The sequence below is a fragment of the Aquamicrobium segne genome (assembly GCF_042656785.1).
GTDB classification, from domain to species: domain Bacteria; phylum Pseudomonadota; class Alphaproteobacteria; order Rhizobiales; family Rhizobiaceae; genus Mesorhizobium; species Mesorhizobium segne.
Map to the genome: position 1 here is coordinate 1 of NZ_JBHSLL010000016.1, position 54844 is coordinate 54844.

The following is a 54844-nucleotide window of genomic DNA, read 5'->3' on the forward strand; positions in this document are numbered from 1 at the left end:
TCAACTTCGCAGCAACATGCTACTTGGCCGCTATCTGCATATGGTGGTCATGATTGAGTCTCGACCCTAGGTTGTGGTGACGATTTAAGGTTTTGGGATTCCCATCCGGTCGCAAATCAGATTCAACGCTGATTTTGGGAGATCGGCGATGGACTGTGACGCACTTCGGGACGACCAGTGGGAACGGATCAAGAGCTTGGTGCCGGGCGGCACCAAAGGCAAACGCGGCCCGCGCACCGACAATCGCAAGTTCCTCGACGGAAATGGCCCGATGGGCGAAGCGTCGGGCTGGACGTCAGGAGAAGAAGGTGCGTTCCGTTACTTCGTCGGCGGCCAGTATCAACGCCGACGCATCAATGAGAGCAGCGGCGAGCTTGAATTTGATGGGGATGGCGCACCTGACGGCGGCTCCTGGCAAGATCAAGAGCGTACCTTTGATGAGTTTTTTGGAACCGGGCGGTTTGAATATGATCTGACGGATGCCGATACCCTGATCTTTTCGCCAACATTCTCGTCGTCCAAAGAAAACCGGGTACAGAGCAGCTTCGACTGGGATGACGATCACACAATATTTGAAACCCGCAATGATGAAACGCGCAATCGAAAGCGCCAGAGTTTTGCCGGCTATACGGAATGGCAGCATGAGTTTGACAATGGTATCCGCTCACGGATTTTCTTTGACTATCAGACGGGGTTCGAGACGACGCGCAGGGTCGGCCACAAGTATGATATCGATCCGGCGGGCAATCCTGTCAGCACGCCAAAGCTGACATTGAGAGATGCCGAGATTGATCTGGAGCGATTTGCTCCGGGCATGGTTTTCAACGGTACTACCGGGATACACTCATGGGAGGCCGGGCTTGGAACCTCACGCAACACCAGGAGTGAAAACGAAGACAAGGACGGAGTCTTTGTAGGTGACAGGACCTTCGACGTTGAGGAGAAGATTCACTACGGTTATCTTTCGGACAGCTTCTCGCTGCTTGGCCCCGACCTGATGACAGTTGGCGTTCGTCTTGAGAACAGCCAGACAGAAACCACCGATATTACGGGTGGCAAGCACCGTATCAATGAGATGGCCGTCAATCCGTCACTTCAGTACAGGTATAGCGTCAACAATGACCTGGATCTTCGGCTGGGCATTGCCCGCACATTGCGGCGTCCTGACTTGCGCGATCTCACTCCAACCCTGAAAGATGGCAAGGGAACAATTGTCAGTCCGCATAAACGGGGCAATCCTGAAACTGCTCCGGAAAAGATCTGGGACATCGATGCTGGTGGCGAGTGGCACATTCTTGATGGCACCGGCATTGTTTCCGCCAATTTTTCGGTCGCCGTTTCACCGATAAGATCGAGGATTTTCTTTATGAGGAATCCGGGGAATGGATTTCCACGCCGCGCAATGTCGGCGATGGTGTCCTCTATGGTCTTGAGGCAGAAATTCGCTCATCCCTCGATTTAGCAAACCTGCCGAATCTGACCTTTTTCGCCAATGCGACGGCCATGAAAAGCCGGCTCGACGACGAGCTTACAGGGCAAACACGCCGTTTCAGCGATACACCGAATTTCGTGTCCAATATTGGTCTCGACTATTACCTCGAGGACTGGAAAACGACGTTCGGCGTGAACCTCAATACGGTCTATGGTTATTCACAAAGCATTGATCAACTGACCGCAACGCCCGGTGAATTTGAGACGGTTCACACGTCATTTTCTTCGCTCAATCGGCTGGATCTGAGCATCAAGACCGAGATATCGGAGAATTTCAGTCTTGCTTTCAGCGCAACCAATATCCTTCGTCCGACGGATAGGCGCACCATAAAGACCTTTGATGCAAATGGTGACCTGAACGGCATCATCAAGACCAAAGAGCCTTCATACAGTGCGTATTTCATACGCGGGACCTACACCTGGTAGAAGATTTGGCGCATGCTCAACAGGGTGGCAGGACGTGCAGGATACGCGAAGGGCATAGTGATATATGCTCTTGTCGCCTTGCTGACGGCTGCGCCTTTGCATGCGGGGCAGGAACTGCCCCGCATCACTCCGGCAACTAGAGCATTTTGCAGTCAGATGGAATCATCTGACGTCGCAGAAATGCGGCTAAAACAAGAGATTAGAGCATTTTCCCGTTTCTGTGAAAACAGGAAATGCTCTAATGGAAAGCTTTCAGTTGAACATGAGGCAGGCACCACCCTGGTGCCTGCATCCCCTGTCCGTGTCGTGGCGCTGCACACGATATTTGCCGAGGCGATGCTCGTCTGCGGTATTGTGCCGGTTGGAACGGTTGTACATGGTCAGGCCATACCCCGGCACCTTAAAGCAGAGCTACGTGATGCCGTTTCTGTCGGGCAATCGTCGGCGCCGGACTTTGAAGCGATACTGGGGCTTGCCCCCGATCTCATTCTTGCAACGCCAACGGCACAGCGTGACAGCTATCCTCTCCTCCAGGCGATTGCCCCGACTGTTCTGCTTGAAGAGCCGGGTGCGAACTGGCGTGAGTGGTTGCGCGCTGTAGGGGTAATGACCGGCTGCCAGGAACAAAGTGACAAGGCCATTGCTGCTTATGATAAGCGCGCCCTTGAAATCCGCGAAAGGCTGCAAGCCTCTCACGCGGGTGAGACGGTGCTGCTGCTGCGGGTCCGTGACAAGCATATACGGATTTATGGTGGCGCTCGACGTTCCGGCCCGGTGCTGTTTCATGATCTGGGACTGACGCCGCATTCTCTCGTGCCCATGGCGGAGAACAACCTTGTCATCTCGAATGAAATCATTCCGCAACTCACGGCAGATCATATCTTTTTGATGGTCGAGGACCAGGCACGCATGCAGGGTTTGCGTGATACAGTGCTTTGGAACGCTTTGCCTGCCATACGCAATGGACATGTATATGAAGTCGACATCGAGCCATGGAACCAGTCGAATGGCCCGATAAGCTTTCGCCGCATCATTGAAGATGTCGCTCGCAATATGCTGGGTGACGATTGACAGCCATACGCAGCGCCACGCTTCTGATTGCAGCCATATTGCTTGGGGTGAGTTTTCCGGCTTCGCTGGTCTTTGGCGCTGCCGAGATTCCGCTGGATGTCATCATCGATGCAATGCTGAGGTTCGACAGCAGCAATGCCGATCACCTCGTGCTTTATGATTTCCGTTTCCCGCGTGCCGTTGCTGCTTTGATGGTTGGCGCAAGTCTTGCGGTGGCTGGTGCAATCATGCAGGGCATGACGCGCAATCCCCTGGCAAGCCCGTCACTTATGGGGCTGAATGCAGGATCAGGGCTGGCGCTGGTCATTGGCCTTGTTTTCTTTCCCTCGATTGGCTTTACCGGCCTTGTCATGCTTTCATTTTTGGGAGCCTTTCTGGGGGTGACGCTGGTTTACGCCATTGGCGCGTCTCACACTGGTGGCCTCGGGCCTGTGCGGCTTGCCCTTGCCGGAGCTGCTGTTTCGGCCCTGCTTGGCGCGGTGACCAGCATTATAGTCATCTATATGGCAGCGGCACAGGATGTCCTGTTTTACACCGCTGGCGGCCTGCAAGGTGTGCGATGGCCACAACTCGCCCTCGTGCTTCCCTGGCTTGCAGCCGGTCTTGTCGGCGCCATGGTTCTTTCCCGCGCTGTTACACTGCTGTCTCTGGGCAACGACGTGGCGGCAGGGCTTGGCGCCAATATCTGGCTTGCTCGTATTGGCGGGGTTATCGTTACTCTGTTGCTAGCCGGTTCTTCAGTCGCTCTTGCCGGGGGAATAGGATTTGTCGGGCTGGTCGTTCCGCATATCGTGCGGATGCTGCTTGGTCCGGATTATCGCTGGGTAATCCCGGGTGCGGCCCTGTTCGGGGCAATATTGCTGGTCAATGCCGATCTGGCGGCGCGTATGCTCAATCCACCCTACGAAACTCCGGTTGGCCTGATAACAGCCTTGATCGGGGTCCCGTTTTTCCTGTGGCTGGCGAGACGCTACTGATATGCGGGATGCAAAACTGCGCCTCAGTCTGATTGCCATCCTGCTGCCATGTGCGGCTCTTGCCAGCCTGCAATTTGGTTCATACTCCATTTCCCTGCTCGACAGTGTGCGAACTTTTGCCGGATACGGCACGGCCCAGCAGGAGCTTGTGCTGTTTTCTATCCGGTTGCCGCGTATTTGCGTCGTAATACTGGCTGGTGCTGCGCTGGCGCTGAGCGGGGCAACACTACAGGCGACCTCGCGCAATATACTCGCAGACCCTGGCATCATCGGCCTGACATCGGGTGCAGGGCTGACTGTCATCCTTCTGCTCTATGCCCAGCAGGAGGGCATCGGTCTGCCGTTTCTGTCAAAACCACTGGCTGCGGCATGTGGAGCGTTCGTTGCATCGCTGCTCGTTTATGGACTTGCCGTGAGGCGGGGAAGCCTCGACCCTGACAAGCTTTTATTATGCGGCATTGCGGTCAGCGCCGGCCTGTCGGCCGCCACGCTGGTGATATCCCTTCGGCTGGACCGCAAACTCTATGAACTGGCCGTGGTCTGGATGTCCGGGTCAACCGCAGGAAAGGGCTGGCATGATGTGTGGATGATGCTGATATGGCTTGTCCCGCTGATGCCTCTGCTCCTGATGCAGGCAAAGGCGCTCGACGTCTTGATGCTGGGCGACACAACAGCAAAGGGCCTCGGCCTTGATCTGGAAACCCGCCGTCTTTTCCTGCTTGTTCTTGCTGTCGGCCTTGCAGGAACGGCTGTTGCTGCTGTTGGCGGCATTGGTTTCATTGGCCTTCTGGGAGCGCATATCGCGCGCCGGATTGCCGGTCCTACCCATGCTTTGCTTCTGCCTGCCGCTGCTGCTGTCGGGGCCATATTGCTGGTTTTGTCTGATACAGTCGGGCGGACCATGCTTGCGCCGGTCGAGGTGCCCGCGGGTGGGGTCGTGGCGCTGATTGGCGCACCCTATTTCCTCCACCTGATGACGCGATCCCGGAAAAGGTTTGCCGCCAAATGACGATTGATATCCGGGACATCACATTTTCATATGCAGACGAAACCGTTCTCGATGATTTGAACCTTGCAGTTCCCAATGGCCGGATTACTGCTTTGGTTGGCCCCAATGGTTCTGGAAAAAGCACACTCCTGCATGTCATCTCCAGAATACTTGCTCCTCGTACTGGCATTGTATTGGTTGACGGGCGCAATATTCATCAAATGCGAACGCGCGAGGCGGCAAGGCAATTGTCGATCCTGCCACAAATGCCGGAAGCACCTGACGGATTGACCGTTGAAGATCTGGTCGCCTATGGACGCTTTGCGTGGCAACGCCCTTTGATGCCGCTTGGACAAGGAGACAAGGATCAGATCGCGCTGGCCATCGAGCTAAGCGGAATGACCCATCTGGCGAAAAGACGGCTTTCAGAATTGTCCGGTGGCCAGCGTCAGCGTGCATGGATTGCGATGGCGTTGGCGCAAGATAGCGCTGTCATGTTGCTCGACGAGCCAACCACCTTCCTCGATATTGCTCATCAATTCGAGGTTCTTTCCCTGTTAAGGAAACTCAATTCAGAAAATGCAAAGACGATCATAGTTGTGCTGCACGACCTGAACCAGGCGGCGGCCTTTTCCGATGATCTTGTCATCCTTAAAGCCGGGACGATACTCGGATATGGTCCCTGCGAAGATGTGCTGACTGCGGAAATAATTTCTGAAGCCTTCGGGATTAATGTCGATTTTGCAATCGATCCGAAGACAGGCCGAAAAATCATTATCCCGCGATCGGTAATCGCCTGACAAAAAGGTCTGACTTGGCCGCATTCATTTCATGCCTGTGTGGCAGCGCCTTCATCTTGTTTGCGTGCACAAAACTGAAATCATTGCGCGCCCCGGTTTGAATTATGCAGATTGATTGGCGCTGGAAATCTCTTGTCCGCTGGCTTATAAATTTAAAAATATTTCCTCCTTGCGCAGTAGTCAAAGAATTGCAGATACCAATAGTCTTGATCAATCTGGATCGTTCTGTGGATCGATTGGCCGCAATTGAAGAGAGTGCTGCCCAGTTCGGCCTGTCCATATCCAGAATTCCTGCAGTTGACGGGCGCATTCTTACAGAAGAGCAGCGCAAGATCATTGATCTTCGCAGGTTTCACGCCTTCAACGGCAGGCATGTGATGCCATCAGAGATCGGCTGTTATCTGAGCCATATCAAGGCTTGGCATGTGATTGCCAATGGCGCTGCCCCGTTTGGCGTGGTGTTGGAAGACGATGTGCGGTTCACCGAGGACTTCAAGCCGGTGATCATGGCTCTTGCAGAAGCTGACGGCTGGGGGATCGTCAAGCTGGTTAATCATCGCGCCAGAGGGTTTATTCGCGCACAACGCCTGTCGAATGGCTATGCCCTTGGTCGATGTTTGCATGGCCCTCTTGGAAGCTCAGCCGCTTATGCAATCAGCCGACAGGCTGCGGGTCGGCTGCTTGAAACCATATCCGACATGGTTGTGCCTGTTGACGTCGAACTTGAACGCGGTTGGGCGCATGGAGCAAAATTTTATACGCTTGATCGGCCTGTTGTGCGGCTGTCTGGCGCAAAAAGTACGGTCACCGCCGATGTGGGATCATACCGAACGACGAAGTTTCCCTTCTATCGCCGCTGGCGCACCTTGATCTATCGGGCCGTGAATTATGCACAGCGCGTGATTTATGCCGCTTCCCGCTGAAGCGCTCCAAGTTTTTGTTTTAGCTGTATTTATGCTGCGCCAGATGGAAGTGTCTGGCGTGGCATAAATGATTTTACCATAGATCGTAGCGCAGGCCGACCTTGACCTGATGGCTGTCAACGCCCTTGCGCAGGGCAAGACCTGTATCTGTTATGGAGATGTATTTGGCATCTGGTGCTGACAGATATTGATAGCCCAGATCAAGCACCAGATTGTCGGTAATCTGATAGGCAGCCCCTGCATTGAGCGAATAGGCAAAGTTGTATTTGTTTTCCTTGCCGCTAGCAGACAGTGTGCCTGTATCATCCGTATAGGTTGCAGAGCCGCTGTTGCGTGACTGCATTACCCCGATGCCAGCGCCGATATAAGGCGTTATGCCCACATAGGTGCCAAGATCGACATAGCCATTGACCATTGCCGTCCAGGCACTGCTTTTGACGCGCGCCGACAGATTGCTGTCATCCGTCCCGCCCCACACTTCCGCCTTACTGCCCGGCAGCCAGCCAAGATTGATGTCACCGCGCAGATTATCATTGAAATGATAGCCGAAGCCCAGGCTGGCAAAGGACGGTTTTTCACGTCGTGAGAAGCCAAAACCGGCAACATCAATATCAATATGCTTATAGCTTTTTTCCGGAAGATAGGCGACATCACCGCGCAGATACCAGCCCGAGCCAATCTCGACCGGCACATATTCGGGGGCCTCCTCAATAAAGACCGGCGGGTCGTAATCGGCTGCCAATGCCGCTGGCGCTCCCGCAATAGATGTCGCTGCAAGCGCCAGAGCGGCGCAAATCCTGAATTTCATGTCACCAACTCCCAAGGTTGGCGCTGGTTGAAAAGGTAAACCCCAGCCGCCTTTCAAGAGAGCATTGTTAACCATGGTGGTTAAATCAGCGTTAAGCCTAACAAAAAGTAACGGCTTTTTTTTGATGCGTGGCCTTGCGCAGGTAAAAATGCCCGGCACAGGGACGGGCATTTTTTAAGCCTGTCTTTATCTCGCAACTGGTTCCAGTTTGGGAGACAGGCTTTAAAACAAAGGTTTAGAGTATTTCATCCGTCTCAGGCGGCGTTCTGGTTTTTTGACAGGACATCGACAATATCGTCCACCACCGTTTCAACCAGCGCCGCATCATCACCTTCGGCCATGACGCGGATCAGCGGTTCGGTGCCTGAAGGGCGGATAACCAGCCGCCCCTTCTTGCCCAGCCGGTTTTCGGCTTCGGCAATGGCTTCCTTGACCTGCTTTGCCTCCAGTGGTGCGCCGCCGGAAATACGCACATTCTTGAGCAATTGCGGCACCGGCTCAAATTTTTTGGCCACTTCGCTGACGGGCTTGTTCTGGCGCTTGATGCAGGCCAGCACTTGCAGGGCGGAAACCAGACCGTCGCCGGTGGTGGAAAAATCCGACAGCACGATATGGCCGGATTGTTCGCCGCCAACATTGAGACCATTGGCGCGCATATGCTCCACCACATAGCGGTCGCCTACCCTGGTGCGGTGTAGTTCAAGGTCCAGCCCGGTCAAAAACCGCTCCAGCCCCAGATTGGACATGATGGTGGACACCACGCCTTTGCCGGTGAGGCGTCCGCCCTGATGCCAGGATTCGGCAATCAGCGCCATGATCTGGTCGCCATCGACAATATCACCATTCTCATCAAGAATAACGACGCGATCGGCATCGCCATCAAGCGCAATGCCGATGTCAGCGCGCACTTCATGAATTTTTTGCCGCAGGCTGTCTGTGTGGGTCGAGCCGCATTCCTTGTTGATGTTGAAACCATTGGGGTCATCATTGATGGCGATCACCTCTGCCCCCAGTTCCCAAAGGGCAGCCGGCGCCACCTTATAGGCAGCGCCATTGGCGCAATCGATGACAATGCGAAGGTCCGACAATGACATGGAGCGTGGCAGCGTGCGCTTGGCAAACTCAATATAGCGGTCATGGACACCATCAATGCGCTTGGCCCGGCCCAGCGCATCCGGGTCAGCCAGCGCCATTTCCAGATCACTGTCGAGCATGGTTTCGATACGCGCTTCAATCCTGTCGGAAAGCTTGTAGCCATCGGGACCGAAAAGCTTGATGCCATTGTCCTGATAAGGATTGTGCGAGGCTGAGATCATCACACCCATATCGGCGCGCAATGAGCGCACCAGCATGGCGACAGCAGGGGTCGGGATTGGCCCCAGCAAAAACACATCCATGCCCGCAGCACACAGGCCCGCAACCATTGCATTTTCGATCATATAGCCGGAAAGACGGGTATCCTTGCCAAGCACAACGCGGTGACGATGGCTGCCGCGCTGGAAGGAAAGGCCCGCCGCCATGCCGACGCGCATGGCGATTTCCGCCGTCATCGGAAATTTATTGGCGCGCCCCCGGATGCCATCAGTACCGAAATAACGTCCCATAGATAGTTTCCCCTGCGCGCAAATAGAGCCTGAGGCATCAAATTGCCGGATAAGTATATTTTCTTAAAGCCTGTCTCCAGACCCTAGAGCATTTTGTGAGTACAGATGGAACCATCTGAAGCAAGCACAATGCGGCTAAAACAAGAGCTTAGAGCATTTCATCCGTTTCCGTGAAAACAAGAAATGCTTTAGAGAAAAAAATGCGGCAATACAAATGCAAACGCCGCGCATTGGCGCGGCGTTTGCGGGTGAGGATAAAATCAGTTCTGTGGCTGGGGCTCCATGCCACTATCTGATTCAGGCCCTTTCTTCTTGCCCCTGGCGGTTCCGCCAGCCTTGGGAACGGCCGAGCCCCGGCTGGTTGGCGTATCATCGCCAAGATCGCGTGACGGCTTGTTGCCCGCCAGCAATTCGCGGATTTCATCGCCCGAAAGGGTTTCATATTCTAGCAGACCTTCGGCGAGCGCGATCCAGTCGTCATTTTTCTCCGTCAGGACCTTGCGGGCGCTTGTGTAAGCCTCATCGATCAGGCGGCGAACCTCGGTATCGATGATCTGCGCGGTTTTTTCCGAAATGTTTTGCTGGCGCGCAACCGAATGGCCAAGAAACACCTCTTCCTGATTGTCGCCATAGGCAACCTGCCCAAGCTGATCGGAAAAGCCCCAGCGCGTGACCATGGCGCGGGCCAGTTTGGTAGCCTGCTCAATGTCGGAGGATGCACCTGAAGTGATGTTTTCCTTGCCGAATTTCAGCTCTTCGGCGACGCGCCCGCCCATCATGATCGCCAGACGCGAAATCATGTAGGTGTAACTCATCGAATAGCGGTCGCCTTCGGGCAGTTGCATGACCATGCCAAGCGCGCGGCCACGCGGAATGATGGTTGCCTTATGCAGCGGGTCAGCCGCCGGCACATTGAGCGCCATGATGGCATGACCGGCTTCATGATAGGCCGTCAGTTCCTTTTCAGCCAGAGTCATGGCGGTGGAGCGCCGCTCCGCACCCATCAGGATCTTGTCCTTGGCATCCTCAAATTCCTGCATGGTGACAAGGCGCTTGTTGCGCCTTGCGGCCATCAGGGCAGCCTCATTGACAAGGTTCATCAGATCTGCGCCGGAAAAGCCCGGTGTGCCGCGCGCCATTATTTTAAGATCGACATTGGGAGCCAGCGGCACATTGCGCACATGGACCTTGAGGATTTTTTCACGACCGATGACATCCGGGTTGGGCACCACAACCTGACGGTCGAAGCGGCCCGGACGCAGCAGCGCCGGGTCAAGCACGTCAGGACGGTTGGTGGCGGCGATCAAAATGATGGATTCATTCGGCTCAAAACCATCCATTTCAACCAGAAGCTGGTTGAGCGTCTGTTCGCGCTCATCATTGCCGCCGCCAAGGCCTGCGCCACGATGGCGACCAACCGCGTCGATTTCGTCAATGAAGATGATGCAGGGCGAATTCTTTTTGGCCTGCTCGAACATGTCGCGCACACGGCTGGCGCCGACACCGACGAACATTTCGACGAAGTCAGAACCGGAAATGCTGAAGAATGGCACATTGGCCTCACCAGCAACTGAACGGGCCAGCAGCGTCTTGCCGGTGCCGGGCGGGCCGGTCAGCAGAACGCCGCGCGGAATTTTACCGCCAAGGCGCTGGAATTTCTGCGGATCACGCAAGAATTCAACAATTTCCTCAAGGTCCTGCTTGGCTTCATCCACGCCTGCCACATCGGCAAAGGTGACGCGGCCATGCGCTTCAGTCAAAAGCTTGGCCTTGGATTTGCCAAAGCCCATGGCCCGGCCCGAGCCGGACTGCATCTGGCGCATGAAGAAAATCCACACGCCAAGGATCAGGATCATCGGCAGCCAGGACAAAAGATAGCCAAACAGTGAATTGGAACCGTCGCTTTCAGGGCGCGCATTGATGGTCACGCCCTTGTCTTCAAGCCGCGACACCAGATTTGTATCGCCCGGTGAATAGGTCTGGAAGCCGGTTGTTGCATCGCCAAAAGAGCCGCTGATGCGATTGCCGGTAATGGTGACGCTTTTAACGCGACCGGACTCCACATCCTGCAAAAACTGCGAATAGGGAATGTCAGTCGCAGCTCCGCGTGTCTGCGGCGTCTGGAACAGATTGAAAAGCGCGATGAGCAGGACGGCTATGATCGCCCAAAGCGCAAGGTTGCGGTAGTTCGGATTCATCAGTTGTCCTGTTGGCGGCGCACCAGGCGCGCATCATTTGTGAAAAGCTTTCGCCTAACATAGGTAGCCTGCATCCCCTTGCCAAGCAAAAGCGCGACAAACGGTTAAGGCCTGCCAATATGGTTTTTTAGTGCTGAAAATAACCGTGGCAATGCAGGAAATGGCTTTGCCCCCACCAGTTTGGCCAAAACACCGGCTGAGTGAAGATCAAAATCCGGCAAAAATCCGGCAAAAGGCGCAATGAGAGGCAAGGCTGCGACATTTTTTCCCGGAAAAAACTGTGCAGGTTGTGTGCCAAGAGCCGCCTGCACAAGACGATCGGGCAGATGAGGAAAAATGCTTTTGCTTTCTGTGGCCAGAGCAGCAGCATGTGTGTCGTGGTTTGAAAAACGTATCCTGTAGCGCCCGTCCCAGATTTGGCCATCTTGAAAAGAACCATCGGTTGTGAGCGGCCGGGGCAGATCACGCAACTCACGCAGCAGGAAAATGCCGCTGCGCCTTGCATCAATCAGGGTGCGCGCCAGCGTTGCCCGCCGCATAGTGCCCTGTGCCAGCCCCTCCAGCAGGGATTGGACCCTGCCAGGATCAGGCAGGTGCGAAAGCCCGCCAATCGTGGCAAGCAACAGCCGCAGCGCATGAAGAACAGCTTCACGATCGGGTGCAAAAAGAAGGGCGCGTTCCAGATGAAACAGTCCCGGAGCCGGTTGCAAGGCGTGATGGGCAATCAGGCTGGCTGTGCGCATATCAAGGTCGCGCCGCCGGTTTGCAGCCTGTACGGCCATCTGAATGGCGGACAAGACCTGTTGCTCGTCAAGCCTGGAGCGCACCCGTGGCCGCTCATAAGTATGGTCTTCATTGGTGGGGTCATCAATCCAGTCGACTTTGCGCGCCGTCAATAGTGCGCGTAAAGCCTGACGGCGGGTGCTCAGAAAAGGGCGGGCAATCCAGATGTCGCTCTCAAACAGGGTAAAAGGCGCCATTCCGGCAAGGCCGCGGTTGAAACCACTGCTTTGGCCACGCTCGCGCCGCATGGTCACCGTCTCGGCCAGATCATCTGCGGTGTGGCCGGTCAGGATGATGCCAATATTGTTGGCGCGGGCAAGCTTGGCCAGAAGCCGGTAGCGCATTTTGCGCCCCGCGGCAGGAATGCCGGTCTGTGGCTTTGGCCCGTCCCAGATTAAAATATGGTGTTGAATGCCCAGTTCGGTACAAAGGCTTGCAACCTTTAACGCCTCGTCATGGGAGACGGCGCGCAAGCCATGATCAACCGTGGCGGCAATGAGTTTTGCCTGCGGCCAGCGGGCGCAAAAATAGTCATGGATCAGGATCAGCAGTGCGGTGGAATCGCTGCCACCGGAAATGGCGACAATCGCACCATTGGAAAAGTCGGTATTGAAAAAATCCGTCTTGAAAAAAACGTCAGAGGCGCGGTTCGGACGGACGCCTTGTGTCAGCACGAGGCGAGCGCCCGCTCCTGCTTGACCCGTTCTTTCAGGGCGGCGGAGGCATCAGGATAGCGCTTGTCAACTTCGGCAAATGTTGCGCAGGCAACATCGCGCTGCTGTAAACCGGCCAGCGAAACACCGAGCTTGAGCAGCATGTCAGGGGCCTTGCGCGCTTTGGGATAGTTCTTGCCGGCATTCAGAAAGGTTTCGGCTGCCTCGCGATATTTCTGTTGCCCAAGAAGGGCCTCTCCCAGCCAGTAATGGGTGTCGGCGGCATTGTCATCTTGCGGAAACCGCTCGATCAATTGACGAAACCCGGCTTCGGCGGTGCCATAGTCGCCTGATAAAATGAACTGGTAGGAATTGCGGTAAAGCTCTTGCGGGTCGTTGGTCTGCGGCAGGGCGGCAATCTGTGTGTCAGCCTGTGTGTTGTCGGCCTGTGTATCGGGGCTGCCTGCCTGTTGGTCTTGCGGGGCAACTGTCGCCGATTGTGTTCCCGCACCCGCATCGATGACATTGCCATCCTTGTCAACGGTGATGGTGCCAAAAGTCCGTGGCGGCGCGCCGGGAATGAGCTTGCCGGGTTCACCATCGCCAGAATCAATGATGATATCTGCCCCCGAACCCCCGGCAATAGTGCCGGAGGTGTCCCCGGCAACACTGCCGGAGGTGTTATTGTGATCGGCGGCACCCGCCACCGCAGCAGTGGAATTGCCCGTGCCAGTATCGGTGCGCTTTTCTCCGCCATCTTCAAGCTGCTGGAGGCGGAACTCATTGTCCTCCTGCTGCTTGCGGATCTGCTCCTGCATTTGCAGAATCTGGAAATTCAGCTCCTCGACCTTGCCATTAAGGGCGCGGATCTGCTCTTCCAGTCCGGTCATTCCGCCGCTTTGGGCAAGCTGATAGCTGCCTCCCATGTCAGCCTGACCGGACAGTGCGGGCAATTCCACGCCCGAAAGTTTGAAGTTGAAGCCGCCACGCTCTGGCGCTGTCTGTCCGTTTGCGCTGGCCATGATGGCCGAGCCGGTCAGGAGCAGCGCTGCCAGTGTGCCGCTCAGAAATGTTCTAAGGTGCATGAGCCTCTCGCCATTGAGTAAAACCCGGTTTCTTTCCGGCCTTCGGAATAAAGACCGGATGAACTGCTTTAACAGGGCGCGAGACTTCGGCCAAATTTTGTTTAACGTCATTTTACAATAAAAAAAGGCGGCTCTGCTGGCCGCCTTTTTTAATCCGAAACTGTTTTGCGGATCAGGAACCGGCGCCACCCAGCGTGGTGACGGCGCGACGGTTCTGCGACCAGCAGGAAATGTCGTCACAAACGGCGACCGGGCGCTCCTTGCCGTAGGAAATGGTTCTGATGCGGTTGGCGGCTACACCTTGCGAGGCAAGATAGTCGCGTGTGGAAGCGGCACGGCGTGCGCCCAGTGCAAGGTTGTATTCGCGGGTGCCGCGCTCGTCGGCATGACCTTCGACAACGATCGAATACTGGGTGTAGCGGTTGAGCCACTGGGCCTGACGGGCCAGCGTCTGCTGGGCATCGGCACGGATCGACGAGGAATCCAGATCAAAGAAGATGCGGTCGCCGACATTGACGGTGAAATCCTGCGAGGAGCCGGGCGTTGCCGCGCTGCCGCCAAGGCCAAGATCAGCCGCACTGTTGGGGGTTTTCTTGGAAGCACAGCCAGCCAGCGCCAATGAGGCAACGAGGGCGACCACTACCGGATTTGCTGCAAATTTTGCGATACGGCGCATCCCGCCTCTCCTTCGCGTTCGAGTGAGTTTATTGATCTGCCAGTAACCACGTTTGGGTTAATCAGCCTTCAAAAAACACGGTTAAAATTCAGTTTACGTCCTTGGATGATGCCTTTCCAGATCAGATCAATCATCTGGTCTGAAAGCAACTTGTCCGGTTCAAGGCGCAATCCGTTTGGTTTGCCTTAAGCCAGATGGTGACAAAGCGGCAAAATCTTGGCCACAATTTGTTTTGGGCTGCTTTACAACAAAATACGCTCAAAATATCAGGTTTTAAGCGTATTTTTAAAATAAAAGAGGTCCCCTCAATCAAGCAGAGGCGACCAGGCCGGGTCGGAAGCAAAATTGGGCGAGGGCACCTGCTGTTCATTGCGGCCGGTCAAATCGACTGAATACAGCTTGGGGCCACCTGTGCCTGCCGCCTGTTTCAGATACATGATGACCCGCCCGTTCGGCGCCCAGGTCGGGCCTTCCTGAAGAAAGCCGGAGGTTAAAATACGCTCGCCCGAGCCATCGGTGCGCATCACGCCAATCTGGAACTGACCGCTCGATTGCTTGGTAAAGGCAATCAGATCACCGCGTGGTGACCATACCGGGGTTGAATAGCTGCCCTCGCCAAAGGAGATGCGGGTCTGGCCTGAGCCATCGGCATTCATCACATAGATATGCGGCCGTCCACCCCGGTCCGAGGTAAAGACGATTTTTGATCCATCCGGCGAATACGAGGGTGAGGTGTCAATGGCGTTGGAACTGGTCAGGCGCGTGGTGTTGCGGCTTCGCAAATCCATTGAATAAATGTTGGAATTGCCGTCATCGCGCATCAGGCTCATAATCACCCGCTGCCCGTCGGGGGAAAAGCGCGGGGCAAATGTCATGCCCGGAAAATTGCCGACCAGTTCGCGCTGTCCGGTCTCCAGCTGGAGCAGATAAACGCGCGGCTGCCCGCTTTCATAGGACATATAGGTGATTTCCTGCCGGGTGGGCGAAAAGCGCGGCGTCAGCACAATGGCGCGCCCGTCAGACAGGAAGCGGGCATTGGCTCCGTCCTGATCCATGATAGCCAGCCGTTTCTTGCGGTCATTCTTGGCGCCCGATTCGTCGATAAAGACGATGCGGGTATCAAAATAGCCCTTTTCACCGGTCAGCCGCTCATAGATGGCGTCAGCAATGATGTGGGCAACGCGGCGCGTATTGGCCCCATTGGCAAAAAACTGCTCACCGGAAAGCTGCTGCCCGGCAAATGTGTCCCAAAGCCGATATTCGGCGCGCACCCGGCCGTCACTTTCCTTGCTGACGCGGCCCGTGACGAGTGCCTGTGCATTGATGACCTTCCAGTCGTCAAAGCGTGGGGATTGATCGGGGCTGGCGATCTTTTCAATGAAGGCCGCCTTGTCGATGGGCGCAAACAGGCCCGAACGCTTCAGGTCGGCGGTGACGATGGAGGAGATTTCCGTGGCCAGTTCACCCCCGGCAAAATCGGTAATGGCGATGGGCAGCGGCTCGATGGTGCCTTTGTTGACGTCAATCACGACCTGTGCAGTGGCCGTGCCGGTCACCAGAGCGGTTGTAACACCTGTCAGTGCTGCCACCATCATCAGCGTCTTGAGCAATGTTTTCATGCTTTCAGCCTCGTTGCTTTCAGTCCGCGATCAGAACATGTCGCTTGGGTCGAAATTGACCACGATTTCCGACCAGCTATCATATTTATCGGCGGGCAGATTGAAGGGCGCGCATTTCTGGACGGCGCGCACTGCGGATTCGGCGGCTGTCCGGCCCGGGCCGGAAGGCGCGCCGCCTGCGATGATTTCGGGGCGGCCTTCCAGCACACCGGAACGGTCAAGATGAAAGCGCACCGAAACCTTGAGAATGGCTGCATCGTCCACACCGGCAGGAATGCTCCAGCAGCCGCCGAGTTTCTGGCGCAGCGCATCCATCTCATTTTGTGAAAGGCGATTGCCGCCAGTGGTTGTTTGCCCTCCCAATGATGCCTGATCATTGGAACGCTTTGCGCCACCGCCGGAAGGCTTGCGCTTGTCGAGCAAGGCTGCAATTTCATCGGCGTTGAAGTCTTTTTCGTTTGAAGTCTGCTGCGCGGTATTTTGCTTGACCGGTTTTTCAGCAGGCTTTTTCTCAACCGGCTTTGCAGCCTGCCTCTCGGCAGGTTTGGGCCGTGCCTGCGGGGCAGGGGCCGTATCGGGAAGGGCTGCCTGTTCCACCGGCTTTTCCTCAGCCGCTATGGCTTCTGCCACGGGATCAGGTGTGACCGGCTCGGGCGGGGCCGGTTCCGGTGTGCTTTCAGCCGGTTTTGGCTCTGGCGCCTTGACCGGCTCGGGCTTTGGCTGCTCTTGTGGTTTAGGCGGCTCGTCAGGAACCGGCGTTTCAACAGGTGTTGGCGGTGGTGGCGCAGCCGCGGCATTATCAACCGGCACAGGCTTGGGATCAGGCGTGATCGGCTTATCCGTATCGACACTGTTTTCGCCCACTTCAGTTGCATCAGCGACAATATCGGGGCGTTGCGTGGGGGTAGGCGCAGGCTTTTCATTCATCGGCGCCTGGCGATCGCCTTTTTGAATCTGGGTCAGTTCTTCCAGCGGCACAATATCGACTGGCAGGGATTCGACAGCGCTCACCTCAAAGGCAGCAGGAGCCGACAGCGACACCAGCCCGAAGGCAAGCACTGCGACATGCAAAGCTGCTGATGTGGTAAGGCTTGCCTTCACGTTTGTCAGTCCTGTTCCTGAAGGGTGACAAGGCCGAGATTTTTGTAACCGGCAGCTGAAATACGGGCCATGACCTGCATGACCGTGCCATAATCGGCAATCTTGTCGCCGCGCACATAAATGCGCTCTTCATAGCCGGTCTGGGCAATGGCCTCGAGGCGCGGCACGACTTCGTCGAGCGCAATCTCGGTCTCCTGAAGATAGATCTGGCCCTTGTCATTGACCGAAACGGTAATCGGCTGGGTGTCGGTATTCATCGGATTGGCCTGCGTTTCGGGCAGGTCGATGGGCACCCCGACGGTCAGCAGCGGGGCTGCGACCATGAAAATGATGAGCAGCACCAGCATCACATCCACAAAGGGCGTGACGTTGATTTCGGACATCAGCGCATTGCGGCGACCCCGCCGCCCGCGCCTGCTCCTGCTACCGGCACCTACAGACATTCCCATTTTCTAAAACCTCAAGCCATTTGGCCCATTTTTAAAACCGCAGATCAAGCCTCAGGCAGCCTTGCCTGTTTTCTCATCAATCTGGCGCGAGAGTATGGCGGAAAACTCATCGGCAAAGCCTTCCATGCGCCCGGCCAGCCTGCCGGCATCGGATGACAGCTTGTTATAGGCAATGACGGCGGGGATGGCGGCAAGCAGGCCAATGGCCGTGGCCAGCAGCGCTTCGGCAATACCGGGGGCCACAACTGCCAGGCTGGTGGATTTGGAACCGGCAATAGCCTGAAACGAGGTCATGATGCCGATCACCGTACCAAACAACCCGATAAAGGGGGCGGCCGAGCCGATTGTGGCCAGAAAGCCCAGGCTGCCTTCCAGGCGCTCCATCTCGCGTGTCAGCGCAAGATCCATCGCCTTGTCGATACGCATTTGCAGACCGTGCGGTGATTTTGCACCTTTTTCAAAGCTCTTTTTCCATTCGCGCATGGCGGCCACAAAAATCGAGCCCATGCCGGTGGTCTTGCGATCGGAAAGGGTGCGGTAAAGTTCTTCCAGCGACTGTCCCGACCAGAAAATCTGCTCAAAGCGGTTAAGCGCCAGCTTCATGCGGCCATAAGAGACAATCTTGTCGAAGATGATGGCCCAGGTCCATATGGAGGCCCCCAGCAGACCGATCATGACCAGCTTGACCACCCAGTTGGCCTGCATGAACAAGGCCCATATCGACAAATTCGCTGCCGGTTCAGCAAGAGCGATATTTTCCATCCAAACCTTCCTTAAAACTTTGCAGGCCGGGTTTTTACCGGCCATTCTTGCCGGAAATACTCTCAACAAGCGTCATTGGCTGCCTTTTTACGGCAAATGTTGGTCAAAGGAAGGCATGTCCGCCCCTTCGATTTTCATCGCTTCTTCATGAAGTGTTATGGTTAAGGATGTGTTAGAGTATTTTGCAGCCAGTCAGGATTTTGGCCCGGGGGTTGGCATGAAAGCTGCAATCCAGTCTTTGGGAAAACGGCGCGGGCGACCATTTTCGCCAATAATGGCTGCTTCAACACGCGCTTCCACCAGCAAGTCGTCATCGCGCTTCAACTGCTGGGCCATGGTGATGCGCGCCCCCGACACTTCCAGCGTGCGGGTTTCAACGGTTAAAATATCGTCGATGCGGGCGGGTTTGCGAAAGTCGATTTCCATGCGCCGCACCACCCAGACGATTTTTTCGCCCTGTTCACCGGCTGCCAATTGCGTGTGATGGACACCCACCAGCCGCAGAAAGTCAGAGCGGCCCCGCTCGAAAAATTCCAGATAGCGGCCATGATAGACAACGCCGGAAAAATCCGTATCGGCATAATAGACACGCGCCATAAGCCGGTGTCCGAAAGTGGTCAATTCACCTGAAAGGCCGGGGGGAATGTGGTCTGGCGCGCTCATTCGTCCTCAAACAGGCTCGTCTGCTGCTGGGTTATATCACGCGGCGCTTCAAGCCCTAAATGACGCCAGGCATTGGCGGTTAAAATACGGCCCCGCGGGGTGCGCTGGATAAACCCCTGCTGGATGAGATAGGGTTCGATAATGTCCTCAATGGCGTCACGCGGCTCTGAAAGGGCAGCGGCAATGGTTTCCACGCCCACCGGACCGCCACCAAAATTCTGGGCAATCATCAAAAGATAGCGCCGATCCAGCGCATCAAGCCCCTGTCCATCGACCTCCAGCCGCAGCAGGGCCTCATCGGCAACCTTGCGGTTGACGGTTTCTTCACCTGCAACGGTGGCGAAATCACGGACCCGCCGCAGCAACCGCCCGGCAATACGCGGTGTGCCGCGGGCGCGGCGCGCAATTTCCACCGCGCCATCATCATTCATCGGCAGGCCAAGCAGGCGCGCACCGCGCCGCACAATCAGTTCCAGCTCGTCCACCGTATAAAAATTAAGCCGCACCGGAATGCCAAACCGGTCACGCAGCGGATTGGTCAGCAGGCCAAGCCGCGTGGTTGCCGCCACCAGCGTGAAGCGGGCAAGGTCGATCTTGACCGAACGTGCGGCCGGACCTTCGCCGATAATCAGATCAAGCTGGAAATCTTCCATCGCCGGATAAAGAATTTCCTCAACCGCCGGGCTGAGGCGGTGAATCTCGTCAATGAACAGCACATCACGATCTTCAAGATTGGTCAAAAGAGCGGCCAGATCGCCCGCCTTGGCAATGACAGGGCCTGAAGTGGAGCGGAAATTGACGCCCATTTCACGCGCCATGATCTGGGCAAGCGTGGTTTTGCCAAGCCCCGGCGGACCGACAAACAGCACATGGTCCAGCGCATCCCCGCGCCCTTTGGCGGCTTCAATAAACACTTTGAGATTGGCGCGCGCTGCCGCCTGCCCGACAAAATCGTCAAGCGTTTGCGGGCGCAGCGTCTGCTCGGCATCTTCGCCGCGCTGGTCGGGAGAAATAAGGCGGGGGTCCGTGTTCATGGCGCTGTCCTGCCATGATGCGCGATCCGGGGCAAGCAGGCTGTGGGCAGGCGCAAACTCACCTTGCCAGTTCCTTCAGGCCAAGGCGGATGAGTTTTGCCGAATCGGCATCTTCACCGGCTGTTTTCAGCGCTGCGGCTATCGCATTGGCGGCAACATCACGCGCATAGCCAAGATTGGCAAGCGCTGAAACCGCATCCGCCACGGGCGCAGGGGCTGTGCCCTCGCCCAGTTCCTGTTTCAAGCCGATGGTGCTGCTGGCTTCACCGGCAAAGGCAGGCGCCTTGTTTTTCAACTCTGTAATGATGCGCTCAGCCACTTTCTTGCCGACGCCGGGGGCGCGCGTCATCATGGCAAAGTCACGCAAGGCAATGGCATTGGCAAGTTCAGCAGGTGACAGGGCCGACAATACCGACAGCGCCACCTTGGGGCCAACGCCCGGCACACTGGTTGACAGCAGGCGAAACCATTCCCGTTCCAGTGCGCTGGCAAAACCGTAAAGCCGGATCATGTCCTCGCGCACCAGCGTTTCGATAAACAGCACAATGGCTTCACCGGGGCCGGGAAGGGCGGCCAGCGTTCGGGCTGAACAAAATGCGATATAGCCGACGCCTTGCACATCAATGATGCAATGATCTTCGCCGATCTCGTCGATTTCCCCTTTCAGCTTGCCGATCATGTTTTTATCTGCCCCTGAATTTATGCACTTTGCCGCAACCGATATGCCACACTTTGCCGGTGATGGGCATGACAGATGGCGATGGCAAGTGCGTCGGCGGCATCATGGGTGTCAAACATGGCCTTTGGCATCAGCACCTTGACCATCATGTGGATCTGTTTCTTGTCGCCATGGCCAACGCCGATGACTGCTTTTTTAACCGCATTGGGCGCATATTCAGCCACCGGCAGACCGGCAAGGGCTGGAACCAGCATGGCGACGCCACGCGCCTGCCCCAGTTTCAGGGTTGCGGTTGCATCCTTGTTGACAAAGGTTTGTTCCACTGCCGCCTCATGCGGCATGGCCTGGTGCAGCACCTGCGACAGGCCCTCATGCAATTGGCACAGGCGCGAGGCCAGATTTGCCTTGGCATCCGAGCAGACCGAGCCGGACGCCACAAAGCGCAAGGAATTGCCAAGGCTTTCGACAATGCCCCAGCCGGTGCGCCGAAGCCCGGGGTCGATGCCAATAATTCGAATCGGTTCTGCCATGATTGCTCACTTTATTCACTGGCCGCAGACTTGCCAGCAAAATGTGAACAAACCAGAAACAGGATCAGGTCAGCCGCGGGCAAAAGCCGTGTTGAGAAGTGAAATCTGGTCAAATACCGGGCTGCCGCGTTCCAGCCCTTGCGGCAGCGCTCCGCCATAGACTTCCTCATCCATGCGGCGCACCAGCGATTGCAGGCGCAAAGAGCGGCGCACCAGATCGACAAATTCGACCGGCAATTCACTCCAGCCATCGGCATCTTCATGGGCTGAGACCGTATCAAGGCGCACCTTGGCTTTTTCAGCCGCCACCTGATCGCGGGTCATTTCACCCGAATTGGCGGCGCGTTGAAGCAGCAGCCAGGAAGCAATCTGCATGAGCCGTGTCGTCAGCCGCATGGATTCGGCCGCATAAAGGGTTGCGGCCAGACGGCTGAGCTTTTTGGCCTCCATGCGTCCACGCGAATCCAGATAATCGGCGGCATGCTCAACCAGCCCCATGCCTTCATTGTAAAGCGGCTGGAAGGAAGGTGAGAAAATCCGGTGCTCGGCCAGCCTGACCGTATTCCCGCTTTCCTGAGACGATTGATTCATATTGCACCCTGGCCGGACCAGGAAGCGATTCGCTTCCATCGCATAGCTGCCATCCTATAAGGCTAACCGCCCGGAAAATGCGCCTGATGGCATTTCAAGGCAAGCATATACTTAATGGAAGGTTAATATAAACAGCTTGCTTGTGCAAAATGGACCTCGACCCTGAAACTGTTGCCTGCCCCCGAGGCAGGTTAAAAAAAGAGCCGCAGGTTAGGCGGCTCTGAAAAGTTAACAGGGAGGCGTCAAACAAAGTGGCTCCAACCACTCGGTAAGAATCCAGATCACTGGATAGGTGCAGTAATCAATCGTAAAGCTTAATGGAGGCTTAAACTTGCCGGAAATTGTCGCCTAAATGTCCTGTTTTCAGGTCATTTTCTTCACAGCCCCTGCATGGAGCCTGATCTGTTCAAGCCGCGCGCTTTGCTTTATGCCCCAATGCAGCCAATTTTGCCACGCTAGATCATTTCATCTGTTTCCGTGAAAAATGCTCTAGAATAAAAAGAAAACCGGAACCGTCATGACCTTGCAAACGCCTCCCAATCGCTGTCGCCTTGTTCTCATCGCCATGCCCGGCACGCAAGATGATCAGCTTGCTGCGGCTCTTGCAGGGGGTGATGTGGCTTCCGTGCTGTTGCCACAAGGCGACATGGATGAAGTGGCTTTCCAGCGTTCCGTTGAAAAACTGGCGCCGCTGGCGCAGGCTGCAGGTGCAGCCGCCATCCTTGCCGGTGACAGCCGGGTGGTGGGGCGCATCAAGGCCGATGGCATCCATATTGAGGGCAAGCGGCCGGAACTGGCGGATGCCATTGAGCGTGTGCAAGAGCGCATGGTGGTCGGCTGTGGTGGGGTCAAAACCCGTGACGAGGCGCTGGAGCTTGGCGAAGAAGGCCCTGACTATCTGTTTTTTGGCCGCTTTGGCTATGACACGGATGCAAACCCGCATCCGCGCAATCTCAACCTTGGCGCATGGTGGGCAGAAATGGTGGAAATTCCCTGCATTGTCATGGGGGGTAATGATGTGGCCTCGGTGGTTGATGTGGCTGCAACCGGCGCGGAATTTGTCGCACTTTCAGCCGCCGTTTTTGCCGATGGGGGCGATCCGCGGGAGGCGGTGGCGCGTGCCAATGCGCTGCTGGATGAACATGCACCCCGTTTCGACAACTGATATGGCAAGGCGCGCTGGCCTTGCATTGCTTTTGTCCTGCGCGCTTTTGAGCGCCACGGGGACGCCTAAGGCTGCGCCGGAAAAGAGCGACAGACCCCATCCGCAGTCCTCGGCATCGGATGCACCGGCCCAGCAACCCGGGCTCGATCCCGCCCGTTTTGGCAGGCGGGTTGATGATGCCTATGGTGCGTATCAGCGCGGGCTTTACAAGACCGCCTATAATCTGGCCTTGCCACGCGCTCAAAATGGTGACCCGGCGGCACAGGTGCTGCTGGCTGAATTGCTGGCGCGCGGGCTTGGCGTTCCCCTTGATGCCAGGCAAGCGGCAAAATGGTATGAGGCGGCTGCCGAACGCGGTGTCCCCGAAGCACAGTTTCAATATGCCTTGATGCTGCTTGACGGTAATTTTGTGCCACAGGACAAAAAACAGGCCTATGCGCTGATGCAGGCAGCAGCCGAGGCCGGAAATGCGCTGGCCCAGTTCAATTTTGCCCAGCTTCTGGTGAAGGAAAACCCCGAAGATCTGTCTCTGGCGGTCGATTATTATGAACGCGCCGCAGAAGCGGGCGTGGCCGATGCGCAATATGCGCTGGCGCAGATCTATGCCAATGGCGTTGGCGGCCGCCAGCAAGACGACATCAAGGCCCGTGAATGGCTGGAAAAGGCGGCGCGACAGAATTTTGATACCGCCCAGCTTGATCTGGCCCAATGGTTCATTGAAGGCCGTGGCGGCGCGCGCGACTACAAGCAAGGTTTCAGCTGGATGCAACTGGCGGCCAATGGCGGCAATGTCGCCGCCCAGAACCGGCTGGCCAAGCTTTATGTGGCCGCTCTTGGCACTGATCCTGATCCGGTTCTGGCAGCCGCCTGGTATATTGTGGCGCGCCGTGCCGGGCTGATCGACCCTGAAATGGAAGGCTATCTGGAGGGCCTGACCAAAGAGGAGTTGCAACAGAGCGTGCAGCGCGCCAACCGCCTGCCCTGACAAGCCTGCCCTGACATCCGACAGAGACGACGACAATGCAGGCCTCTCTTGCCACAGACGGCGATTTGTGGTCTTGGAAGCGTCAATTGTCCGCGCTTGCCGGCATTTTTTCAATGGATCTGGAGATCATATCGTCATGGCCCGTTCAGCCCTGCTCAACGTCATGGTTCAGGCAGCCATGAAGGCCGGTCGTTCGCTTTCGCGCGATTTCGGCGAAGTTCAAAACCTTCAGGTGTCTCTTAAAGGTCCGGGCGATTATGTCAGTCAGGCGGATCGCCGCGCTGAAGACATTGTTTTTTCCGAGCTTTCCAAGGCCCGCCCCGGCTATGCCTTTTTGATGGAAGAGCGTGGCGCGGTTGATGGTGAAGATGATCAGCACCGCTGGATTGTCGATCCGCTTGATGGCACCACCAATTTTCTGCATGGCATTCCGGTTTTTGCTGTGTCCATCGCCTTGGAGCGTCAGGGCCAGATCGTTGCCGGTGTTGTCTACAATCCGATCATGGATGAGCTTTACACGGCTGAACGCGGTGGCGGGGCATTCATGAATGACCGCCGCTTGCGGGTGGCTGCGCGCACCAAGCTGACCGATGCCGTGGTTGGCTGCGGCGTTCCACATCTGGGCCGTGGTCATCATGGTGATTTTCTGATTGAACTGCGCAATGTCATGGGCGAGGTGGCAGGTGTGCGCCGCATGGGCGCGGCCGCCCTTGATCTGGCCTATGTGGCGGCTGGCCGTCTTGATGGATATTGGGAAAATAACCTGTCACCATGGGATGTGGCCGCCGGGCTTTTGCTGCTGCGTGAGGCAGGCGGCTTCGCTTCGGACACCAGGGGTGGCCAGCAGATATTTGAAACCGGCGGGGTTGTTGCAGGCAATGAGGCGATTCACCGGGCGTTGATCAAGACGCTGTCAAAGCCGGTTGCCTTGCGCTGATATGTGCCGCATGAGCCATCTGCCATAAGCGGTTCCCACTTATGGGTGACATGTTGTAGTGTCAGTGTAACGTACGCAAATCAGATGGAAGATACATGGCCCTGCTCAGATCGTTCGGTATTGGCGGTGGTTCGGATGTACTGAGCTACGATCCGCACAAGCTTTCCAGCCCGCAGGCGTTTTTGCTGACCATGGTCATTTTTCTGGTGCTGGTGGGCTTTATCGCCATTATCCTCAGCCGGCAGATCCAGTCCGCCTTTATCACCAATCCCGGCCTGAATGGCCTTATTCTGGGTGTACTCATTGTCGGTATCCTGCTGGCCTTTGGGCAAGTGGGGCGGCTGTTTCGTGAAGTGCGATGGGTTAATTCTTTCCGGGCGGGGGCCGAAACCACCAATCCGGTATTGCTGGCGCCCATGCAGGCCATGCTTGGCCGTTCCGCCTCGATTGCGGTTTCGACCAGTTCCATGCGCACCATGCTTGATTCGATCGCCACGCGCCTTGATGAAAGCCGCGATACCTCGCGCTATCTTGTCGGCCTTCTGGTGTTTTTAGGACTGCTTGGCACGTTCTGGGGGCTTTTGCAGACCATTGGCTCAATCTCCGACACCATTCAGTCGCTGGATCCGGGCACCGGCGATTCAGCCTCTGTTCTGGAGGCGCTTAAACAGGGGCTTTCGTCACCGCTTTCAGGCATGGGAACAGCGTTTTCATCCTCGCTGTTCGGTCTTGCCGGGTCGCTCATTCTTGGTTTTCTAGATCTCCAGGCAGGCCGTGCGCAGAATCGTTTTTACACCGAGCTTGAAAACTGGCTGTCTTCGGTGACCGATCTTTCCTCTGATCTTGCCGCGCCCGGCAGTGGACAGGATACAGGCGCCACAGATGAGCTGCGCGCTCTTTCCGAGCGGCTGCGCTCGCTCCAGGAAAATGACGGCTCCAGCCCGCGCGTGGCCGCTGCCATGGCCAATCTGGCCGATGGTATTGCCGGTCTGGTCAAGAATATGCGTTCCGAACAGCAGATCATGCGGGATTGGGTGGAAGCCCAGTCGGATGAACAGCGCGCCATGCGCGAAACGCTGGAAAAAATTGCCGATGCGCTCAAGGCGCAAAAGGGAGGAAACTAGGTGGCTCTGGGCCGTGGGCGGCGCAGTTACCGTCACATTGATTATTGGCCGGGTTTCGTCGATGCGCTGTCGACGCTGCTTTTGGCCATCATGTTTTTGCTTTCGGTGTTCGTGCTGGCGCAATTTCTGCTTAGCCGTGAGATTTCCGGCAAGGATGAGGCGCTCAACCGCCTGAACGCCCAGATCAATGAACTGACACAGCTTCTGGCGCTTGAGCGCGCCAATGTACAGGACACGCAGGACGCTCTTGTCAATCTTCAGGCGTCGCTTGCTGGTGCTGAATCTGAAAAAAGCCGGCTGGAACAATTGCTGGCGGCAGGAGCAGGGGCGGGCAGTGAAGCGTCTGCGCGCGCTGACAGGATTGCTGGAGAGCTGGACAGCGAACGCCAGATCAGCCAGCGCGCCTTGTCGCAGGTTGAATTGCTCAATCAGCAGATTGCCGCCCTGCGTCGCCAGATCGGGGCGCTTGAACAGGCATTGGAAGCCTCGGAAGCACGCGACCGCGATTCCAATGCCAAGATTGCCGATCTGGGGCGTCGGCTGAATGTGGCGCTGGCCCAGCGTGTGCAGGAACTGAACCGCTACCGCTCTGATTTCTTCGGGCGGTTGCGCGAAATCTTGTCTGATCGCGACAATATCCGCATTGTTGGTGACCGTTTCGTGTTTCAGTCGGAAGTTTTATTTCCTGTCGGCTCCGATCAGATTAATGAGGCAGGCCAGGTTGAGATGCAAAAACTGGCTGGCGCCATTATCGAGTTGCAAAAGGAAATCCCGCCCGAGATTCACTGGGTCTTGCGGGTTGATGGTCACACCGATGACCAGCCCTTGTCGGGGGCCGGGCGCTTCAAGGACAATTGGGAATTGTCGTCGGCGCGCGCCCTTTCGGTGGTCAAGTTCCTGATTGCCAACGGGGTGCCGGCCGACCGGCTGGTGGCTGCCGGTTTTGGTCAATATCAGCCGCTGGATGAAACCGATACACAAGAAGCGCGCGACCGCAATCGCCGCATTGAACTGAAGCTGACCGAACGCTGACGCTTCTTTATCCTGAAATTGGTTCCCAATTCAGGAGACAGGCTCTAAAATTCCGGCCTTGAATTGCAGGTGGGCAAGTTCGGCATAAAGGCCGCCTTTGGCGACAAGACTGCGATGGTCGCCCTCTTCGACAATGCGCCCCTCATCCATGACAAGGATGCGATCGGCCTGAAGCACGGTTGCCAGCCGGTGCGCAATCACCAGCGTGGTACGGGTTTGCATCAGGCCAGACAATGCGTCCTGAACCAGCATTTCACTGGCGGCGTCAAGTGCTGAAGTGGCCTCATCAAGCAGCAGAACGGGCGCATTGCGCAAAATGGTGCGGGCAATGGCAAGGCGCTGGCGCTGGCCGCCTGAAAGGGTCACGCCACGCTCGCCCACCTGCGTGTCATAGCCCCGCTCCAGCTTCAGGATGAATTCTTCGGCTTGTGCTGCCTGTGCTGCGGCCCTGATCTCGGCCTCTGATGCCCTGGGGCGGCCAAAAGCGATATTGTCGCGCACGGAGCTGGCGAAAATGGTCACATCTTGCGGCACAATCGACATGCGTGCCCGCAGCGCCTGCAGGTCGGCTTCGCGCAGATCAGTACCGTCCATGAAGATGGCGCCATGGTTTACATCATAAAAGCGCTGAAGCAGGGCAAACAGCGTGCTTTTACCAGCACCCGATGGCCCGACAATGGCAATTGTTTCTCCTGGCTGAACGGTGAAGGAAAGCTCATGCAGCACCGTGCGGTCGGGGCTTGCCGGATAGGCAAACGACACATTTTCAAAGGCAAGCGCGCCACGCGCCGGAACCGGCAGGGGGGTCGGGTTGGCAGGTGATCTGATTTCAGCTTCTGCGGCCAGAAGTTCGGTCAGCCGTTCAGCCGCACCGGCAGCCTGTGCAAGCTCGCCCCAGACTTCTGATAAAGCGCCCAGTGCACCGGCTGCAAAAACCGAATAGAGCAGAAATTGCCCAAGTGTGCCCGGTGATATGGCACCCGTAAGAACATCACGCGAACCAAACCACAGCACCGCAACCACAGACGAAAAAACAATGAAGATGGCGACAAAGGTGAGCAGGGCGCGCGCCAGCACGGAAGAGCGCGCTGCCTTGAAAGCGGTCTCGACCGCTGCATGAAAACGGCTGGTGACAAGGTCTTCATTGGTAAAGGATTGCAAGGTGCGGATGGCGCTAATCTGCTCGCCCGCATAGGCATTTGCTGTTGCCAGCATGTCTTGCGCGGCTCGTGAGCGCTGGCGCACGGAACGCCCGAAGGCAATCAGCGGAATGACCACCAGCGGAATGGCGCCAACCACCAGACCCGACAGTTTGGGGCTGGTGATCACCATCATGGCCAGCGCCCCGAAGCCGAGAATGAGATTGCGCAAGGCAACTGAAGCCGTTGCTCCCACTGCAGATTTGATCTGTGTGGTATCGGCAGCCAGCCGCGAGATGATTTCGCCTGATTGTATCCGGTCGAAAAAAACCGGGGATAATGTGGTCAGATGCGAAAAAACATCACGGCGCAGATCCGAAACGACCCGCTCCCCCAGCGTGATGACAAAATAATAGCGGGCGGCCGAGGCAAGAGCCAGCAGTGCCGCCATGCCCATGAGCATGGCAAAATAATTGGACACAAAAGTGGTGTTGGCGTGGGAAAAACCCTGATCGATCAGGCGACGCACAGCCAGAGGCAGCGCAAGTGTCGTCACTGCCGCCATCACCAGCGAAATCAAGGCGCCGATAACCAGCCCGCGATAGGAGCGGATATAGGGAAAAACCTGCCTGAGCGGTTTAAGTGAGCGCCGCCGTGCTTCGGCATTTTCAGATTGCGCCATATTACGGGTCTCCATCACTGCCGGTCCTGCCATTATGCGCTGTTGCGACCTTGTGATTCAGTTTCAGGTGTTGTATAGGCTCGCCGACCGTTTCAGGCTGCGGCTTTTGAATAGCTGCGGCCTTGAGTTTTTTAAAAGGGGCGCATCGCCGCAGGGCCGCCGTACCCCAATATAGGACGAGAGCGATGAAGGCAGACATTCACCCCGATTATCACGCCATCAAGATTGTAATGACCGATGGCACCGAATACATGACCCGCTCGACCTGGGGCAAGGAGGGGGACACGATGAACCTCGACATCGACCCGACCACGCACCCGGCCTGGACCGGCGGCCAGCAGACGCTGGTTGACCGCGGTGGCCGTCTGTCGAAGTTCAAGAACAAGTTTGCCAATCTCGGCATTTAAAAATCTTGAGAGTTGTTCGGGGCGCGCGTGCGCGCTCATATAAATTGAACAATAAAAAACCCGCCTTGCATGGCGGGTTTTTTTATTGGGGATTACTTAGAGCGCCGTGCGTCCTATCGGACGCACAAAGGACGCTCTAACTCTTTGAATGAGCATCGGAATTATCCAAAAACCGATTCCATTTTTTGGTCCGAAGCTCTAGCCTTATCCGGCACTCAGTCTCGCCAGCGTTGCATCGTCAACCTCAAAATTGGCATAGACGTTTTGCACATCATCATCGTCTTCAAGCACACCAACCATCTTGATCAGTGACTGGGCGCGCTCTTCATCAACAGGAATGGTGTTTTGCGGCTTCCAGATGGCTTTGACCGAACTTGCTTCACCAAGCGCCTCTTCCAGTGCTTTGGCGGTTTCGTTGATCGCTTCAAAAGCGCAGTAGATGGTATGGCTCTCCTCATCAGATTCCACATCTTCTGCACCTGCCTCGATAGCTGCCTCCATAATGGCGTCGGCAGAACCGGCGGAAGCCGGATAGGTAATTTCACCCACCCGGTCCCACATGAAGGAGACCGAGCCGGTTTCTCCCAGTGAGCCGCCAGCCTTGGTGAAGGCGGCACGTATATTGGAGGCGGAGCGATTGCGGTTGTCGGTCAGCGCCTCGACAATCACCGCCACGCCGCCGGGGCCATAGCCTTCATAGCGCACTTCCTCATAGTTTTCGCTATCACTGCCGGCGGCCTTGTTGATGGCGCGCTGGATATTGTCCTTTGGCATGGATTCGGAGCGGGCATTTTGAATGGCCAGACGCAGGCGCGGGTTCATGGCCGGGTCAGGCATTCCCGCCTTGGCTGCAACCGTGATTTCACGCGCCAGCTTGGAAAAGAGCTTGGAGCGCATCGCATCCTGACGGCCCTTGCGATGCATGATGTTTTTAAATTGTGAATGGCCGGCCATAAGGTTCCCTGATGTTTGGTGACGTCCGGGTCGCAACAGGCTGGAATGCCCGGGACCGGACCTGTTTGTCTGGTCAGGCGCCGGGCGGTCCGACAGAAGGTTTCCGTTTGATGAAGCCGATGCCTGCAATGGCGCGCTTATAAAGAAAACCGGGCAATTCGTCCAGCCGCACACCAATATCGCCCTGCAACATCATCTGGGTTGATGGCCGCGCTTTCTTGTCCTTGCCTTGCGCTGCCGGGCCAGCATGTTCAGCCCCTCGACCATCGCTGAAAAACCCATGGCGGCATAGATATAGCCTTTGGGCACATGAAAGCCCATGCCGTCGGCAAGCAGCGTCATGCCGATCATCAGCAGGAAGCCCAGCGCCAGCATGACGATGGTGGGGTTTTTCTCAATGAAGGCCGAGAGCGGATTAACCGCAATCAGCATTACGCCCACGGCAACAATCACCGCAATATACATGATGGCGATCTCATCGGTCATGCCAACGGCGGTGATGATGGAATCGATGGAAAAAACCAGATCGAGCAGGAGAATCTGGAAGATGGCGCCACCAAGCGAGAGTTCGACGCTGTGTTTGATCATCTGGCTTTTGTCGGCGTCAGGGTCAACCGAATGGTGAATTTCGCGGGTGGCTTTCCAGACAAGGAACAGGCCGCCGGTCATCAAAATAATGTCGCGCCATGAAAATGGGTGGTCAAACAGCACAAACAGCGGATTGGTGAGTTTGACGATGTAGGAAATTGTGGCCAGCAGCAGCAGGCGCATGATGAGTGCAGCCCCAATGCCAAGTGTGCGCGCCTTTGCGCGGTGCTTGGGTGGCAGCTTGTTGGTCAGGATGGAAATGAAGATCAGATTGTCGATGCCAAGCACGATCTCCAGAACCACCAGAGTGAGCAGCGCCACCCATGCGGTCGGGTTGTTCAGCCAGTCGAAATGGCCTGCGAGAAAATCCAGCATCTGGCAGCAGTCTCCAATGGAACGCTGGCAAAAACTAGAGCATTTTGCAGTCAAATGGAATCATTTGACTGCAAAATGCTCTAACCTTGGGAATGCCAGAGGCTTTCTGGCGGTCTGTCAGGTCCAGAAAGACGGCATCACCTCTTCCAGCCGCGGGCCGCGCCGGAAGGGGGAAATTTTTTCAGCCAGGCCGGTGCGGTCGGAAAGGGTCACACCAACGCCGCACAGGGTTGCCGGGCCATTGGCCGCCTCAAAACGGCCTTTGGGTACTTTGGACAGGAAGCGGTTTAATGGTTCTTCCTTGTCCATGCCCAGCGACGAATCATAATCGCCGCACATGCCCGCATCCGACATATAGGCTGTGCCGCCATTGAGAATCTGATGATCGGCTGTCGGCTGGTGGGTGTGGGTGCCGATCACCAGCGAGGCCCGCCCATCGACAAAATGGGCAAAGCACATTTTTTCACTGGTTGCCTCGGCGTGAAAGTCGATGACCACCGCGTCGGCCTGTTCGCCCAATGGACAGGCTGCCAGTTCCCGTTCACCGGCCTGAAACGGATCATCCAGTTCGGGGTGCATGAAGACGCGGCCCATAATGTTGGCCACCATGACACGCGCGCCATTACGGGCCATGTAAAGCCCGGACCCTTTGCCGGGCGTGCCTTTGGGGAAATTGGACGGGCGCAGGAAACGGTCTTCGCGGGGTGCAAAATTCAGTGCATCGCGCTGGTCCCATACATGATTGCCGGTGGTGACGACATCGGCCCCGGCCTCGATGGTGGCATGAAAAATGGCCTCGGTAATGCCAAAGCCGCCGGCTGCGTTTTCACCATTGACGATGACAAAATCGAGCCGGAAATCTGAAATGAGGCCGGGAAGCTGTTCCCAGACCGCCGTGCGGCCAGCCTTGCCAACCATGTCACCGAGAAAAAGAAGTCGCATGGAAAGGTTCTTTAGAGGATATGGACAGAAAGTGGAATGTGTTTTTCAACAATCAGGGCTGCTGAAAATGGTGCAATCCGTTTTCGGTAAGAATGTCATCAAGCCCAACGTCATGATCTTCTTGTGGCACATGCTCCACCTGCTGGCAGGCAAAGGCTGCGCCGATCAGGCGTGGCCGCAAGCCTTTTGCGTGAAGGCGCGCCAAGGCGCGGTCATAATGGCCGGCCCCATAGCCCAGACGATGGCCGCGCAGATCAAAAGCCGCCAGTGGCAGGAGAATGATTTCAGGATCAAGCACCGCAGCTTGCGGCCCCGGACCGAAGGTGCCAAAGCCGGTATTGACCAGCTCGCTGTTTTTCTTCAATTCACGAAATTCGATGGTTTTTTTGTCGAGTACAGCCGGAACACATAGCCGTGCGCCCTTGCTGTAGAGATTGTTTATCAGGGGGCGCAGGTCAATTTCGGAGCGAATCGGCAAAAAGGCGGAAATAATGGTTCCCGGCGTAAAATCGATCATTTGCGCGCCGATTTTGGCCACACGCAAAGCCAGTTCAGTGCGCAAGGCCTCATCCAGCGCATCGCGGCGAGCCAGGGCTTTGGCCCGAACGGAGTTTTTGTCTTCTGTGGCGGAGGTCATGCGCAGATCACAAATTTTTGAAAAAGTGACGATCCACAACAGCCGGTGGAAATGTCGATCCCGGGAACCTACAAAGTAGGTGGGCGCCATATGTCCGGCCCCACGGGACCAGTCAGGGACAGCTCCCTTGGAGATCGATAAGGCCCCGGGAATATGTATTCCTGCCGGGAAGCGCAGACCGTCACGCCCAATATAGGATGAACCATACCCGGACGCCAGTATCATCATCGGATTGCACGTCGATTACAGGCTGACTGGCCGGCTCCAGCGCAGCACCATCAAACGGTAAGGGATGAGTGCAAAGACGGCGATGGCCAGCTTGATGGTGAAGTCACCCACCGCCCAGGACAGCCAGCGCACCACATCGACAGGAAAGATGCCCATCAGCGGGGCAGGCTCCAGCGCAAACGGTTCATTGGGACCAAGAATGGCAAAGGCCGGGGCAAACGCCACGGCAAAGAACAGGGCTGTATCAAGCACGGACCCCGACAGCGTGCCGAAGATGGGGGCGCGCCACCAGCTTTTTTGGCGCAGCCGGTTGAAAACAGCGACATCGAGCAATTGCGCACTTAAAAAAGCAGCGCCCGAAGCGCAGGCAATGCGCACCAGCCGTGCTGCCGCCGTATCGAACTCGATCAGGCCAAGCCTGTAGAGCAGCGGCGGGCTGACGATGGAGCAGAGGATGGCGGCCATGAAGCCGATAAAGACAATGCGCCGCGCCACGGCCGGGCCATAGCGCCGGTTGGCAAGGTCGGTGACAAGAAAGGCGAAGGGGTAGGTAAATGCGCCCCAGGTCAGCACATCGGCCAGCGACAGGTGGGCCACCTGAACATCCAGCGGGAACTGGACAAGCACATTCGACGCCACAACGACAAGCGCCATGGCGGCCACGAAAGGCAGATAATTGACAAGAAAACGCATTTTTTTATCCTGGGTGATGGAACCAGTGCAGCGCTGCCTATCAAGGCAGCGGCTGCGCATGATCAGTTTCAGGCGTCGGCCTGTTCGGCAGTTTTTCTGGTGATCTGCTTCTTGATCAGACGGGCGCGCTGCGACAGTTCAGCCTCATCGGCCTTGATCAGGAAAGCGTCAAGACCACCGCGATGTTCAACCGAGCGCAGGGCGGCTGCGGAAATACGCAGGCGCACATTCTGGTTCAGCGCTTCGGAAATAAGCGTGACATTGACCAGATTGGGCAGGAAGCGACGACGGGTCTTGTTGTTGGCATGGCTGACACGATTGCCGGTCAGAACGCCTTTGCCGGTGAGTTCGCAAGCGCGGGACATGATTGCACCCTTCAATTATTCTTGTTCCGGCCAACCCAGATGCCCACGCAATACGACGCGCAGTCTCCAATGGGCTGACCTAAAGGAAAGTTGGCGTTCCATAGGGGGATTTCGCCCATGCGTCAAGCACAAGCTTGGCCTGTCACGGTAAACAGCCTTCTTAGAAAGGCCGAATTTGGCGCTATATGCAAGCTGATCGAGCCTGTCTCCCGAACTGGCTGCCAGTTTCGGGATAAAGACATGTGTAAAACAAAAAAACCAGAAACAGGACATGAGCCATGGCGTGTTCATTTTCTATCCGGCTTGCCGCTGCTGTCATGCTGTTGCCGCTGTTTGCATCTTCGGGGGCCATGGCTGCACAAAATTTCAGCGGTGATTACAGCGTAACCTATCTGGGCTTGCCGATTGCGCGCGCCGCCATCAAAAGCACTTATGAAAAAAGCAACTATTCAATCAGCGGTGCGGTCACCAGCGCCGGTCTTGGTCGCATTTTCGACGATACGAAAGGCACGCTGCGCGCAACCGGCAAGATTATGAACGAGGGGCCGGTCTCCCACAGTTTCCGGGCCGAATATGTGTCGGCAAAAAAACCCTCATTGGTCGATATCCGCTTTGCCAATGGCACGGTCGTGTCCACGCAGGTCAAGCCTGCCCCAAAGAAGCGCGGCAAGGACTGGGTGGCGCTGCAAGAGGCGCATTTGCGGGCAGCCATTGACCCGATTGCCTCCACCATGGTGCGGGCTGACAGCATTGACCATGTGTGTGGCCGCACGGTGAAAATGTATGATGGTGAAATACGCGCTGATCTGAAGCTCAGCCGCGTTTCCATGGGCACTGTTTCCGTAAAGGGCTATAAGGGGCCGACCGTTACCTGTCGCATGAATTTCCAGCCTGTTTCCGGCTACCGGAAGGGCAAGAAGTCGCTTAACTATCTGAAAGATCGCAGCCGTATCATGGTGACATTTGCGCCGGTCGGCCAAACCGGCATATATGCCCCGATCCGGGCAACGATCGGCACGCAGATCGGAACGATCACGATCAGCGCCAGCCGTTTCGAGGCGTCAAAATAGTTGCTGAATAAAAACGGGAGAGAGATAAAAATGGGGATGATGCAGGCAACACTGATCGGGTTTTCGGCTGTTGCCATGTGGGCGCTTCTGGCTCTGCTCACCGATGCGTCCGGGAACGTGCCGCCCTTTCTTTTGTCATCCATCACCTTTGCCATTGGCACCGGCGTCGGGCTTGTGAGCCGCCTGTTGATGCCCCGGCCCGCACAAAAGATACATATCCCGCCGCTGGTGTGGGTAATCGGTATTGCCGGATTGTTCGGCTACCACTTTTTTTATTTCACCGCCTTGCGCAATGCCCCGGCAGTGGAAGCCAGTCTGATTGCCTATCTGTGGCCGCTGCTGATCGTCATCGGCTCGGCCCTGATGCCGGGAGAGCGCCTTGCGTGGAACCATGTTTTGGGGGCGCTGCTCGGCCTTGCCGGAACTTTTTTGATCGTAACACGCGGCAATGGCCTGTCTTTTGATGCCAGTTACGCTTTCGGCTATGCCATGGCTGGCATCTGTGCGCTGGTCTGGTCAGCCTATTCGCTGCTGTCGCGCCGTTTTCCTTCCGTGCCAACAAGCGTGGTCACATGGTTTTGTGCCGCAACCTGTGTGCTGTCGCTGGTCTGCCATCTGCTGCTTGAAGAAACGGTGCTGCCAGCCAATGCGGGCCAGTGGCTGGCCGTGATCGGGTTGGGGCTGATGCCGGTGGGGGCCGCCTTTTACGCATGGGACATCGGCGTGAAGCGCGGTGATATTCAGGTGCTGGGGGCCGCCAGCTATGCCGCGCCACTTTTGTCCACTCTGGTGCTGATTGCCACCGGCTTTGCCGAGCCGTCGCTGCGCATTCTTGCCGCCTGCCTGCTGATTACCGGTGGTGCGGTGCTGGCGGCAAAGTCGCTGTTGCTTGGCAGGAAAATCCCGGCCGGGACTTAAGGTTTGTTTTGGCGCATGATCTTATCTGAAAAGTCTGCAGCTTTTCAGGATCATGCATTATCCTTGCGATGGCGGATTTCGGTAAAGACCTCGACATCCGTTGCATTTTCCATGCCAAGATTTTTACGGATTGTCGGATCGGCAAAGCGCAGGAACGGGTTGGTTTCAAGCTCTGCACCGATGGTGGTGGGCAAGGTTGGCTTGTTCTGTGCCCGCAAGGCCTCGATCTCTTTGGCGCGGGCCTGCAAGGCAGCATTGGCAGGATCAATGGTCAGGGCAAAACGGGCATTGCTCAGCGTATATTCATGGCCGCAATAGACTTGCGTGTCAGCAGGCAGGGCTGCCAGTTTTTGCAATGATGCAAACATCACTTCCGGTTTGCATTCAAACAAGCGCCCGCAGCCCAGCGCAAACAGCGTATCGGCGGTAAAGATGATGTTTGCCTGTGGCAGGTGATAGCAGACATGACCTGCCGTGTGGCCGGGGGTGGCAATCACGTCAATAAAGCCGCTGCCGAAAGCGATGCGTGAGCCATCCTTGACCGTCTCATCAATGCCGGGGATTTTGTCCTTCTCGGCTTCCGGGCCGGTAATGTGCAGGTTGAAGCGCTGTTTCAGGGCCAGATTGGCGGCCACATGGTCGCTGTGATGATGGGTGATGAACAGATGCGAGGGGGGCCAGCCGGTGCGCTCAATAGCGGCTATGATCGGTGCTTCTTCAGGCGCATCGATCAGCGCCACGGCATTGGTTTTTCTGTCGCGTATCAATGCACCGAAATTATCCTGCTGGCACGTGAACAGCTCAACTTCAACAGTCATGATCAATCTCCTTCGTCATTTTAGACATAGGGCGGATATAAGGGACTGTCATCCTCGCTTTTGGTTGCCCAGCGCAGGTTTTGTTGAAACTGCTGTCAACAGCGGTTAGCGTTTGATCAAAGCTGAAAAGGCGTTTCATGTATTCTGATATTGTTGATCTGCGTTCTTTTTATGCCTCACCCCTTGGCCGTCTTGCTGAGCGCTCGATTACCATGGCGCTGTCATCAATCTGGGCGCAGGTGCCCAATGAGCGTCTGGTGGGGCTAGGCTATGCCTTGCCCTGGCTGGAGCGCTTTGGTGCAGATGCGGAACGTGTGTTTGCTTTCATGCCCGCCACGCAAGGTGCGGTGTTGTGGCCAGCAACGGGACCTGCCGCCACAGCACTGGTGTTTGATGAGGAACTGCCGCTGCCGGATGCGTCTATCGACCGCATGTTGCTGGTTCATTCTCTGGAACATGTGGAAAACCCGCGCGAGACGCTGAATGAAATCTGGCGGGTTTTGTCGCCAGCCGGTCGTGTCGTTATTGTCGTGCCGAACCGGCGTGGCGTGTGGGCGCGTTTTGAACACACACCCTTTGGCACCGGCCGGCCCTATTCGCGCGGGCAGCTTGGCGACTTGTTGCGGGAGGCAAATTTCACACCGGCAGCATGGGCGGACGGGTTGTTGTTTCCCCCGTCACGCCGACGGTTCATGATGCGTATGCACAGCCTGCTGGAAAGCAGTGGCCGTAAAGCCTGGCCGATTTTTTCCGGTGTTATTGTCGTAGAAGCGCAAAAGCGCCTCTATCAGGGCATTCCGGTTGCCCAGCGGGCCTCGCGCCGCGTTTTTGTGCCTGTGCTTTCTCCGCAGGGCAGACCAAGCCTTGGCATGCGCTAAAGCATTTTGTGAGCACAGATGGTGCCATCTGGCGTTGCACAAATGCGGCTAAAACAAGAGCTTGGAGCAGTGGAAGCTGCGTTCGTCAGAACGCCCGTTGCGCTAAGCCGACTGGCCGATCTTGCTGAGATCAAATATGGTGGTCTGATAGACCTGATTGAGCCAGTTGCCAAACAACAGATGTGCATGTGAGCGCCACCGGTTGAGTGGCGGGCGTGAAGGGTCATTGCCCGGATAATATTCATGCGGCACGTCAATGGCGCTGCCTGCCGCAATATCGCGGTCATATTCTTCCTTCAGCGAGGTTGAATCATACTCGATATGGTTGAACATGTAGAGCCGGTTGCCGGTTGCTTCTGACAGCAGGCAGGGGCCGGTAATGTCTGATTCCATCAGCAGATCAAGGCCGCGATCCTGTGGAATGTCGTGGCTGCGCACTTCCGTCCAGCGTGATACGGGCACGGCAAAATCATCGGAAAAACCGGCAAGATAGGGCGAGGCCGGAATGTTGTTATGATGGCGATAGACACCGAAAGCCTTTTTATCCAGCGTATATTTGGGGATGCGATGGAAATGCCAGGCCGCGGCCATGGCCCCCCAGCAAATGAAGAAGGAGGAATGGACATTGGTGGTTGTCCAGTCGAAAATCTGTTCAAGCTCGCGCCAGTAATCCACATCCTCATATGCCAGCAGCTCGATTGGCGCACCGGTGATGATGAAGCCGTCGAACTTGCGCCCGCGCACTTCTTCCCATGTCTGGTAGAAGGAGATCAGATGCTCTTCAGACGTGTTTTTGGCCTTGTGATTGCCAACGCGCACCAGCGTCAATTCAACCTGCAAGGGCGAAGCGCCAAGCAGCCGGGCAAACTGGGTTTCGGTGCGGATCTTGTTGGGCATGAGGTTGAGCAAGCCGATCTGGAGCGGGCGGATATCCTGCCGCAGAGCGGTGCGTTCATCCATGACGGACACACCCTCGCGAACGAGTATTTCACGCGCAGGAAGCTGATCGGGGATCTTGATCGGCATCATATTCTCCAACAAACTGGCCGGCCAAACAAAAAAGACCGGCGGCGAAATCGCAACCGGTCCTGACAGGACTTGTCAGCCTCGGCCTTTTTTAGCGACTTCTTTAACGTGGCTGCAAGCCGACCGGCCAAATCACCACGGAACTGGCATATATTTAGGACTGGCCCCGATCTTCGTCAATGCTTGCTGACACACTCAAGTCTCGACAATGTCGGGTGTGACAGCTATTTCAAAATATCTTGCCGGAATGTCCCGGCCTTCAGCGGATTTCAGATCATGACCATGGCACCAGAACAGTCTCGTCCCCAGCCTCGCGCCGGTATTTTGGACATTGATGCTTATGTGCCGGGCAAAAGTACGGTGCCGCCGGGTGTGAAGCTGTACAAGCTTTCTGCCAATGAAAATCCGCTTGGCGCGTCTTCAAAGGCAACCGAGGCCGCGCGCGAGGCAGCCGGACGGCTGGAATTTTATCCTGACGGGTCATCGACATGCCTGCGCGAAGCCATTGCTGAGGTGCATGGGCTGAACATGGCCAATCTCATGTGCTTCAATGGTTCGGATGAGGCGCTGGCGCTTTTGTCGCGTATCTATCTTGCGCCGGGCGATGAGGCAATCTATCCGCAATATGGCTTTTTAGCCTATCGCATCGCCATTCTGGCAGCGGGCGCCACACCGGTGATTGCTGCTGAAAAGGATGAGCGCGTCGATGTCGATGCGATCCTTGCCTGTGTGAGCCCCAGAACACGCATGGTGTTTCTGGCCAATCCGGCCAATCCGACCGGCACCTATATTCCTTTCGATGAGGTGCGGCGTCTGCATGCCGGCCTGCCGAAAAATGTCATGCTGGTGCTTGATGCCGCCTATGCTGAATATGTGCGCCGCAACGACTATGAGGCGGGTATTGAACTGGTGGCAAGCGCGCAAAATGTGGTCATGACGCGCACCTTCTCCAAGGTTTACGGGCTTGGCGGGGCGCGTATTGGCTGGATCTATGCGCCAGTCCATATTATCGACGCCTTGGAAAGAGTGCGCGATCCTTTCAACGTCACGGCTACCGCACTTGCCGCAGGTGCGGCAGCGATCCGCGATCAGGCTCATGTCGAGCATTCGCTTGTTCATAATGAGACCTGGTTGCCCTGGCTCACTGAAGAACTGACGGCATTGGGGCTTCGGGTGACGCCCAGCGTTACCAATTTTATTCTCATTCATTTTCCGGAAGAAGGCAGGCATTCGGCTTCTGCCGCCGACGATTATCTGAGCGCGCGCGGCTATATATTGCGGCGCGTTGGTGCCTATGGGCTTCCCGATGCGCTGCGGATGACAGTCGGAACCGAAGAAGCCAATCGCGGTGTTGTCGCCGCACTGACTAAATTTCTGAAAAGTTGAAAAATGCCTGAACCTCTATCTGAACCTTTATTTGAGAAGATTGCCCTTGTCGGCATCGGCCTGATCGGCTCGTCTGTGGCCCGCATCATCCGAAAAAATAATCTTGGCCGCCATATTGCCATTGCCACCCGTAGTCTTGAGACGCTGGAGCGGGCAAAACAACTTGGCCTTGGTGACAGCTATTTTGCGCAAGCTGCAGAAGCGGTTTGCGATGCCGATCTGGTCATTGTCTCGGTGCCGGTTGGCGCTTCGCAAGCGATTGCCAAAGAGATTGCACCTGCCTTGAAAAAGGGAGCGATCCTGACTGATGTCGGCTCGACCAAATCTTCGGTGATTGCCCAGATGCAGCCGCATATTCCCGAAGGGGTGCATTTCATTCCGGGCCACCCGCTGGCAGGTACCGAAAAATCCGGCCCGGATGCCGGTTTTGCCGAATTGTTTGAAAACCGCTGGTGCATCTTTACCCCGCTGCCGGGAACTGACCCACAGGCACTGGAGAAGCTGTCGCAATTCTGGCGGCTTTGCGGCGCCAATATCGAGATAATGGATGCCGATCATCATGACCGGACACTGGCGATTGTCTCGCATCTGCCGCATATTATTGCTTATAACATCGTCGGCACGGCCAGCGATCTGGAAACGGTGACACAATCGGAAGTCATCAAATATTCGGCTTCCGGTTTTCGTGATTTTACCCGTCTGGCGGCTTCCGACCCGACCATGTGGCGTGATGTATGCCTGCATAACAAGGATGCCATTCTGGAAATGCTGGCGCGGTTTTCAGAAGATCTGGCTTCCTTGCAAAAAGCGATTCGCTGGGGCGATGGCGACAAGCTGTTTGATCTGTTTACGCATACCCGCGCTATCCGCCGCTCGATCATTGAGGCTGGGCAGGAGGTCGATGCCCCCAATTTCGGTCGTCAGGCTGTGGAGCATCAGAAATAAAACAGAGTTTCGAAAAGTTGCGGGTTTTTCGAGATCATGTGTTGAGAAAATTACTCCAGCGGCTTGATCCTGCCTAATGGGATGAAGCCCAGCGTGGCGTTGCTCCTGCTTATCGTGAGCGGCAGAATGGGCTGCTTGCCCATCATGGCAAGCGCGCCAAAGCCCTGTCTGATCTTGCGGGCCTGTTTGGGGATGGCGGTTGCCAGTATCTCGGCAATTTTTTCGGGATTGGTGATGCGGACCATCAGTTCTGCATCAACCAGCCCCTGTTCATCAATCGCGACAGGTCCGGTCACGGATACAGTCGCCTGACCGGAGGAAAGCTCCAGCCGGGTGATGTCGGCTGCATGGCCACGCAGGCTGTGCGGGTTTTTCTCCAGCAGGATCGCGCCATTTTTCAGCCGCGCTTCGCCAGCCCCGTCAAGCGTGGGCAAGGTGCGTCCCTCAAGAGCCTCAGGCGTAATGTCCAGTTCAGCAAAGCTGCCGCGATAGAGCAGATCATGATCATCGGCCCATAAATCAAGGGCAAGATCGGTGATGTTGAACAAGGCGACCGGATTGCTGTCTTCAGGGTCGGTCTGGCCCAAAAATCCTTGTGTGGTCAGTCTGAGATGGTCAGGAATTGGCCGCTGCAGGCCGGTTTGCATCTCCAACTGGTCCCAATCCAGCCACAAGGGGGCAAGGCCGGGCATCAGGGTGCGCAATGGGCCGCGCAGTGTGATATTGGCCGTCTGCGGCCGCCAGATGGCAAAGCTGGCCTCCAGCGTTCCTGTTGTTGCAGCAATGCCTTTTGCGTCGTCCTGATAGGCTGTTCCTGTACAAATGACGGCAAGCTTGAGCGGGTAGCCTTGCGTGCGCAGCCTTGTGCAATCCGAGCGGATACCTTGCTGCGACAGATCGGCAATGCTGGCTCTGACCTCATCGGTCAGGCGGCCTGCCAGATAAAACCAGCCTGCACTGTAAGCCCCAAACAGGACCACCAGAAAAATCAGCAGCCAGAACAGACCACGCCGCTGTTTGGTCTTTTTTTCGTCACTTGACGTCATGCTGTTGCTCTCGCTACCCCCCTTGATAAAGGGAAATTTTTGTCATGACAGTCCGGCACAAATGTTGCCGGGCCTTATTCTGGTATCTGGATATGGGCGATTTTTGGGTTTTTGGCTATGGCTCTCTGATCTGGCAACCCGGTTTTGCCTTTATCGAGCGCCAGCGGGCACGTCTTTTCGGCTATCGCCGGACGCTGTGTATTTATTCACATGTCTATCGCGGCACATCTGAACGCCCGGGTCTGGTTCTGGGGCTGGACCGGGGCGGGTCCTGCCTTGGTGTGGCTTTCAAGGTGGAGGGGGCCCGACATGACGAGGTCATTGCCTATCTGCGTGCCCGTGAGCAGGTCAACAATGTCTATCTGGAGAAAATGCTGCCGCTGCGGCTGGAAAATGGTGTGCGCACCGAGGCGCTCGTCTATGTTGCCGACCGCAAGCACAGCCAATATGCCGGAAGTCTGAAGGCTGCTGCGGCGGCTGCGATGGTGCAAGAAGCCTGTGGTCAGGCAGGACCAAATCGGGAGTATGTGACAAATACGGTGCGCCATTTGCAGGCGCTGGGCATTCGCGATCACTGGCTGGAAGAGGTCGAGCGCTGCATTGCGCAATAAAATGTCATTGGCAATTCTTGTCTATATCCTATCTTCGGAGCTGACACCGGCTCTTGCGCCGGTGATTTCAGAAGGGAGCCTGATGTGCAAAATAGAAAACTCGGACGTAGCGACCTTGAAATTGCGCCGCTGGTCTTTGGCGGTAATGTTTTTGGCTGGACGGCCGATGAGAAAACCTCTTTTGACCTGCTCGACCGGTTTGTCGATGCGGGCTTGAACGCCATTGACACCGCCGATGTCTATTCACGTTGGGCCCCCGGCAATCAGGGCGGTGAATCAGAAACCATTATTGGCAATTGGCTCAAGAAAAGCGGCAAGCGTAATCAGGTGGTTATTATCACCAAAGTTGGTTCCGATGTCGGGCAGGGGCGCATCGACCTGTCGCCAGCCCATATTGAAAAAGCCGTCGAAGCATCGCTGAAACGTCTGGGAATTGACGAGATTGATCTTTATCTCTCGCATTGGGCCGATCCGACAGTCACCCATGTCGAGACGCTTGGCGCCTATCAGCGCCTGATCGAAAAGGGCAAGGTGCGCTATATTGGAGCTTCCAATCTGGATGCCGGCCAGTTCAAGGCTGCACTGGATGCCGCCGATCATCACAATCTGCCGCGCTATGACGTGCTTCAGCCAGCCTATAATCTTTATGATCGCAGTGAATTTGAGGGCCCGTTACGCGATTTATGTCTGGCCAAAAACATTGGTGTCATCAGCTATTACGGGCTGGCCAAGGGGTTTTTGTCGGGCAAATATCGCAGCAAGGCTGATTTTGGAAAAAGCCCGCGCGGCGGTGATATGGCGTCTTATCTGAATGAGCGGGGCCTGCGCATTCTGGCAGCGCTCGATGAGATCGCAGTAAGCAAAAATGTGACACAGGCGCAAATTGCGCTGGCATGGTGCATGGCGCAACGGGGGATTTGCGCACCTATTGCCTCGGCAACGTCGCTGGAGCAGCTTGAAAGTCTGATTGGCGCAGTCTCACTGACGCTTTCAGATGCCGAGATGAAAAGGCTGGAGAATGCCAGCGCGCTCTAATTTGGCTCAACGCCTAACTCCCTGAGCCGCTTTATAGCGGTGGGGGGCAGGACAGGCGGGTTTGGTGCCTGGGCAGCCTCGATGAGCAGTTCATCGCAGGCTGCTTCGGTTTCAGCAATCAGCCGCTGCATGAACTCTTTTTTGTCAAGACCCGGCGGGATGGGCTTGAGAAAACGCACCTTGATGGTGCCGGGATAGCGCAGAAGTTTACGACGCGGCCAATAAAGACCGGCCACATGGGCAACAGGCACCACCGGCACATTCAACTGGGTGTAAAGCTCGACAATGCCCCATTTGTATTTTGGCTCGTCGCCCGGCGCCCGGCGAGTGCCTTCAGGATAGATGATGAGCTGGCGCGGATTGCGCGCCATTTCCGCCTTTGTTGCGGCAACCACCTGCTTGAGTGCTTTGACCGGACTGCCGCGATCAACCGGGATCATGCGCATCTTGCGCAGATACCAGCCAAAAAACGGTATCCGCATCAATTCACGTTTGAGAATATAGAGCGGGTCTTGCAGATATGAAATGAAGGCAAATGTGTCCCAGAAGGACTGGTGCTTGGGGGCAAGGATAAAAGAACCTTCCGGCAGGTTTTCCTGACCCGTAATTTCTTTTTTAGTGCGCGCAATTTTGGCATAGAGCCACAGGCTTGTATATGACCAGAAGCGCGGCGCAAGCCATGCCCGCATCCGTGGCGCCAGAAAATAATAGGGCGCCCAGAAAATCATCTGCACGATGAGATTGGTGTAAAACGCAAAATTAAAGGCCAGTGAGCGGAACCAGAGCATAGGCAAGGCAAGCCTTAAGCAGGCAGTCGTGCAAGGCAGAAAGCGCCTGCCTTGCGCGGTTGCGTGGTGTGACAAGAACTGGCTTTCGTTACACCAGCCCTTATGAGAATGGCAACAGGCGCACGCGCACCGGTCCGCGCAGCCATGCGGCCAGATATTTGTTATATTCGGTAAACAACACCCGCAGTGCATGTGGCTTGGTCAGCCATTTTCCGTCATCCAGCTTGGAGTTGACGACCGGATAGGGGTGAAGCTGCGCATCTTGCAGCAACCGGCCCATTTCCAGCAGGCTTCTGGGCATATGGTAGTTGTTGGTGACCAGAATAATGTTTTCATAGGCATGTTCGTTCACCCATTTGGCGCTTTCTTCAGCATTGCCGATGGTGTCGAGCGCTGCACGGTCAATATCGACACAACAGGCAAATAATGGGCTGTTGCTGCCTAAGGCGTTTTGAAGTTGCTCGCGGCTGGTGGAGGGGTGCACACCGCTGATGAGAAGGCGCTCTCCCTTGCCTGTTTCCAGCAGGTGCATGGCGGCATCAAGACGTGACTGGCCGCCTGTCAGCACGATAATGGCATCGGCTTTTGCCAGATCGGCGGGGGTGTCCATCTGGCTGACATGGCTGGCAAACAGGCCAAAGCCCGCCACAAAACAGGTGGCAAGGCCAAGAGCCAGGATGGCGCTTGCGCGCAGCGCACGCCGCAGGCGTCTGCGTCTTTTTACCTGCCCCGGCTCTGGCTCTTGTGATGCTGGCGTCATCCTTGCTGCCAAACCTGTTTGTTTTTACGCATGTCTTTACCCTGAAGCCGGTTCCCATCTTCAGGAGGCAGGCTTTGAATTGCAAACTGTTTCAGCCTGGCGAGGCTGTTTTCAAGCTTCGCCATGGCCACCTTCCAGATCGCCCAGATAGGCAACCACGGTTGCGTGGGAGGTTGCTGCCGTTAAGCTGCCAATGACGGCGACCATCATCAAAACGCCGAGATAACCAGCAGAGCCAATGGCGAAATTGCCAAACAGGGCGGCTGCCTGATCGCCCTGGGGCGTGGCCATGCTGCGGGATGACCACCAGGAAAAGACGATGAATATGACAATGGCTGCAACCCCGCCCATGGCTGCCCCTTTCATGCCGGTAAACAGGAAGCGGTTGCGAAACTGGCGCGCAATGAACGAGGCTTCCGCACCGGCAAAATGCAGCACCTCAATGATGTGACCATTGCCATCCATGGCGCCGCGTGTGGCAAACACCACCGTCATCACTGTTGCCGATAACATCAGCACCAGAATGGCGACGCCGATTGTTACCGTTGTGTGAGCCATGGCTACCAGCCGATCGACCCAGGTGCGGTGATCATCTAAAGTAGCGCTGGGAATGGCTGTCTTGATCGTGTCGCGCATGGCGGCAAAATCCGGCGGGGCGTTCTCATCAATGGTGACAATGATCAGCCGCGGCACGGGAAGCTGTTCAATGTCAAAGCCGGAACCGAGCCATGGCTCCAGCAGACGGGTGGTGGCGGCACGGTCAACAATGCGCACGCCTTTAACGCCGTCAAATTCAGTAGCGATATTGGCGGCCGTCGTCAGGGCGCTGTCCATATCGAGATCAGCGACCGGCTTGATCTGGATGGTTGCCTCACGCGAAATCTGGTTTTCCCACATCAAGGCGGTGTCACGCACCAATGTGACGGCGCCGAAGGTGATGCAGGACAAAAAGGTCATGATGGCGATGACCACCACCAATGCCCGGCCAGCGATATTTTGAGCCGGTACGATCGCAGCGCTTTTGCGCGGTGCGCGCTCAACCGGTGCCGGAGGGGCTTCTTCTTCAAATGGCGGGGCGTATGGATCTTCAGTCATAGATATCCAGCCTTCCATTGGTGAGAATCAGACGCCGCGCATCAACCTGATCCATCAGTGTCAGGTCATGGGTGGCGATGACCACTGCCGTGCCCAGCCGGTTCAACTCGATAAACAGCCGCAGCAAACGCCGGGCAAGCTGTGGATCGACATTGCCGGTCGGCTCATCTGCCAGCAGGATTTCAGGCTGTTCGATCAGGGCGCGTGCAATTGCCGTGCGCTGTTTTTCACCACCCGACAGCACAGGCGGCAAAACATGCATGCGTTCGCCCAGTCCCACCCATTTCAGCAGTTCGATCACATCGGTGCGATAGCTTGCCTCTTCACGGCCACGCACCCGCAATGGCAGGGCCACATTCTCATAGGTCGTCATATGGTCGAGCAGACGAAAATCCTGAAACACCATGCCGATGCGCCGCCGCAGCAGCGGCAGTTCAGCGCGTGAAAGGCGCGACAGATCCTTGCCGAAAATCGAGATCAGCCCGCGTGTCGGCTTCATCGACATGAACAGCAGCCGCAACAGCGTGGTTTTTCCTGCCCCTGAGGGGCCGCTCAGAAACTGGAATGACCCCGCCGGGATATGCAGTGAAATGTCACGCAGGATTTCTGGTCCCATGCCATAGCGCAGACCGACATTTTCAAAGCGGATCACGTTGAACAACCTGCAAGCTGAATGGGCAAAGCGCCCGTTCTCTGCTCCCGAAAATCATCAGTCATGGTTAACAGGAGGTTAAGTTTCAGCAATTTCATCACAGACTATTGGCCCCGGGTTGTGAAACATTAACCAATTTGCCGCTAGCTGTCTGGGTCTGAAGCATTTTGCGGTTAGTGAAGAATTATCAGGCATCGCATAAATGCGGCTAAAACAAGAGCTTTGATCATTTCATCTGCTTTGTGAAACCGTGAAACGATCTTCTGTGCAAACGGGACCAGATATGGCCACCGAACCAATGGCGCAAGCGCCTGCCACCATTATTGATGCCGACTGGTATGTGCTTGAGGCTGTTGGCGCTCCTATGAGTGCCCCTGCGAACACCCCTGGCGCAGCCCTTGGTGCGGGCCTGTCTGCGGGGCCGGTTGAGAGCGGCAGGGCGGATGATCGGGTGCAGGCAAAAGGCATGGCGGTTTTGCTCGGCAGGGCCAAGGACAGGGGCAGGGGCCAGCCAAAATCATTCAGGCAGCGCACAGGCCCGGCTTTCTGGCTGGGCGGGCTGGCTGTCGTTGCTTCCAGCTTCTGGATGGCGGGCGGTCATGCGCTGATAAGTGAGGGCCAATTTTTGCGCCCTGTGCCCAAATCTGTGCTCAGTATTTCTGCTGTGACCTCACGCATTGATGATTCGGGGATAAGAGCGCTGCTGGTCGTCGATGGCGAGGCGGGCAATGATGGTCTGGCAGAGGCGCACATGCCACCGCTGGAAATTCGTGTGACAGGAGAGGATGGTCACATTACCCGCTATAGATTGGGGACATTGGGCCAGACTCTGGCGCCAGGAGAAAGATTTGCCTTTTCGGGCCGTGTGGAACTGCCTAAAAACGGAATAAAATCCGTATCCGTCGCTTTTGCCGGGTAGTTTGTTCAGGGAGTATCGCTATATGCCTGTCGTGCGCGGCAAGGATATTGAAGTCCTGTTTTCGGCCTCAGCCATTGCCCGCCGCAACCTGGAGCTTGCCAGGGAGATTGCGGCGCATGAATATGACGATCTTCTGGTCATCTCGGTGCTCAAAGGCTCGTTCATTTTCGCAGCCGATCTGATCCGCGCCTTGCATGATGCGGGACTGGCGCCTGAGGTGGAGTTCATCTTCATTTCCTCTTATGGCGCTGGCACCACCAGCGGCGAGGTGAAGGTGTTGCGCGACATCGACAATGAGGTCGCTGGCCGTGATGTGATTTTGATCGATGATATTCTGGAGTCAGGCAAGACGCTGCAATTTACCCGCGAACTCATGCTCTCGCGTGGCGCAAAAAGCTGTTCGCTGGCTGTCTTGCTCGACAAGCGCATGCGCCGTCAGACCGATCTGGAAGCAGATTATGTCGGCTTTGATTGTCCCGACCATTTCGTGGTCGGTTATGGCATGGATGTCGGCCACGCTTTTCGCGAATTGCCGTTTGTCGGCATTGTCAGGGGTGATGCGTAACCCTTTTGTTACCATCTCCGATCAGCAAAATTCAACTTTTGGCGGGCACAGTCCTGTCATGGCAAAGCTTCTGATTGTTGAGGACGATGATTCCGTCCGTATGTTCGTTTCCCGTGCGCTGGAGCGCTGCGGGCACCAGATTGAGGTCGCCGCTGATGGCGCGCAAGGGCTGGAGATGATCAAGGCCGCCAAGGGCGGCTATGATCTGGTCCTGTCCGATATTCGCATGCCGGCGATGGATGGTATCGAGATGGCCATGTCTGCGGCGGGCCTGTTTCCCACCTTGCGCCTGTTGTTGATGACCGGCTATGCCGATCAGCGCGAGCGGGCCGATGATCTGAGCAAGGTGATTGTCGATGTGGTCAACAAGCCGTTTTCTCTGGCGGAAATCCGCAGCCGGGTTGATGCGGCATTGTCCGTGGACCTGACGCACGCTGCGTAACTAAAGCATTTCTTGTTTTCATGAAAAACGGATGAAATGCTCTAATCTCTTGTTTTAGCCGCATTTCTGCGACGCCAGACGATTCCGGCTGGCAGCAAAATGCTTTAAAAAATCTGGTCGCAAAAAAACTATTTTTGTTCCAGCAGTCTTTCAAGATACTGGCGCTCGATTTGCGGCGCCAGCGCATCGCCAAGCCGCTCGCGGATTGCATCGAGAATGCGTCGCGCCCGCTGCACATCGATCTCATCGGGTATTTTTACCGAATCGCCAAGATTTGGCCCCTGTGTGGCGCGGGGGCGCCCCAGCGGGTCGCGGTCGGCATTTTGCCGACCCTCTCCCTGTCCCTGTTCTCCCTCCTCGCCCTGCATGGCCTGCAATTGCTGCATCATGTCACGCGCACCCTGCCGCAGCGCCTCAAGCGCCTGCCCCTGATGGCCGACGGCGCGCTCGCCTTCACCATCATTGAGTGATTTGCCGGCCTGTCCCATGGCGCGGTTGGCTTGTCCAAAACCTTCATTGGGCTGCATGCCCTTGCCCTCAAGGCTTTTGCCCAGTTCCTGCAAATCCTGCTGGAGCTTTTCCTGCTCTTCCTGCAATTGCTTGAGTGCCTCGGCCAGTTCTTCCGGGCTCATGCCGCTATTGTCTTGCCCCTGATCGGGCTCCATCTGGCCTTGGCCCCGGTTTTGATTGTTGTCGCCGCGCTGCATCTGGTCGAGGCGGAAGGTCTCGTTCATCGTCTCCTGTTGACGGCGCATGATGTCACCGAGCCTGTTCATGTCTTGGCTGAATTCACCGCTTTGGCCTTGCTGACCCTGTTGGGGCTGGGCCGTTTGCAGATTGTTCATCATGTCCTGAAGTTGTGACAGCAATTCCTGTGCCTGTTCGCGATTGCCGGAGCGGGCCAGATTTTCAATCTGGTCGAGCATCCGCTCAAGATCGCCCTGGCGCAACTCCTGCCCGTTTTGCGGCATCCGGGTGGTGTTTTCACGGTTTTGATTGCGCTGCGCAAATTCACGCAAATAATCATCCATGGCTTGCCGCAATTCCTGCATCAATTGCTGGATTTCTGCGTCCGAAGCATTGTCGCGCAGGGCGTCCTGCAGGGCCTGTTGCGCCTGCTGCAACCTTTGTTCGGCCTCAGACAGATTGCCATCTTCAAGACCCAGCGCCACCTGCCACATATAGGCAACCACATCGCGAAGCTGGTCGTTGCTTGTCGCCAGCTTGAGGCGGCTGCGCACGCTGATCAGCGCCAGATAAGTGCCCGGACTGTCAAAAGTGTCTTCGGGGCGCAATGTGATGGCATCGATCAGGTCAAGCACGCGCGCCTTCGCATTGGCGTCAAGTCCAAGCAGGCGGCGCTGTTCGATGATTGCCCGCGCCAGCGGATTGCTGAAATTGCGTTCCGGCATCATCATGCTGATGGTTTTGCTTGTCACACTCTGGCCAGCAGCATCGGTTGCCTCCAGCCTCAGCCGGATCGGGGTTCCTGCCCACACATGCTCGGTCAGATTTTTTACAGTTTTGGCCTCATCAGTCTTTGAGCTGCGCCGCGGCAGGGTCAGAGCCATTTCCGGGGCATCATAAAGCGGGCGCGCCATGGCTGTGGGCATTTTTTCCTGCTCGAATATGGCTTTGGCAGAAGCTGCGCCATAATCGTCTTTGATCTCATAGGTGAGTTCGAGTGTCCCATTGGCGGCATGACCGGGTTCTGCAGTAAAGCGAATGGTGGGGGGCTGGTCGGGGATGACTGAAAAATTCCAGCGGCCGATTTCACGGCCCCCTGATTGCAGCGTCCCCCCTGATTGCAGCGCCAATGTGCCATTTTCAGTCAAAATACCGGAAAACTGTCTGACGCTTTGCCCACTGGAAAGTGAACCATCCTCTGCAACCGCGGCTGGCTCGATTGCCTGAGCCTGGCCGTCAGAGGAGGCATAGCTCAAAACCTCATTGCCCGACCCGCCGGTCACGCGCAGTGAAAGTGTGCTGTTTTCAGGAATGGTGAAGCTGGCGACATCGCGATTGACTTGCGTGGTTAAAAACAGGGGGGCTGTGTCGGTATAGGTGGGTGGTGTCACCCAGGCGTCAATTCGTGCTGTTATTGCTTCATGCGCTGTTGTAGGCCGGAACGGATCGGAAAGCCGTCCGCCAAGCGGACCGAAAGAAAAGGCGAAGGCAACGAACAGCAACAGGGCTATTGCTGCGCGCAAACCCCATGGGTCATATTTGGAAATCTGTGCGTTTGGAGTGGCCGGGGCAAGCTGGCCAAGACGGGCTGCCATTCTTTGGCGGTGCTCGTTCCATAATGCCTCGCCAAATGGTGTTCTTGCTCCGCTTGGCCGATCATCGAGCATCTGCAAGGGGCTATGTTCAAGCCGGTTGACCGTCTCGATGCGGCGGTCGATTTCTAAAGCCGTCGGCAGGTGAAAAAATCGCAGCAGCCACAATGCGCTGAAAACTGCAACAGCAAACACCCCGACCAGCACAATGCGCAAGCCTTCCGGCAGCAGCGCAAAAACGCCAAACCATGACAGGCTGATAAATAAGCCGACAAGCAGCACAAAGGGCAGCACCAGCGGCCAGAGACGCTCTGCCACCATGGCTGTGCGCGTCAACAGGCGGCTGAAGAAAAGCTGCCGCTTTAATCGCCGGGTGATGTCTATATCTGAATGGTCGCTCATCGGCCTTTCCAGGCGCCACATTCATAGCGCGCCTCTTTGCCAACAATAGCAGCAAAGACGGCGAAGGCGAGGCAAGGGCGTGAAGGTTTTTAGGGTCCTGACCCTAAAGCCAGTCGGGAATAGTATCGAGGCCAATCAGTTCCTCATAGGTCTGGCGCTTGCGCACAACGGCAAAACTCTCGCCATCGACCAGAACCTCGGGAATGAGGGGGCGGGTATTATAGGTGCCCGATAGCACCGCACCATAAGCACCGGCAGTCATGACTGCCACCAGATCGCCCGGCCCCATGCGCGGCAAATTGCGGTCAAGGCCAAGATAATCGCCGGTTTCGCAAACAGGCCCAACCACATCGGCCCGGATCCATGTGCTGTCTGCCGCCGGTTCACGCACCGGTCTTATGTCATGATAGGCTTCATAAAGGGTCGGACGGATAAGATCATTCATGCCAGCGTCGACAATCAGAAAATTCTTTGCTTCCGCTTCCTTCAGATAAATCACTTCAGCGACCAGAATCCCGGCATTGCCGACAATCATCCGCCCCGGCTCAAAGACCAGCCTGACGCCCGCATCGGCAAAGTGTTTACGTACGATCTGTGCATAGGCGGCAGGCAGCGGCGGCGGTGAATTGTCCAGATGATAGGGAATCCCAAGCCCTCCGCCCAGATCAACATGGGTAATGTCATGCCCGTCTTGCCTTAACTGGCCAAGCAGTTGCGCCATCAGGGCAAAGGCGTCATCAAAAGGCTCCAGCTCGATGATCTGGCTGCCGATATGGGCATCAACACCACAGACCTTCAATCCCGGAAGCGTTGCAGCATGTGCATAGGCCTGACGGGCGCGTGAAATCGGGATGCCGAACTTGTTTTCTGATTTGCCGGTTGAAATCTTGGCATGGGTGCGTGCATCGACATCCGGGTTGATGCGCAACGACACCGAAGCCACCTTGCCAAGCGCCACAGCCCGTGCGGATAAAAGCTCCAGTTCCGGCTCGGATTCGGCATTGAAGCAAAAAATGCCTGCTTCCAGTGCAAAATCCATTTCGCGCGCTGTCTTGCCGACACCGGAAAAGACGATTTTGTGGGCCGGAATGCCTGCCGCCAGCGCCCGGCGGATTTCACCTTCTGAAACCGTGTCGGCGCCAGCGCCCAGACGCGCCAGGGTTTTTAAAACCGCCTGATTGGAATTGGCCTTCAGCGCATAGCAGACCAGCGTGTCCAGCCCGTCAAACGCCTTGGCAAACACGTTGAAATGGCGTGTCAGCGTGGCTGTCGAATAGCAATAAAACGGCGTGCCAACGGCCGCCGCAATGCTTGCGACCGACACATTTTCGGCGTGAAGAACGCCGTCTTGATACTCAAAATGGTTCACTGTGGCGCGTCCGAAAATCAGATCAGTCGATCGAGGATGAAAGGCTTGTCCGTGTCCGGTTTTTCCGGCTCGGGCGGCAGCGGCTCCTTGTTGCGCTCGGCCTCCTTGCGCGCTTCCACGGCTGCCTCATAAGGCGTGTCCAGCGCGGATTTGCGCCCGCAGGCGCTCACCGCAAGGGTTGCGGCAATCAGCGTCAGTGTCACAAACATCCTGCTTGCGGTCATGATCTCTTCCGTTTGTGTTTGAACTGAACCCTAAACAAGTTTGATTGCCAATGCACCCGCCTTTAATCTTTGGCGAGACGCTTTTTCCAGTATCGCACCTGAGCGCGCACCTGCGCCGGTGCAGTGCCACCGAAACTTTGTCGGCTTTTGACCGAGTTTTGGACCGATAGCACGGAAAATACATCCTGGGTGATGCCGTCATGGATAGATTTGAAATCCTCCAGCGTCAGCTTTTCCAGCCCGGTTTTTTTCTCTTCCGCCAGCGCGACTGCATGGCCGGTAATGTGATGGGCTTCACGGAAGGGAATGCCCAGTTCACGCACCAGCCAGTCGGCAAGGTCGGTGGCGGTTGAATAGCCCGAGCCTGCCGATTTTTTCATGGTGGCTGCATTGATTGTCATATCGCCGACCATGCCGGTCATGGCGGCAATCATCAGGTCAAGCGTTTCAGCCGCATCGAACACGGCTTCCTTGTCTTCCTGCATATCCTTGGAATAGGCCAGCGGCAGGCCCTTCATCACTGTCAGCAGGCCGATGAGATGGCCATTGAGGCGACCGGTCTTGGCGCGCACCAGTTCGGCGGCATCCGGGTTTTTCTTTTGCGGCATGATCGAAGAGCCGGTTGAAAAACTGTCGGAAAGCTGCACAAAGCCAAATTGCGGCGTGGACCAGATGACGATTTCCTCGGCCAGTCGTGACAGATGCGTGCCGGCAATTGCGGCAATCGATAAAAATTCCAGCGCATAGTCGCGATCGGAAACGCTGTCGAGCGAATTGCGGGTTGGTTCGCGAAAGCCCAGCGCCTTTGCCGTCATGTGGCGGTCAATGGGAAAGCCGGTTCCGGCAAGGGCGGCTGCCCCCAGCGGGCTTTCATCCATGCGCTCAATCGCATCATGCACCCGCGACAGGTCACGGGCAAACATTTCAGCATAGGCAAGGCAATGATGGCCAAATGTGACCGGCTGTGCGGTTTGCAAGTGAGTAAAACCCGGCATGACGGTGGCGGCATGTTCTTGTGCGCGCTCGACAAAGGCTGCAATCAGGCCCTTGAGAGCTTGCGCCACACGAAAAAGCTCATCCTTGACCCATAGTCGGAAATCAACCGCTACCTGATCATTGCGCGAGCGCGCCGTGTGCAGACGGCCAGCGGTGGGGCCAATCAGTTCAGCCAGCCGTGCCTCGATATTCATGTGAATGTCTTCCAGCTTTGCGGAAAACTCAAACCGGCCCTCTTCGATCTCCTTGAAGATCGTTTCAAGGCCGTCAGCAATTTTTTTCTGATCCTCAGCCGTAATAATGCCGGTTTGCGCCAGCATCTGGCTATGGGCGAGCGAGCCTCTTATATCCTGCGCATAAAGTTTGCGATCATAACCGATAGAGGCGTTGATTGCTTCCATGATTGCCGCAGGCCCCGAGGCAAATCGTCCGCCCCACATCCGGTTGCTGGCCTTC

At 56.3% G+C, this 54844-nt stretch carries 58 protein-coding genes, 1 other RNA gene, 1 pseudogene and 1 riboswitch (1 of these 61 cut by a window edge); of the genes and pseudogenes, 24 read left to right on the plus strand and 36 right to left on the minus strand.

From position 1 onward, the window contains the following. Positions 1–148 precede the first annotated feature (148 nt). The 8 genes and pseudogenes from ACFPLB_RS06485 to ACFPLB_RS06520 form a co-directional block, all read left to right on the plus strand. A pseudogene (locus tag ACFPLB_RS06485) lies at positions 149–259 on the plus strand (IS5/IS1182 family transposase); the annotation flags it as partial. 12 nt (positions 260–271) lie between these two features. Next, positions 272–1462, plus strand: a complete 1191-nt coding sequence (locus tag ACFPLB_RS06490; protein ID WP_378228618.1) for a TonB-dependent receptor plug domain-containing protein — start codon at positions 272–274, stop codon at positions 1460–1462. 41 nt (positions 1463–1503) lie between these two features. After that, the gene (locus tag ACFPLB_RS06495; RefSeq protein ID WP_378228561.1) at positions 1504–1917 is read left to right on the plus strand and encodes a hypothetical protein; all 414 of its coding nucleotides are present in this window, start codon (positions 1504–1506) and stop codon (positions 1915–1917) included. A 282-nt stretch (positions 1918–2199) separates the two neighbouring features. Continuing rightward, positions 2200–2988, plus strand: a complete 789-nt coding sequence (locus tag ACFPLB_RS06500) for an iron-siderophore ABC transporter substrate-binding protein (RefSeq protein ID WP_378228562.1) — start codon at positions 2200–2202, stop codon at positions 2986–2988. After that, positions 2985–3965, plus strand: coding sequence for a FecCD family ABC transporter permease (locus ACFPLB_RS06505; RefSeq protein WP_378228563.1), 981 nt, complete (start codon positions 2985–2987; stop codon positions 3963–3965). The genes ACFPLB_RS06500 and ACFPLB_RS06505 overlap by 4 nt, the downstream gene beginning before the upstream one ends. A 1-nt stretch (position 3966) precedes the next feature. Further along, positions 3967–4974: a FecCD family ABC transporter permease gene (locus tag ACFPLB_RS06510; protein ID WP_378228564.1), complete on the plus strand. Its 1008-nt coding sequence runs from the start codon at positions 3967–3969 to the stop codon at positions 4972–4974. After that, complete coding sequence (locus tag ACFPLB_RS06515; protein WP_378228565.1) at positions 4971–5753, plus strand: ABC transporter ATP-binding protein; 783 nt, start codon at positions 4971–4973, stop codon at positions 5751–5753. Before ACFPLB_RS06510 ends, ACFPLB_RS06515 begins: the two co-directional genes overlap by 4 nt. A gap of 104 nt (positions 5754–5857) precedes the next feature. Continuing rightward, a complete protein-coding gene (locus tag ACFPLB_RS06520; protein WP_378228566.1) occupies positions 5858–6676 on the plus strand; it encodes a glycosyltransferase family 25 protein in 819 nt (272 codons plus the stop codon). A 73-nt stretch (positions 6677–6749) separates the two neighbouring features. Here the strand turns inward: ACFPLB_RS06520 and ACFPLB_RS06525 are convergent, their stop codons facing one another. The 15 genes from ACFPLB_RS06525 to rcdA all read right to left on the minus strand — a co-directional run bounded on the left by ACFPLB_RS06525 (position 6750) and on the right by rcdA (position 21911). Further along, on the minus strand, positions 6750–7484 hold the full coding sequence (locus tag ACFPLB_RS06525) for an outer membrane protein (protein WP_378228567.1): 735 nt from the start codon (positions 7482–7484) through the stop codon (positions 6750–6752). Between the two features lie 254 nt (positions 7485–7738). Further along, positions 7739–9088, minus strand: a complete 1350-nt coding sequence (gene glmM, locus ACFPLB_RS06530) for a phosphoglucosamine mutase (protein ID WP_378228568.1) — start codon at positions 9086–9088, stop codon at positions 7739–7741. A 260-nt stretch (positions 9089–9348) separates the two neighbouring features. Then, positions 9349–11286, minus strand: a complete 1938-nt coding sequence (gene ftsH / locus ACFPLB_RS06535) for an ATP-dependent zinc metalloprotease FtsH (RefSeq protein ID WP_378228569.1) — start codon at positions 11284–11286, stop codon at positions 9349–9351. Positions 11287–11390: 104 nt separating this feature from the next. Further along, positions 11391–12743 carry a tRNA lysidine(34) synthetase TilS gene (gene tilS, locus ACFPLB_RS06540; RefSeq protein ID WP_378228570.1) on the minus strand — a complete coding sequence of 451 codons (1353 nt, stop codon included), beginning with the start codon at positions 12741–12743 and terminating at the stop codon, positions 11391–11393. Further along, complete coding sequence (gene ybgF / locus ACFPLB_RS06545) at positions 12737–13807, minus strand: tol-pal system protein YbgF (RefSeq protein WP_378228571.1); 1071 nt, start codon at positions 13805–13807, stop codon at positions 12737–12739. Before ybgF ends, tilS begins: the two co-directional genes overlap by 7 nt. Positions 13808–13979: 172 nt before the next feature. Beyond that, positions 13980–14483: a peptidoglycan-associated lipoprotein Pal gene (gene pal / locus ACFPLB_RS06550; RefSeq protein WP_378228572.1), complete on the minus strand. Its 504-nt coding sequence runs from the start codon at positions 14481–14483 to the stop codon at positions 13980–13982. A 305-nt stretch (positions 14484–14788) separates the two neighbouring features. Then, positions 14789–16078: a Tol-Pal system beta propeller repeat protein TolB gene (gene tolB / locus ACFPLB_RS06555; protein WP_378228619.1), complete on the minus strand. Its 1290-nt coding sequence runs from the start codon at positions 16076–16078 to the stop codon at positions 14789–14791. Between the two features lie 54 nt (positions 16079–16132). Then, on the minus strand, positions 16133–17203 hold the full coding sequence (locus ACFPLB_RS06560) for a hypothetical protein (RefSeq protein ID WP_378228573.1): 1071 nt from the start codon (positions 17201–17203) through the stop codon (positions 16133–16135). Positions 17204–17208: 5 nt separating this feature from the next. Then, a complete protein-coding gene (tolR, locus tag ACFPLB_RS06565) occupies positions 17209–17652 on the minus strand; it encodes a protein TolR (RefSeq protein ID WP_378228574.1) in 444 nt (147 codons plus the stop codon). A 51-nt stretch (positions 17653–17703) separates the two neighbouring features. Then, a complete protein-coding gene (gene tolQ / locus ACFPLB_RS06570; protein ID WP_378228575.1) occupies positions 17704–18414 on the minus strand; it encodes a protein TolQ in 711 nt (236 codons plus the stop codon). A 192-nt stretch (positions 18415–18606) separates the two neighbouring features. After that, positions 18607–19077, minus strand: a complete 471-nt coding sequence (ybgC, locus tag ACFPLB_RS06575) for a tol-pal system-associated acyl-CoA thioesterase (protein WP_378228576.1) — start codon at positions 19075–19077, stop codon at positions 18607–18609. Next, positions 19074–20111, minus strand: a complete 1038-nt coding sequence (gene ruvB / locus ACFPLB_RS06580; protein ID WP_378228577.1) for a Holliday junction branch migration DNA helicase RuvB — start codon at positions 20109–20111, stop codon at positions 19074–19076. Before ruvB ends, ybgC begins: the two co-directional genes overlap by 4 nt. A gap of 58 nt (positions 20112–20169) precedes the next feature. Then, on the minus strand, positions 20170–20790 hold the full coding sequence (gene ruvA / locus ACFPLB_RS06585; RefSeq protein WP_378228578.1) for a Holliday junction branch migration protein RuvA: 621 nt from the start codon (positions 20788–20790) through the stop codon (positions 20170–20172). 20 nt (positions 20791–20810) lie between these two features. Beyond that, entirely contained in the window at positions 20811–21320 is a 510-nt protein-coding gene (ruvC, locus tag ACFPLB_RS06590; protein WP_378228579.1) for a crossover junction endodeoxyribonuclease RuvC, read from the minus strand. Between the two features lie 69 nt (positions 21321–21389). Then, complete coding sequence (gene rcdA, locus ACFPLB_RS06595; protein WP_378228580.1) at positions 21390–21911, minus strand: protease adaptor protein RcdA; 522 nt, start codon at positions 21909–21911, stop codon at positions 21390–21392. 517 nt (positions 21912–22428) lie between these two features. Here rcdA and ACFPLB_RS06600 point away from each other — a divergent pair. The 5 genes from ACFPLB_RS06600 to ACFPLB_RS06620 all read left to right on the plus strand — a co-directional run bounded on the left by ACFPLB_RS06600 (position 22429) and on the right by ACFPLB_RS06620 (position 27154). After that, on the plus strand, positions 22429–23076 hold the full coding sequence (locus tag ACFPLB_RS06600) for a thiamine phosphate synthase (RefSeq protein ID WP_378228581.1): 648 nt from the start codon (positions 22429–22431) through the stop codon (positions 23074–23076). Position 23077: 1 nt separating this feature from the next. Next, positions 23078–24061: a tetratricopeptide repeat protein gene (locus ACFPLB_RS06605; protein ID WP_378228620.1), complete on the plus strand. Its 984-nt coding sequence runs from the start codon at positions 23078–23080 to the stop codon at positions 24059–24061. A gap of 136 nt (positions 24062–24197) precedes the next feature. Further along, positions 24198–24998 carry an inositol monophosphatase family protein gene (locus tag ACFPLB_RS06610; RefSeq protein ID WP_378228582.1) on the plus strand — a complete coding sequence of 267 codons (801 nt, stop codon included), beginning with the start codon at positions 24198–24200 and terminating at the stop codon, positions 24996–24998. 95 nt (positions 24999–25093) lie between these two features. Continuing rightward, the gene (locus ACFPLB_RS06615) at positions 25094–26122 is read left to right on the plus strand and encodes a MotA/TolQ/ExbB proton channel family protein (protein ID WP_378228583.1); all 1029 of its coding nucleotides are present in this window, start codon (positions 25094–25096) and stop codon (positions 26120–26122) included. After that, positions 26123–27154, plus strand: a complete 1032-nt coding sequence (locus ACFPLB_RS06620) for a peptidoglycan -binding protein (protein WP_378228584.1) — start codon at positions 26123–26125, stop codon at positions 27152–27154. A 30-nt stretch (positions 27155–27184) separates the two neighbouring features. Here the strand turns inward: ACFPLB_RS06620 and ACFPLB_RS06625 are convergent, their stop codons facing one another. Further along, positions 27185–28975, minus strand: a complete 1791-nt coding sequence (locus tag ACFPLB_RS06625; RefSeq protein ID WP_378228585.1) for an ABC transporter transmembrane domain-containing protein — start codon at positions 28973–28975, stop codon at positions 27185–27187. A 185-nt stretch (positions 28976–29160) separates the two neighbouring features. Here ACFPLB_RS06625 and rpmE point away from each other — a divergent pair, with 185 nt between their 5' ends. After that, positions 29161–29382: a 50S ribosomal protein L31 gene (rpmE, locus tag ACFPLB_RS06630; protein ID WP_378228586.1), complete on the plus strand. Its 222-nt coding sequence runs from the start codon at positions 29161–29163 to the stop codon at positions 29380–29382. Between the two features lie 204 nt (positions 29383–29586). Here rpmE and ACFPLB_RS06635 read toward each other — a convergent pair whose 3' ends face one another. The 8 genes from ACFPLB_RS06635 to rpmB form a co-directional block, all read right to left on the minus strand. Next, positions 29587–30336, minus strand: a complete 750-nt coding sequence (locus ACFPLB_RS06635; RefSeq protein ID WP_378228587.1) for a YebC/PmpR family DNA-binding transcriptional regulator — start codon at positions 30334–30336, stop codon at positions 29587–29589. Between the two features lie 73 nt (positions 30337–30409). Next, positions 30410–30532 carry a hypothetical protein gene (locus ACFPLB_RS06640; RefSeq protein ID WP_378228588.1) on the minus strand — a complete coding sequence of 41 codons (123 nt, stop codon included), beginning with the start codon at positions 30530–30532 and terminating at the stop codon, positions 30410–30412. After that, a complete protein-coding gene (locus ACFPLB_RS06645; RefSeq protein ID WP_378228589.1) occupies positions 30529–31299 on the minus strand; it encodes a TerC family protein in 771 nt (256 codons plus the stop codon). The genes ACFPLB_RS06640 and ACFPLB_RS06645 overlap by 4 nt, the downstream gene beginning before the upstream one ends. A gap of 117 nt (positions 31300–31416) precedes the next feature. Continuing rightward, a complete protein-coding gene (locus ACFPLB_RS06650) occupies positions 31417–32241 on the minus strand; it encodes a TIGR00282 family metallophosphoesterase (RefSeq protein WP_378228590.1) in 825 nt (274 codons plus the stop codon). Positions 32242–32293: 52 nt separating this feature from the next. Continuing rightward, on the minus strand, positions 32294–32878 hold the full coding sequence (locus ACFPLB_RS06655; protein ID WP_378228591.1) for a 5-formyltetrahydrofolate cyclo-ligase: 585 nt from the start codon (positions 32876–32878) through the stop codon (positions 32294–32296). Between the two features lie 26 nt (positions 32879–32904). Continuing rightward, positions 32905–33061, minus strand: a non-coding RNA gene (ssrS, locus tag ACFPLB_RS06660) — 6S RNA. Positions 33062–33121: 60 nt separating this feature from the next. Further along, positions 33122–33799 carry a queuosine precursor transporter gene (locus tag ACFPLB_RS06665; RefSeq protein WP_378228592.1) on the minus strand — a complete coding sequence of 226 codons (678 nt, stop codon included), beginning with the start codon at positions 33797–33799 and terminating at the stop codon, positions 33122–33124. Between the two features lie 68 nt (positions 33800–33867). Continuing rightward, positions 33868–34164 (minus strand): 50S ribosomal protein L28, encoded by a 297-nt coding sequence (gene rpmB, locus ACFPLB_RS06670; RefSeq protein ID WP_378228593.1) that lies wholly within the window; start codon positions 34162–34164, stop codon positions 33868–33870. Positions 34165–34442: 278 nt separating this feature from the next. On the opposite strand from rpmB, the gene ACFPLB_RS06675 reads away from it, so the two are divergent. Both ACFPLB_RS06675 and yddG read left to right on the plus strand, forming a co-directional pair. After that, positions 34443–35234, plus strand: coding sequence for a DUF3108 domain-containing protein (locus ACFPLB_RS06675; RefSeq protein ID WP_378228594.1), 792 nt, complete (start codon positions 34443–34445; stop codon positions 35232–35234). A gap of 36 nt (positions 35235–35270) precedes the next feature. Next, the gene (gene yddG / locus ACFPLB_RS06680) at positions 35271–36152 is read left to right on the plus strand and encodes an aromatic amino acid exporter YddG (protein WP_378228621.1); all 882 of its coding nucleotides are present in this window, start codon (positions 35271–35273) and stop codon (positions 36150–36152) included. Between the two features lie 50 nt (positions 36153–36202). Here yddG and gloB read toward each other — a convergent pair whose 3' ends face one another. Further along, positions 36203–36970 carry a hydroxyacylglutathione hydrolase gene (gloB, locus tag ACFPLB_RS06685; protein WP_378228595.1) on the minus strand — a complete coding sequence of 256 codons (768 nt, stop codon included), beginning with the start codon at positions 36968–36970 and terminating at the stop codon, positions 36203–36205. Positions 36971–37107: 137 nt separating this feature from the next. Between gloB and ACFPLB_RS06690 the strand changes: the two genes are divergently transcribed. Further along, a complete protein-coding gene (locus ACFPLB_RS06690; RefSeq protein ID WP_378228596.1) occupies positions 37108–37848 on the plus strand; it encodes a class I SAM-dependent methyltransferase in 741 nt (246 codons plus the stop codon). A gap of 102 nt (positions 37849–37950) precedes the next feature. Here the strand turns inward: ACFPLB_RS06690 and ACFPLB_RS06695 are convergent, their stop codons facing one another. Beyond that, positions 37951–38874, minus strand: coding sequence for a homoserine O-succinyltransferase (locus ACFPLB_RS06695; protein ID WP_378228622.1), 924 nt, complete (start codon positions 38872–38874; stop codon positions 37951–37953). A 69-nt stretch (positions 38875–38943) separates the two neighbouring features. Further along, positions 38944–39023, minus strand: a riboswitch (SAM riboswitch). Between the two features lie 127 nt (positions 39024–39150). On the opposite strand from ACFPLB_RS06695, the gene ACFPLB_RS06700 reads away from it, so the two are divergent. Both ACFPLB_RS06700 and ACFPLB_RS06705 read left to right on the plus strand, forming a co-directional pair. Continuing rightward, a complete protein-coding gene (locus ACFPLB_RS06700; protein ID WP_378228597.1) occupies positions 39151–40260 on the plus strand; it encodes a pyridoxal phosphate-dependent aminotransferase in 1110 nt (369 codons plus the stop codon). A gap of 3 nt (positions 40261–40263) precedes the next feature. Then, a complete protein-coding gene (locus ACFPLB_RS06705) occupies positions 40264–41205 on the plus strand; it encodes a prephenate/arogenate dehydrogenase family protein (protein ID WP_378228598.1) in 942 nt (313 codons plus the stop codon). 50 nt (positions 41206–41255) lie between these two features. Here ACFPLB_RS06705 and ACFPLB_RS06710 read toward each other — a convergent pair whose 3' ends face one another. Beyond that, positions 41256–42251 (minus strand): DUF2125 domain-containing protein, encoded by a 996-nt coding sequence (locus ACFPLB_RS06710; protein ID WP_378228599.1) that lies wholly within the window; start codon positions 42249–42251, stop codon positions 41256–41258. Positions 42252–42343: 92 nt separating this feature from the next. Here ACFPLB_RS06710 and ACFPLB_RS06715 point away from each other — a divergent pair, with 92 nt between their 5' ends. Beyond that, positions 42344–42862 carry a gamma-glutamylcyclotransferase gene (locus ACFPLB_RS06715; RefSeq protein ID WP_378228623.1) on the plus strand — a complete coding sequence of 173 codons (519 nt, stop codon included), beginning with the start codon at positions 42344–42346 and terminating at the stop codon, positions 42860–42862. A gap of 84 nt (positions 42863–42946) precedes the next feature. Next, complete coding sequence (locus ACFPLB_RS06720; RefSeq protein WP_378228600.1) at positions 42947–43897, plus strand: aldo/keto reductase; 951 nt, start codon at positions 42947–42949, stop codon at positions 43895–43897. On the opposite strand, the gene ACFPLB_RS06725 is transcribed toward ACFPLB_RS06720, so the two are convergent. The 5 genes from ACFPLB_RS06725 to ftsE all read right to left on the minus strand — a co-directional run bounded on the left by ACFPLB_RS06725 (position 43894) and on the right by ftsE (position 47192). Continuing rightward, positions 43894–44685: a lysophospholipid acyltransferase family protein gene (locus ACFPLB_RS06725; protein ID WP_378228601.1), complete on the minus strand. Its 792-nt coding sequence runs from the start codon at positions 44683–44685 to the stop codon at positions 43894–43896. The two genes, ACFPLB_RS06720 and ACFPLB_RS06725, sit on opposite strands and share 4 nt — an antisense overlap. Before the next feature lie 100 nt (positions 44686–44785). Next, the gene (locus ACFPLB_RS06730) at positions 44786–45445 is read right to left on the minus strand and encodes a YdcF family protein (protein WP_378228602.1); all 660 of its coding nucleotides are present in this window, start codon (positions 45443–45445) and stop codon (positions 44786–44788) included. Then, positions 45442–45570 (minus strand): hypothetical protein, encoded by a 129-nt coding sequence (locus tag ACFPLB_RS06735; protein ID WP_378228603.1) that lies wholly within the window; start codon positions 45568–45570, stop codon positions 45442–45444. Before ACFPLB_RS06735 ends, ACFPLB_RS06730 begins: the two co-directional genes overlap by 4 nt. Beyond that, positions 45557–46540 carry a cell division protein FtsX gene (locus tag ACFPLB_RS06740; protein WP_378228604.1) on the minus strand — a complete coding sequence of 328 codons (984 nt, stop codon included), beginning with the start codon at positions 46538–46540 and terminating at the stop codon, positions 45557–45559. Before ACFPLB_RS06740 ends, ACFPLB_RS06735 begins: the two co-directional genes overlap by 14 nt. Continuing rightward, the gene (gene ftsE, locus ACFPLB_RS06745; RefSeq protein ID WP_378228605.1) at positions 46533–47192 is read right to left on the minus strand and encodes a cell division ATP-binding protein FtsE; all 660 of its coding nucleotides are present in this window, start codon (positions 47190–47192) and stop codon (positions 46533–46535) included. Before ftsE ends, ACFPLB_RS06740 begins: the two co-directional genes overlap by 8 nt. 283 nt (positions 47193–47475) lie before the next feature. Here ftsE and ACFPLB_RS06750 point away from each other — a divergent pair, with 283 nt between their 5' ends. The 3 genes from ACFPLB_RS06750 to ACFPLB_RS06760 are packed head-to-tail and all read left to right on the plus strand — an operon-like array spanning position 47476 to position 49118. Then, the gene (locus ACFPLB_RS06750; protein WP_378228606.1) at positions 47476–48111 is read left to right on the plus strand and encodes a hypothetical protein; all 636 of its coding nucleotides are present in this window, start codon (positions 47476–47478) and stop codon (positions 48109–48111) included. Positions 48112–48133: 22 nt separating this feature from the next. Continuing rightward, positions 48134–48676 carry a hypoxanthine phosphoribosyltransferase gene (hpt, locus tag ACFPLB_RS06755; protein ID WP_378228607.1) on the plus strand — a complete coding sequence of 181 codons (543 nt, stop codon included), beginning with the start codon at positions 48134–48136 and terminating at the stop codon, positions 48674–48676. Positions 48677–48734: 58 nt separating this feature from the next. Continuing rightward, the gene (locus tag ACFPLB_RS06760) at positions 48735–49118 is read left to right on the plus strand and encodes a response regulator (RefSeq protein ID WP_378228608.1); all 384 of its coding nucleotides are present in this window, start codon (positions 48735–48737) and stop codon (positions 49116–49118) included. 128 nt (positions 49119–49246) lie between these two features. Here the strand turns inward: ACFPLB_RS06760 and ACFPLB_RS06765 are convergent, their stop codons facing one another. The 4 genes from ACFPLB_RS06765 to argH all read right to left on the minus strand — a co-directional run. Beyond that, positions 49247–51799 carry a TIGR02302 family protein gene (locus ACFPLB_RS06765; protein ID WP_378228609.1) on the minus strand — a complete coding sequence of 851 codons (2553 nt, stop codon included), beginning with the start codon at positions 51797–51799 and terminating at the stop codon, positions 49247–49249. Positions 51800–51902: 103 nt separating this feature from the next. Further along, entirely contained in the window at positions 51903–53168 is a 1266-nt protein-coding gene (gene lysA, locus ACFPLB_RS06770) for a diaminopimelate decarboxylase (RefSeq protein ID WP_378228610.1), read from the minus strand. Positions 53169–53185: 17 nt separating this feature from the next. Next, the gene (locus tag ACFPLB_RS06775) at positions 53186–53392 is read right to left on the minus strand and encodes a lipoprotein (protein ID WP_378228611.1); all 207 of its coding nucleotides are present in this window, start codon (positions 53390–53392) and stop codon (positions 53186–53188) included. A 62-nt stretch (positions 53393–53454) separates the two neighbouring features. Beyond that, positions 53455–54844 carry the 3' portion of an argininosuccinate lyase gene (gene argH, locus ACFPLB_RS06780; RefSeq protein ID WP_378228612.1) on the minus strand. The gene runs 11 nt beyond the window's last position, so only the last 1390 of its 1401 coding nucleotides appear in the window; the start codon falls outside the window, past its right edge; its stop codon occupies positions 53455–53457.

What these genes read in the sequence shown, in the direction of transcription:
- ACFPLB_RS06490 (WP_378228618.1), top strand. Translation starts at nt 272, where the DNA reads ATGGGCGAAGCGTCGGGCTGGACGTCAGGAGAAGAAGGTGCGTTCCGT.
- ACFPLB_RS06495 (WP_378228561.1), top strand. Translation starts at nt 1,504, where the DNA reads ATGAAAAGCCGGCTCGACGACGAGCTTACAGGGCAAACACGCCGTTTC.
- ACFPLB_RS06510 (WP_378228564.1), top strand. Translation starts at nt 3,967, where the DNA reads ATGCGGGATGCAAAACTGCGCCTCAGTCTGATTGCCATCCTGCTGCCA.
- ACFPLB_RS06515 (WP_378228565.1), top strand. Translation starts at nt 4,971, where the DNA reads ATGACGATTGATATCCGGGACATCACATTTTCATATGCAGACGAAACC.
- ACFPLB_RS06520 (WP_378228566.1), top strand. Translation starts at nt 5,858, where the DNA reads ATGCAGATTGATTGGCGCTGGAAATCTCTTGTCCGCTGGCTTATAAAT.
- ACFPLB_RS06525 (WP_378228567.1), bottom strand. Translation starts at nt 7,484, where the DNA reads ATGAAATTCAGGATTTGCGCCGCTCTGGCGCTTGCAGCGACATCTATT.
- glmM (WP_378228568.1), bottom strand. Translation starts at nt 9,088, where the DNA reads ATGGGACGTTATTTCGGTACTGATGGCATCCGGGGGCGCGCCAATAAA.
- ftsH (WP_378228569.1), bottom strand. Translation starts at nt 11,286, where the DNA reads ATGAATCCGAACTACCGCAACCTTGCGCTTTGGGCGATCATAGCCGTC.
- ybgF (WP_378228571.1), bottom strand. Translation starts at nt 13,807, where the DNA reads ATGCACCTTAGAACATTTCTGAGCGGCACACTGGCAGCGCTGCTCCTG.
- pal (WP_378228572.1), bottom strand. Translation starts at nt 14,483, where the DNA reads ATGCGCCGTATCGCAAAATTTGCAGCAAATCCGGTAGTGGTCGCCCTC.
- tolB (WP_378228619.1), bottom strand. Translation starts at nt 16,078, where the DNA reads ATGATGGTGGCAGCACTGACAGGTGTTACAACCGCTCTGGTGACCGGC.
- tolR (WP_378228574.1), bottom strand. Translation starts at nt 17,652, where the DNA reads ATGGGAATGTCTGTAGGTGCCGGTAGCAGGAGCAGGCGCGGGCGGCGG.
- tolQ (WP_378228575.1), bottom strand. Translation starts at nt 18,414, where the DNA reads ATGGAAAATATCGCTCTTGCTGAACCGGCAGCGAATTTGTCGATATGG.
- ybgC (WP_378228576.1), bottom strand. Translation starts at nt 19,077, where the DNA reads ATGAGCGCGCCAGACCACATTCCCCCCGGCCTTTCAGGTGAATTGACC.
- ruvB (WP_378228577.1), bottom strand. Translation starts at nt 20,111, where the DNA reads ATGAACACGGACCCCCGCCTTATTTCTCCCGACCAGCGCGGCGAAGAT.
- ruvA (WP_378228578.1), bottom strand. Translation starts at nt 20,790, where the DNA reads ATGATCGGCAAGCTGAAAGGGGAAATCGACGAGATCGGCGAAGATCAT.
- ruvC (WP_378228579.1), bottom strand. Translation starts at nt 21,320, where the DNA reads ATGGCAGAACCGATTCGAATTATTGGCATCGACCCCGGGCTTCGGCGC.
- rcdA (WP_378228580.1), bottom strand. Translation starts at nt 21,911, where the DNA reads ATGAATCAATCGTCTCAGGAAAGCGGGAATACGGTCAGGCTGGCCGAG.
- ACFPLB_RS06600 (WP_378228581.1), top strand. Translation starts at nt 22,429, where the DNA reads ATGACCTTGCAAACGCCTCCCAATCGCTGTCGCCTTGTTCTCATCGCC.
- ACFPLB_RS06605 (WP_378228620.1), top strand. Translation starts at nt 23,078, where the DNA reads ATGGCAAGGCGCGCTGGCCTTGCATTGCTTTTGTCCTGCGCGCTTTTG.
- ACFPLB_RS06610 (WP_378228582.1), top strand. Translation starts at nt 24,198, where the DNA reads ATGGCCCGTTCAGCCCTGCTCAACGTCATGGTTCAGGCAGCCATGAAG.
- ACFPLB_RS06615 (WP_378228583.1), top strand. Translation starts at nt 25,094, where the DNA reads ATGGCCCTGCTCAGATCGTTCGGTATTGGCGGTGGTTCGGATGTACTG.
- ACFPLB_RS06625 (WP_378228585.1), bottom strand. Translation starts at nt 28,975, where the DNA reads ATGGCGCAATCTGAAAATGCCGAAGCACGGCGGCGCTCACTTAAACCG.
- rpmE (WP_378228586.1), top strand. Translation starts at nt 29,161, where the DNA reads ATGAAGGCAGACATTCACCCCGATTATCACGCCATCAAGATTGTAATG.
- ACFPLB_RS06635 (WP_378228587.1), bottom strand. Translation starts at nt 30,336, where the DNA reads ATGGCCGGCCATTCACAATTTAAAAACATCATGCATCGCAAGGGCCGT.
- ACFPLB_RS06640 (WP_378228588.1), bottom strand. Translation starts at nt 30,532, where the DNA reads ATGATGTTGCAGGGCGATATTGGTGTGCGGCTGGACGAATTGCCCGGT.
- ACFPLB_RS06645 (WP_378228589.1), bottom strand. Translation starts at nt 31,299, where the DNA reads ATGCTGGATTTTCTCGCAGGCCATTTCGACTGGCTGAACAACCCGACC.
- ACFPLB_RS06650 (WP_378228590.1), bottom strand. Translation starts at nt 32,241, where the DNA reads ATGCGACTTCTTTTTCTCGGTGACATGGTTGGCAAGGCTGGCCGCACG.
- ACFPLB_RS06655 (WP_378228591.1), bottom strand. Translation starts at nt 32,878, where the DNA reads ATGACCTCCGCCACAGAAGACAAAAACTCCGTTCGGGCCAAAGCCCTG.
- ACFPLB_RS06665 (WP_378228592.1), bottom strand. Translation starts at nt 33,799, where the DNA reads ATGCGTTTTCTTGTCAATTATCTGCCTTTCGTGGCCGCCATGGCGCTT.
- rpmB (WP_378228593.1), bottom strand. Translation starts at nt 34,164, where the DNA reads ATGTCCCGCGCTTGCGAACTCACCGGCAAAGGCGTTCTGACCGGCAAT.
- ACFPLB_RS06675 (WP_378228594.1), top strand. Translation starts at nt 34,443, where the DNA reads ATGGCGTGTTCATTTTCTATCCGGCTTGCCGCTGCTGTCATGCTGTTG.
- yddG (WP_378228621.1), top strand. Translation starts at nt 35,271, where the DNA reads ATGATGCAGGCAACACTGATCGGGTTTTCGGCTGTTGCCATGTGGGCG.
- gloB (WP_378228595.1), bottom strand. Translation starts at nt 36,970, where the DNA reads ATGACTGTTGAAGTTGAGCTGTTCACGTGCCAGCAGGATAATTTCGGT.
- ACFPLB_RS06690 (WP_378228596.1), top strand. Translation starts at nt 37,108, where the DNA reads ATGTATTCTGATATTGTTGATCTGCGTTCTTTTTATGCCTCACCCCTT.
- ACFPLB_RS06695 (WP_378228622.1), bottom strand. Translation starts at nt 38,874, where the DNA reads ATGCCGATCAAGATCCCCGATCAGCTTCCTGCGCGTGAAATACTCGTT.
- ACFPLB_RS06700 (WP_378228597.1), top strand. Translation starts at nt 39,151, where the DNA reads ATGACCATGGCACCAGAACAGTCTCGTCCCCAGCCTCGCGCCGGTATT.
- ACFPLB_RS06705 (WP_378228598.1), top strand. Translation starts at nt 40,264, where the DNA reads ATGCCTGAACCTCTATCTGAACCTTTATTTGAGAAGATTGCCCTTGTC.
- ACFPLB_RS06710 (WP_378228599.1), bottom strand. Translation starts at nt 42,251, where the DNA reads ATGACGTCAAGTGACGAAAAAAAGACCAAACAGCGGCGTGGTCTGTTC.
- ACFPLB_RS06715 (WP_378228623.1), top strand. Translation starts at nt 42,344, where the DNA reads ATGGGCGATTTTTGGGTTTTTGGCTATGGCTCTCTGATCTGGCAACCC.
- ACFPLB_RS06725 (WP_378228601.1), bottom strand. Translation starts at nt 44,685, where the DNA reads ATGCTCTGGTTCCGCTCACTGGCCTTTAATTTTGCGTTTTACACCAAT.
- ACFPLB_RS06730 (WP_378228602.1), bottom strand. Translation starts at nt 45,445, where the DNA reads ATGACGCCAGCATCACAAGAGCCAGAGCCGGGGCAGGTAAAAAGACGC.
- ACFPLB_RS06735 (WP_378228603.1), bottom strand. Translation starts at nt 45,570, where the DNA reads ATGGCGAAGCTTGAAAACAGCCTCGCCAGGCTGAAACAGTTTGCAATT.
- ACFPLB_RS06740 (WP_378228604.1), bottom strand. Translation starts at nt 46,540, where the DNA reads ATGACTGAAGATCCATACGCCCCGCCATTTGAAGAAGAAGCCCCTCCG.
- ACFPLB_RS06750 (WP_378228606.1), top strand. Translation starts at nt 47,476, where the DNA reads ATGGCCACCGAACCAATGGCGCAAGCGCCTGCCACCATTATTGATGCC.
- hpt (WP_378228607.1), top strand. Translation starts at nt 48,134, where the DNA reads ATGCCTGTCGTGCGCGGCAAGGATATTGAAGTCCTGTTTTCGGCCTCA.
- ACFPLB_RS06760 (WP_378228608.1), top strand. Translation starts at nt 48,735, where the DNA reads ATGGCAAAGCTTCTGATTGTTGAGGACGATGATTCCGTCCGTATGTTC.
- ACFPLB_RS06765 (WP_378228609.1), bottom strand. Translation starts at nt 51,799, where the DNA reads ATGAGCGACCATTCAGATATAGACATCACCCGGCGATTAAAGCGGCAG.
- ACFPLB_RS06775 (WP_378228611.1), bottom strand. Translation starts at nt 53,392, where the DNA reads ATGACCGCAAGCAGGATGTTTGTGACACTGACGCTGATTGCCGCAACC.